Origin of the sequence: Rahnella woolbedingensis (assembly GCF_003602095.1) — a bacterium.
Classification (GTDB): domain Bacteria; phylum Pseudomonadota; class Gammaproteobacteria; order Enterobacterales; family Enterobacteriaceae; genus Rahnella; species Rahnella woolbedingensis.
In genome coordinates, this window is sequence record NZ_RAHH01000021.1 from 57,672 (window position 1) to 104,732 (window position 47,061).

The following is a 47,061-nucleotide window of genomic DNA, read 5'->3' on the forward strand; positions in this document are numbered from 1 at the left end:
TGGCGCTTTCCGGTGCATCGACCACGTTACAGAACACGCGGCGCTGCTCGGCGGCTTCGCTGACTTCCTGGTTTACTACGTCTGAATCAGTCGCGGCGATAACCAACCATTTTTCATCCACCAGCAGCGGGGAGAATTCGCCTTTCAGCAGGCGGACTTTGCCTTCATCTGCCCAGATTTGAAATTGCGACGTGAAGGTCAGGGCGTTAACCGTTAGTTTTGCGCCAGCATCGAGCAGCAGGCGCGCTTTACGTTCAGCCACGTCCCCGGCACCGACCAGCAAACAGGCTCTGTTTTTTAACTGACAAAATAGCGGCAGGTAATCCATAGCAAATATTCTCTGAGACAGCGTTCTTGAAGCGACATTGTTTTAAATAAAGAACAACGCCGCCCGGAGGCGGCGTGGAAAGCGCGGAGTTTAGCAGGTTTGCGCCTGAAGACTGGCGGTATTCAGTTCAATATTCCCGTCGCGGACACGCACTTCGTAGGCGGAAATTGAATGCGCTTCATCTTCCATACAAAGACCGTCTTTCAGGCGGAAATGTTGTTTTTTCAGCGGACTGGCCACCCAGAGCTCGCCCTGATGTTCAGCGATGATTCCGCGTGACAGCACGCTGGCCTGCGCGAACGGGTCGATATTCGACAGCGCGAAAATCTGCTCATCGGCATAGGGACGGAACAGCGCGATTTGCTGATCGCCTGCCAGTGCGCAAACACCGCAGCCCGGCAGGATCTGACCGACAGAACAAAGCGTTAACCACTGGCTCATAATACTTCCTCCCCGTCGGCGAGTTGTGTCACCGGAATACGCTCGTCAGGGCGCGCCGGACGATGTTGCTGGCGTTCACCGACGAACTGCACATTCGGGTCGCGCTGGCTGCTGTTGATAAAGTGGGTAAAGCGGGTTTGCGCCGCAGGATCGTTCAGCGTTTCCTGCCACTCGCAGATGACCGATTCGCGCAGGCGTGCCAGTTCGGCTTCCAGCTGATCGTTGAGCCCGAGTTTGTTATCGATGATGACTTTACGCAGGTAGTCGATGCCGCCTTCGAGGTTGTCCATCCAGACCGAGGTGCGTTGCAGTTTATCGGCGGTGCGGATGTAGAACATCATGAAGCGGTCGAGATAACGCAACAGGGTATCGTTATCCAGATCGGCGGCCAGTAAATCGCCATGACGAGGTTTCATGCCACCGTTACCGCAGACATACAGATTCCAGCCGTTTTCTGTCGCGATAATCCCGACGTCTTTACCCTGAGCTTCTGAACATTCACGGGTACAGCCGGACACACCGAACTTCATTTTGTGCGGCGTGCGGATTCCTTTGTAGCGGTTTTCCAGGCTGATGCCGAAACCGAGGCTGTCGCCCACGCCATAACGGCACCAGGTGCTGCCGACGCAGGTTTTGGCCATGCGCAATGCTTTGGCGTAGGCCTGACCGGTTTCGAATCCGGCGTTGATCAGTTTCTGCCAGATGGCCGGTAAATCGTCTTTCTGTGCGCCAAACATCCCGATGCGTTGCGAACCGGTGATCTTGGTGTAGAGATTATATTGCGCCGCGATTTCGCCAATCGCCTGCAAACCTTGCGGAGTGATTTCACCGCCCGGCGAGCGTGGGATGACGGAATACGTACCGTCTTTTTGCATATTGGCGAGGAACACATCATTGGTGTCCTGCAACGGCGTGTTTTGCGGCTTGAGAATATAATCGTTCCAGCACGACGCCAGCAGTGAACCGACGGTCGGTTTACAGACTTCACAGCCGTAGCCTTTGCCGTATTTATTCAGCAAATCATCATACGAACGGATGCCTTCGACGCGGATCAGGTGATAGAGCTCCTGTCGAGAATAGGCGAAGTGCTCGCACAGATGATGGTTAACTTCGATGCCCTGCTTGCTCAGCTCGGCATTGAGCACCTGCGTCACCAGCGGGATACAGCCGCCGCAGCCGGTACCGGCTTTGGTCGCTGATTTCAGTGCCGCCACGGTATGGCAGCCGCCCTGAACCGCTTTGATGATGTCGCCTTTGGTGACGTCAAAACATGAGCAGATTTGCGCGGTTTCGGGCAACGCATCGGTACCGATCACCGCGCCGCCGCTGCCCGCGTGGGCGGGCAGGATCAGCGCATCCGGATTTTCCGGCAACGCAATGCTGTTCAGCACCAGTTGCAGCAGATTGCCGTAATCACTGGTATCACCGACCAGCACTGCGCCGAGCAGCGTTTTATTATCTTCGCTGACTACCAGGCGTTTATAGAGAGATTTGCTTTCATCGAGATAAACGTAGCTGCGTGCGCCAGGCGTGCGGGCGTGCGCGTCGCCGATACCGGCCACATCAACGCCTAAAAGTTTCAGTTTGGCGCTCATGTCTGCGCCGGTGAAGGCGTTATCGCGACCGAGTAAATGGTCGGCGGTGACCTGCGCCATTTTGTAACCCGGAGCGACCAGACCGAAAGTGCGCTGATTCCACGAGGCGCATTCGCCGATGGCGTACACGTGCGGATCGCTGGTCTGGCATTGGTCATTAATCACGATGCCGCCACGCGGAGCGATTTCTAAATCACACTGGCGCGCCAGTTTGTCCTGCGGACGGATACCGGTGGAGAATACGATGAAATCGACTTCGAGGAAGGTACCGTCGGCGAATTCCATGGTCTTACGGGCAGAGGTGCCGCCCTGAACAATCTGTTTGGTATTTTTTGCGGTATGAACCTGCACGCCCATGCTTTCGATTTTCTGGCGCAGCTGGCTGCCGCCCATAACATCGAGCTGTTCGGCCATCAGACCGGGTGCGAATTCAACAACATGTGTTTCAACGCCGAGATTTTTCAGCGCGCCTGCGGCTTCCAGTCCCAGCAACCCCCCGCCAACCACAGCGCCGCGTTTGCTGCGACGGGCGCAGGATTCAATCGCATGTAAATCTTCAATGGTGCGGTAAACAAAGCAATCCTGGCCATCAGAACCGGTGATCGGCGGAACCCACGGGTAGGAACCGGTCGCGATAATCAGTTTGTCGTAATACACCGTCCGGCCGCTGCTGGAATGAATGACTTTCTCCTGGCGGTTAAGCGTAATGGCGCGTTCGCCAATCAGCACATTGACGTTGTGTTTTTCGTAGAAGCCTTCGCGAACCAGTGACAGTTCTTCGGCGGTATGATGGGAAAAATAGGAGGAAAGATGCACGCGGTCATAGGCCACGCGCGGTTCTTCACACAATACCGTGATCTCGAACTGGCCCGGTTCTGCTTTATCCAGTAAATCTTCGATAAAGCGATGGCCCACCATGCCGTTGCCTATTATCGCGAGTCTGACTTTGCTCATAATTGCCTCAATTTTAATTTTCTAAGGCTAAACATAACGCGCGCGAAGCGGGGGGTATTGATACAAATCAAGCAGCTCCCAATATACTCCTTAGGGGGTATTTGACTGATTTAATTGAGTTTTTGTGTAACCTTTCGATTTATAAACACTTTCAGGCTATTGTTCTAAGATTGGCTTTAAAAATTCTGACGATGAAGTCTTTCTAAAAACGATGAGGTAACGCGTGACGAAAACACCTTTGCGTACCATTAAGAATGTACGCCTGCCCGACCGGGAAGGGCTGTGGCAGATAGATATCGAAGACGGCGTGATCCGCCATATCACTTCTCAGCTGGATAATGCCGATTACGGCGAACATATTCTGGACGGCGAAGGCGGGCTGGCAATACCTCCTTTTATCGAGCCGCATATTCACCTCGATACCACTCAGACTGCCGGTCAGCCAGCGTGGAATCAGTCCGGTACCTTATTCGAAGGCATCGAGCGCTGGGCAGAACGCAAGGCGTTGCTGTCGCACGAAGATGTGAAACAGCGCGCGTGGCAGACGCTGAAATGGCAAATCGCCAACGGCATTCAGCATGTGCGTACGCATGTTGATGTTTCTGACCCCACGCTCACCGCGCTGAAAGCGATGCTTGAAGTGAAAGCCGAAGTCGCACCGTGGGTGACGCTGCAAATTGTGGCGTTCCCGCAGGAAGGCATAATGTCCTATCCGAATGGCGAAGCCTTGCTGGAAGAGGCGCTGAAGCTGGGCGCAGACGTCGCGGGCGCAATCCCGCACTTTGAATTCACCCGCGAATACGGCGTGGAATCACTGCATAAAACCTTCGCGTTGGCGAAAAAATATAACGCGCTTATCGACGTGCATTGCGACGAAATTGACGACGAGCAGTCACGTTTTGTTGAAACGGTCGCAGCACTCGCGCTGCGCGAGAATATGGGCGCACGGGTGACGGCCAGCCATACCACGGCGATGCATTCCTATAACGGCGCTTATACATCGCGGTTATTCCGTCTGCTGAAGATGTCCGGTATCAACTTTGTCGCCAATCCGCTGGTGAATATCCATCTGCAAGGGCGGTTTGATACCTATCCGAAACGCCGCGGCATTACGCGCGTCAAAGAGATGCTGGATGCCGGTATTAACGTCTGTTTCGGGCATGACGATGTGTTCGACCCGTGGTATCCGCTGGGTACCGCCAATATGTTGCAGGTGCTGCACATGGGCCTGCATGTTTGCCAACTGATGGGCTATCAGCAAATTAACGACGGGCTGAAGCTGATTACGACTTACAGTGCGCGCACCCTGGATCTGGACGGTTACGGTCTGGAAACTGGCAACGCCGCCAGTTTGGTGATCCTGCCGGCTGAAAACGGTTTCGACGCGGTGCGCAGGCAAGTACCGGTACGCTATTCCATTCGTCATGGATCGGTGATTGCTGAAACTCTGCCTGCAAAAACAACGATTCATCTCGATAAAGATTATTCCGTTGATTTCAACAGCTAACCGCTGGATAAACGATAGTAACAATTTGAAATATCTGAAAAAGTTACTGTGAAGCGTAAATAACCGTAAAGGTCTGGCGCTCGGCGTAAAGGCTCTTTAGAATCAGTGAGATCTGTTGTTTGTTTTTTCTGGAAAGGAATTGTCATGTTTAAACGTACTTTGGTGGCCTTAACTGCGCTGCTTTCTCTGACGGCAATGTCGCCGGTTTTTGCTGCCGGACAAACCCACGTCATGCTGACCACTTCAGCAGGGAATATCGAACTGGAACTCGACAGTGCTAAGGCACCGGTTTCCGTGAAGAATTTCGTTGATTACGCCCAGAGCGGATATTACAACAACACCATTTTCCACCGCGTGATCCCAGGCTTTATGGTTCAGGGCGGCGGTTTTACTGCGGACATGCAGCAGAAAGCGACCAAAGAGCCTATCAAAAACGAAGCCGACAACGGCCTGCGTAACCTGCGCGGTACCGTCGCGATGGCGCGTACAGCGGATAAAGACAGCGCGACCAGCCAGTTCTTCATCAACGTGGCGGATAACGCCTTCCTGGATCACGGTCAGCGTGATTTCGGTTATGCAGTATTCGGTAAAGTGATTAAAGGTATGGATGTGGTAGACAAAATGTCACAGGTGAAAACGGACAACGTTGGGCCTTATCAGAACGTGCCGACCACACCGATTGTGATTTTGTCTGCGAAAGTGCTGCCTTAATTTTTTAGCCTTGCAGTTCCTTTCCGAAGTAGAAGATGAAGCCTCCGCCAGCCGGAGGCTTTTTCTTGCCCATTTTATGCCCCTTTCTTGACGCCCATCCCGCTGACTAATAGGTTTTAAAGAACGCCCCGCGTCCACTTTCAAGGAAAATGAAATGAGTGAAGCCCGTCTGATTGCAAAAGCCATGAATGAAGGCAAACCGGTGCAGGATCTGGTGATCCTCCCTGCGCTGGCCAACCGCCACGGATTGATTACCGGCGCGACCGGTACCGGCAAAACGGTCACGTTGCAAAGAATGGCCGAGCAGTTTTCCCGCATCGGCATTCCGGTGTTTCTGGCGGATGTGAAAGGCGATCTGTCCGGCATCGGCGCAGAAGGCGTTCCCTCGGAAAAACTCAATGCCCGGCTTGCCGGTATTGGCGTCACCGGCTGGCAGCCACAGGCGTGCAGCATGATCCCGTGGGATATTTTTGGTGAGAAAGGACATCCGATCCGCGCCACGATTTCCGATCTGGGTCCGTTGCTGCTGGCGCGATTGCTGGATCTGAATGAGGTGCAAAGCGGGGTATTGCAGCTGGTCTTTAAGATTGCCGACGACAATGGTCTGCTGCTGCTCGACATGAAAGATTTACGCGCGATGGTGCAGTTTACCGGTGATAACGCGAAACAGTTCCAGACGCAGTACGGCAATATCTCCTCTGCTTCCATCGGCGCCATCCAGCGCGGACTGCTGACGCTGGAAGGTCAGGGTGCCAACCAGTTCTTCGGCGAGCCGATGCTCGACATCAATGACCTGATGAAAACCGACAAGAATGGTTACGGCATTATCAATCTGCTGGCGGCGGATAAGCTCATCAATCAGCCGAAGCTCTATTCTGTTTTCCTGTTGTGGCTGCTGGCAGAACTGTTTGAACATCTGCCGGAAGTGGGTGACCCGGAACAGCCTAAGCTGGTGTTCTTCTTCGATGAAGCGCATTTGCTGTTTAACGACGCCCCGCAGGCGTTGCTGACCAAAATAGAGCAGGTGGTGCGCCTGATCCGCTCCAAAGGGGTGGGCATCTATTTCGTGACTCAGAATCCGCTGGATATTCCCGACAGCGTGCTCGGACAACTGGGCAACCGGGTACAACATGCCCTGCGCGCGTTTACGCCGCGGGATCAAAAAGCGGTGAAAGCGGCGGCACAAACCCTGCGGGCGAATCCGGCTTTCGATGCAGAAACCGCGATTACCGAACTTGGCGTCGGCGAAGCGCTGGTGTCATTCCTCGATGAAAAGGGCCGTCCCGAAGTGGTTCAGCGTGCAATGGTCATCGCGCCGGAATCCAAAATGGGCATGCTGGGCGAAGATGAACGTAACAAAGCGATTAATCAGTCGCCGCTGTATGGCCGTTATGAAGACAGTATCGACCGTGAATCTGCTTACGAGAAAATTACCGCTCAGGGATTTGGTACGGTCAACACACCGCAGCAAACAGGTACGCAAAAACCGGCAGAAGAGACTTCTTCCGGCGGCGGGCTGATGGGCGGGTTAAATGAAATTCTGTTCGGGAGCACGGGTCCGCGCGGAGGTAAACGCGACGGTGTGGTGCAGGTGGCTGCCAAAAGTATGGCGCGTGATTTAGGCCGCCAGATCCTGCGCGGCGTACTCGGCTCGATTATGGGCGGACGGAAAAAGTAATCACTTCATCTGATAATACGCAGGAGCTGAAACGGATCAGCTTCTGCCTACTTTTTCCTGTCTGGCCTCTCACAATTTTGTGCACAAACGCAGGGCAGACATTATTTTATGTCTTATGAAGCACGTTGTTGCCCACCATTCTGATGCAAAACTACTCAACTTGAAGGCTGTCACATTTTTCATCTGCCGTGATTTGTAGGCTGAATTGTTTTTGGGCTAAATCAATTCAGCAAAAAAGGAATGAAGATGAAGAAACTACTCGTCACTGGGATCGTTATGGGACTTTTTTCGTGGCAGGCTACGGCACAAATTATTGTGCTGACAGATGCTGAAGCCGGTACTGAACTGGGGAACTGGAAGACAGATAACAAGAAGCTGAACATTGCGGGTACCGATTTCAGCATCGAACAAAAAGTCCTGCACGGCGGTAAGCAGGAAGGGTCAAAGGTCATCACTATTACCAGTAAAGGGCTGACTATCGCCCTGAGCCCGACCCGTGGCATGGATTTGCTGCACGTTACTGGCGATAATATCCGTCTGGGCTGGGATTCACCGGTCCAGGAAGTGGTGAATCCGGCTTATATCAATCTGGAAAGCCGTAACGGCGTGGGCTGGCTGGAAGGTTTCAACGAAATGATGGTGCGTTGCGGCTTCGAATGGACCGGGCATCCGGTTACCGCCGACGGCATGATTTATACGCTCCATGGCCGCGCCGGGAATACTCCGGCCTCGAAGGTGGAGATTGAGATTGCTGATAAAGCGCCGCATGAAATCACCGTCCGCGGTTTGCTGAAGGAGGACACTTTTAAAAAGGCGAAGCTGGAAACCTGGACTGAGCTGCGTTACGTCCCCGGCAGCCATTCTTGGACTATTCACGACACCCTGACCAACCAGTCTGATTATCCGCACGACTACCAGATTATCTATCACAGCAACTTTAGTCAGCCGATCCTGGAAGAGGGCGCCCGTTTCATCGCGCCGCTGAAATCGATTTCTCCGTTCAACGAGTACGCCAAAAAAGGACTGAACGACTGGCAGACTTACGCCGGGCCAACCAAAGGCTTCGATGAGATGGTCTTCAATATGGTGCCGTTATCCGATGCGCAGGGCAAAACCATTGCCGGTGTGGTCAACAAAGCGGGAAATAAAGGGGCATCGATTGAATTTGATACCCATCAGTTGCCGCTGCTGACGCTGTGGAAAAACACCGACACCCTGAAACAGGGCTATGTAACCGGTATTGAACCGGGTACGAATTACGCCTATCCGGTGACTATCGAACGTGAACAGGGACGGGTAAAACAGCTGCAGCCTGGACAGAGCACCGTGTTTGAACTGAAATACTCTCTGCTGCCAGATGCCAAAGCGGTACAACAGTTGGAAGAACGGGTGAAAACCTTGCAGGCAGACCACAAAACAGAGGTCAGCGACAAACCTATCGCTGTTGAATAATCCGAGTTTAGGGCGCGCAGTCCGGCGCCCTTTTTTCTCTGTCTATACTTAACTCCACAAGGTATGTGCCCGAATGGCGCTACCCAGGGAGGAAATATGGCGAAGAAACTGACACTCAGACAGCAGGAAAAACTCTTTCGCGAACGTCAGCGGCAGAACTTTCAGGCCAGCAGCGCGCTGGATGGCCTTGAGGTGGAAGTCGTGTCTCTGGACAACGAGAAAATCGTACAGCGTCTGGCCGAACTGAGGGGGCACTATGAACGATAAACTCGTGGCAGGTGCAGATCCTTATTACTATCCCGGTATCAATGTCCTGAAAAATTCTCTCGAAATCCGCGAAGCCCACCGCCTGCTACAGGCCGAACTGGCCTTTACGGCATTGCGGGCTGCGGCGATGCCACTCGGTCCTGCCGTGATGGGATTGCCACACCTTTGCGCCATCCACCTGTCGCTTTTTCAGGATATTTATCCGTGGGCAGGGGAATTTCGTGAAATCGACATCTACAAAGACGATACCCAGTTTTGTCATTTCGAATACATCGAAAATGAAGGCAACGCGCTGATGCAGGAGCTTGATGAAGAAGAGTTTCTGGTCGGATTGCCGCTGGATAAGTTTGCGGAGAGGCTGGCGCATTACTATACCGGCCTGAATCTGCTGCATCCGTTCCGCGAAGGCAACGGGCGTGTGCTGAGGATTTTTGTCGAGCAGCTGGTTATCCACGCCGGTTATGACATTGACTGGTCGAGAATCAGCCGTGAAAGCTGGCTGGCCGCCAATAAAACCGCAGTGTTTGGCGATGAAACCGATCTGGTGGCGATTTTTAACACGGTCATCAGCGAGATTGCAGAAGAACATTGATCGACAAAATACTGAGCCCAGGCTGAAAAATGCGTAGAATTGCCCGGTAAATTTTCGACTTTTACCGGGAACACTATGCTGCTGCTGATCGACAACTACGACTCTTTCACCTACAACCTCTATCAGTATTTTTGCGAGCTGGGCGCAGAGGTGAAAGTGATGCGTAACGATCAGCTGACGCTGACCGATATTGAGCAACTTGCCCCGTCGCATCTGGTGATTTCTCCCGGCCCCTGCACGCCAGATCAGGCGGGCATTTCCCTGCAGGCCATTACTCATTTTTCCGGTAGTCTGCCGATCCTCGGCGTCTGCCTCGGGCATCAGGCGATGGCGCAGGCATTTGGCGCAAAAATCGTGCGGGCGCGTCAGGCAGTCCACGGCAAAACATCGCCAGTCCGCCATACCGGTCAGAGCGTATTTACCGGGCTGAATAACCCGCTGACCGTCACCCGCTACCATTCGCTGGTGGTCGCACCACAAACGTTGCCGGACTGTTTTGATGTCACCGCCTGGACAGAGCGGGAAGGCGGGCGCGACGAAATTATGGGCATCATGCACAAAACGTTGCCGCTGCATGGGGTTCAGTTCCATCCGGAAAGCATCCTGAGCGAGCAGGGACATCAGCTTCTGGATAATTTCCTTAAAATCTAATCATTTAATAACGAGTTAATATCGCTGCAAAAATTACTTACCCATCAGGTGCGATTTCTGTTTGCCTGCGTGTGATTTTTTATGCATATTTTGTGATTATATTTTCATATCACTCTCAGTAAGGGAAAACGGTTATGGCAGATAAATCAGCGGTAGATCGGGGTACGTTCGACAAAGTGATTTTGCCGGTTTATTCACCTGCAAAATTTATTCCCGTTAAAGGTAAAGGCAGTCGTGTCTGGGATCAGCAGGGCACCGAATACGTTGATTTCGCCGGCGGCATTGCCGTGACGGCGCTCGGCCATTGCCATCCGGCACTGGTTAAAGCGTTACACGAACAGGGCGAAACCCTGTGGCATCTCAGTAACGTATTTACTAACGAACCCGCGCTGCGACTGGCTCAAAAGCTTATCGACGCGACCTTTGCTGACCGCGTATTTTTCGCCAACTCCGGCGCTGAAGCCAATGAAGCTGCTTTTAAACTGGCGCGTTATTACGCTTCGCACCGCCACAGTCCGTACAAAACTAAGATCATCGCTTTCCATAACGCCTTCCATGGCCGCACGCTGTTTACCGTGTCTGTCGGCGGCCAGCCGAAATATTCCGATGGCTTCGGCCCGAAACCGGCTGACATTGTGCACGTGCCGTTCAATGATCTGGACGCTGTAAAAGCTGTGATCGACGATCACACCTGTGCAATTGTTGTCGAACCTGTGCAGGGCGAAGGCGGGGTGACACCGGCCACTAAAGAGTTCCTGCAAGGTCTGCGTGAGTTGTGCGACAAACATCAGGCGCTGCTGGTGCTCGATGAAGTGCAAAGCGGCATGGGACGCAGCGGCAAACTGTTCAGTTATATGCATTACGGCGTGACGCCGGATATTCTGACCAGTGCCAAAGCGCTGGGCGGCGGCTTCCCGGTTTCAGCTATGCTGGCAACCGAAGAGGTCGCCTCGGTGATGGAACCGGGCAAACACGGCACCACCTACGGCGGTAACCCGCTGGCCTGCGCCGTCGCTGAAGCCGCACTCGATATCATCAATACGCCGGAAGTGCTGGCTGGTATCAATGAACGCCGCGAGAAATTCATTACTGCGCTGGATGCCATCAACCAGAAGTATCAAATATTTAGCGAATTCCGCGGGCAAGGGTTGCTGATCGGTGCCGAGCTTTCCGAGGCCTGGAAAAACCGTGCAGGCGAGTTCCACGCCGCCGCCGCCGAATTCGGCCTGATGATGCTGGTCGCAGGACCGAACGTGATGCGGTTTGCACCATCACTGGTTATCGACTTCGCGGATATTGAAGAAGGGATGGAGCGGTTTGAAAAAGCGGTGGCGAAGGTTGTAGGGTGATCCCTGCGACCCCGCCAGGATAAGACTGAGTAAATTTAGGTTTCTCACTAATAGTTATCACATGGTTGTTTGCGCCGAAACCGAGCAGAGGGGAAAGGCTTTTCCCCTCTGCTCGGTTTCGGCGCGATGAGTTAAGTGATCGCTGCACTTAAGAAACCGAAATGGCTCAGGTTAGCTTTAAGTCTTCAGTGCATGGCATCTGCACTTAAGAAACCGAAATATTCTCCGATTAGCTTTAAAAAGCAGTCTGGCTGTAAGCCAGTAAAAAGGGGATTTAAAAGGGGCATTCCCCTTCACGCCTTTCGCGTCAGCCAGATCCCATGATGTGGCCTTTGCTTCCACGCCAAGGACGAAATGGTATGCATCACGCTGAGATGCGAAATCACGCGCCGCAGATGGCGCTCCATCTCGGTCAGCGGCATATCGGGATGCAGGTCAGGCGCATTGATCAGCGTGCTCTCATTCCCCGGTCCGTCATACATCAGCCGCTGCTGACAGCTCTGCAACGCGATTTCACAAGTCTGCAAATATTCCGTCGCCAGTTTCTCCGGCAGCATGTAGTGCTCGCGGGCGAGGATGGTCATCGCGTTGATATGCTCGACGATAAACTGACTGTGCGTCACCCACAGGCGCATATCTGCCAGATAATGCGAGTTAAAACCCGGTTCCTGCATCGCCTGATTAAGCGAGGTGAACAGCTTATTGTGCGCCTGATTGACCTGCATGCGGGTGTAGGCGAGCTTCGAGGTATCCGGATTTTCTTCAAGCAGTAAGCGGATAGCATCCTGATAAGTTTCCAGCGCCTGATGGGCATTCTGACGCAGTAATCCGCTTTGCCATTGCGGCCACAGCCAGATGGTGCCGCCGAAAGCCAGCGCGCAGCCAATCAGCGTATCCACCAGCCGCGGTACCAGAAAATGCACGCCGTTCATCGCCAGCAGTTGTAGTGTGTACACCGCCGTGACCGTCATCCCGACCATCGCCAGCCCGTAGTTTTTGCGCAGCACCGTATACGACACCAGCGTAACGATCAGCATACACATCAGCGTGATGCCTTCGGGTAATTCCAGTTTCAGTAATCCGGCGGCAATCAGCAGTCCGGCCAATGTGCCGAGCGCACGGTGCTGGATCCGCACGCGCGTGGCGTTATAGCCGTTCTGACTGACCAGCATGATGGTCAGCAAAATCCAGTAAGGCTTGGGCAGATTAAAGAACAGACCCAGGCTGCTGCCAATGGCGAGAATGGTCCCCAGACGGGCAGCATTACGCAGGGCGGAAGATTTGAACGAAAGATAGCTTTTCAACGCAGGCCAGAACGGCAAACGGGGCTGCGTGTTCATCAGGTCGCGGCGATAAAGCGGGCGCTGTGTCCGCAGCAGGCGTGCAATGCGGCTGAAATGGTAATAGCAAAACTGCCCGACCGGATTATCCGGCGTTCGCGCGGCGATTTTTTCCAGCGCGGCCAGCTCGTTAGCCATGGTAAAACGCTCGGATAACCGGTGATAAAGAATGTCGTCGGCAATGACCCGCAGGCGTGCAGAAATAACCTGTGCATTGCGGCGGATCACCGCTTCGGCATGACTCTCCTCCACCAGCTTCTGCACTTCTTCCGGCTGATGCAGGCTCACCGTGATGTGTTCCTGCAAATCGAGCGCCACCTGAAATCGCTGGAACAGTCGCTTATGCTGATGATGATCGCCGTGATGCGGCAGCATATGTAATTGCTGATAAAGCAGGGCAATCAGGTCGATGACCTGCTGCTGGCGGTTGAGCAGCGGCGGCAGCGCGGTTTCAGGGTTGGTATGTTGCGTCAGAAGGCTGTATTTGGCTTCGAAATAGTCCGCCAGTTGCAGATAGAGCTGGCTGAGCGTTTCGCGCATCGGCTGCTCTTTGGAAATACGAAACCACGCCCAGTTAAAGAGTCCGTACCAGGCGGTACCGGCGGCGAACAGTGCCGGAGCCTGCCACATCGGCCGGATCCCCACCATGCTGAGTGTGAAGATGGTCGCGACCAGTGCGCCGGGCAACAAACGTGCATGCAACGGGCTGATTTCGCCGGTCACGCCTAGCAGCAGCGCCAGCGAAAGCATGATGAGCGGCAGGGGAATGTGCCAGCTTTCCAGCATCACTTGCAGCAGAATGCTGCTCACGGCAAACAGCGAGCCGCCGACGATCAGGCGTTTGAAAAAGCGTTTGTGTGGGGTATCCAGACCCGCGACGTTGCAGCAGGCAGGACAAAGAGAGAACAGCAGGCCCATTTGCAGGTTGCCGAACATCCAGCAGATACCAACAGGCAGGCACAGCACCAGCGTCTGGCGCAGCGCGTAGTTAACTTCTGGATGGTAAAAAAGTCTTCGCCATAGCGTCATGGGTAAAGATTAGCCCATAAAAAAGGCGCGACAGTGTTCTGCCGCGCCGACTTTTAATGGATTAACGTGTGCCGTAAACGACAATCGTTTTACCGTGTGCGGAGATCAGACTCTGATCTTCCAGCATTTTGAGAATTCGTCCGACTGTTTCACGTGAACAACCGACGATTTGGCCGATTTCCTGACGAGTGATCTTGATTTGCATCCCGTCCGGATGGGTCATCGCATCAGGCTGTTTAGCCAGATTAAGCAGGGTTTGAGCGATACGACCTGTTACGTCGAGGAAGGCAAGGTTGCCGACTTTCTCTGACGTCACTTGCAGACGGTTTGCCATCTGCGCGGAAAGACGCATCAGAATATCCGGGTTAACCTGAATCAGCTGGCGGAATTTTTTATACGAAATTTCAGCCACTTCACAGGCAGTTTTTGCACGAACCCACGCACTACGTTCCTGACCTTCTTCGAAGAGTCCCAGCTCGCCGATGAAGTCACCTTGGTTAAGGTAGGACAGTATCATTTCTTTGCCTTCTTCATCCTTGATAAGGACAGCAACTGACCCTTTCACGATGTAATAAAGCGTTTCGGCTTTTTCACCCTGGTGAATCAGCGTACTTTTAGAAGGATACTTATGTATATGACAGTGAGACAGGAACCATTCAAGAGTCGGGTCTGTTTGTGGCTTGCCGAGAACCATTTGCTATTATCCTCTGTTGTTATCGCTGCCCAAAATCACAGGGCTCAGAGTTCCCTGTATGGCGTCTTAATTAAAAAGCGCCCTTTCAGCATATAACTCCCCAGAAATGCTGCAAGCGGGTGTCGGAGTGAAACAGCCTGTTTATTGCCGTTATCACCTTGGGTTCTGTTCTTAAACCGCGAAAACCGTCACCGCAATTTACTGGAAAGTATGTTTCGGCTTTGTTTGTAGCACAGGTTTGCAATGCTGTCTTGTGTTGTCTCGCTTCAGCATGATGGCGATCGGGTTACGTTGCCAGATTTTGGGTGAAAGGGTAGTCTGAGGGGAAAGTTTGATGAATTTATTCACCGGGAGAATATGACATGCACGCACGCGTAAAATGGGTAGAAGGGCTGACGTTTTTAGGGGAATCAGCTTCAGGCCATCAGATTTCTATGGATGGCAATGCGGGCGATAAAGCACCGAGCCCGATGGAAATGTTACTGATGTCCGCAGGCGGTTGCAGCGCGATTGATGTGGTGTCTATTTTGCAGAAAGGTCGCAATGATGTGCGTGACTGCGAAGTGAAACTGACTTCACAGCGCCGCGAAGAAGCACCGCGCCTGTTCACGCACATCAACCTGCATTTTATCGTCACCGGTAAAGATCTGAGCGATAAAATTGTGGAGCGCGCGGTCAGCCTGTCAGCCGAAAAATATTGCTCGGTTTCACTGATGCTCGGTAAAGCGGCGACGATTACTCACAGCTTTGAAGTGATCAGCGTCGAATAAATCATGACCAGTCGTACGACTGGCAATGGTTTCGCAGTAAATCCAAAAATCGCCGCGCGGCAAACGTCAGCGGCGATTTCTGCGAGTAAAGCACGCAATATTCCGCCTGCGGCAGGGCGTCGATATTGAGCAAACACAATCTGTCTTCCAGTCCGAACGGCGCTTTCATCGCCCGCGCCACAATGGTCAGATAATCTGACTGCAACACCATATTCAGCCCGCATATCACCGAATCGGTATGCACCGGCATTTCCGCCCCCGGCTGATGAAATCCGCCCATCGATAACCGAATCTGTTGGTAATAGCCCATATCCGTTTCCGGCAACAGCCAGCGCGCGTCCTGTAATTCTTCCAGAGTCGTGGCGCCTGCCAGCGGATGTCCGCGCCGGGCGATAACGCCGAAAGGCGCGCTGAACAGGGGTTCGCGCACCAGGTCTTCCAGCGGTAATCCCGGTCCGGCGGTACCGACCGCAAAATCCAGTTTGCCTTCACGCAGCGCAGGTAACAGCGTCGAGAGTTGTCCTTCTTTGATGAGCAATTTGGACTGCGGAAACTGCGTCTTGAATTCACCGGTCAGACCTGGCAGAACCGTCAGCGCCAGCAGAGAGGATAAACCTGTGGCAACAGAACCTTGAGAATACTGGTCAATCTGGCGTATTTCATCGGCGGCGCGCTCGAGCTCTTCGAGAATAAACTGCATCCGGCGCGAAAACGCCCGGCCCGTTTCGGTCAGCGTCATCCCCTGATTACCGCGCACAATCAGCTGAGTATCGAGCGCCTGTTCCAGTTCACGCAATGTCCGGCTGACCGCTGGCTGCGATTGTCCCATCGCCCGCGCCGCGCCGCGAATGCTGCCACTGCGTATAACCTGCTGGAAAACCTTCAGTTGCTGTATTTTCGGCAAATAACGCATTGCGTCCCTATCAGTAAAAAGCATCACCTGCCTAAAAATTACATCTTATGGCTGCGTTGTAAAGCTGATAGCGTCAATGATGTGAAAATAATGCGTTGTTATTCAGTTGATTGCGTGACGCAAGTCGCATTTTACCTTTTGCCCGACAGGGTGAATCTCTGGCGTAGTGATAACAAAAAGGGATATCCGCTATGAAAAGTCGTTCCCTGATGATCTTCCTGCTATTTGTCGGCTACGCCGTGGTGTATATCGACAAAACGGTCATGGGCTTTGCATTACTGCCGATTGAGCGCGAATTTAATCTGCAACCTGAACAGCTGGGATATATCACCGGCATTTTCTTCCTGGCGTACTCGATATTTCAGATCCCTGCTGGCTGGCTGAATGACCGGTTCGGGTATAAAAAGGTGCTCGGCATGTCGCTGTTCCTGCTGGGGGGCTTCGCGCTGTGCTTCGGGGCGCTGGGCTTTAGTCTGGGATTACTGATCACGTTCCGTTTTCTCTCCGGTGTCGGGCATTCCGGCTATCCCGCTTCCTGCGCTAAGGCCGTGGTTTCCAACTTTGCGGTCGAGAAACGCACTTTTGCGCAGTCGATTTTGCTGTCTTCCGCCGGACTGGCAATGACCGCCGGACCGCTGATTGCGGTATACAGCCTGGATCACCTCGGCTGGCGCGGCTCTTTCTCCATTCTCGGATTACTGGCATTCGCGATTGCCGCCGCGATTGTGATTCTTGTGCCCAATCCGCCGAAAGCGCAAGTCCGTACGGGTGTCAAAACCGGTTATCGCGAGTTGCTGAAAAATCCGATTGTCGTGCTGCTGTTTGTCTCGATTTTCTGCATCAATATTCCGTCGTATGGCCTGATGGCATGGTTGCCGAAATATCTGGTGCAGCAGCGCGGTATGTCACTTGATGTGTCCGGTCTGGTGGTGGCCACCGGCGGGCTGGGGATCTGGATTTCATCACTGGCCACCGGCTGGCTGGTCGGGCGCTATATGCAGGGCAAAGAGCCAAAAGTGATTTTCTGCTGCGCATTGCTCAGCGCGCTGTGCATCTGGCTGGTGTTTACATCTTCATCGGCGGTAACGGCGGGGCTGTTCCTGTTCCTCGGTTATGTGTTCCTGATGGCGTCCTTTGTGACCGTCTTTACGCTGCCGATGAAACGCCTGCCTGCGGAAGTCATGGGCGCAGCTATGGGGATCATTAATACCGGCGGAACCCTCGGCGGTTTTGTGGCGCCGATTGCGATGGGATATCTCATCACTGCCAGCCACAGTTACCTTTCTACGTTTGTATTTCTGGCGCTGGCGATGGTGATGGCAGGTCTGGCTATCCTGCCGCTGGCAATTAAACCTCGTGCGCCAATGCGCGATGTGGCTTAACTGAGGAGAAGAGTGATGACTTTTAATTTCGATGCAATGCTGGCTGAAGTCAAAACTGACGTTCTGCGCTGGCGCAGACATATTCATGCCCATCCTGAGCTCTCTTTTCAGGAGCATAAAACGGCAGCCTACATCACAGAGCAACTGGAAAGTTTCGGCGGTCTGACCCTGACGCATCTGACGCCCAACAGCGTGATTGCCGATCTGAAAGGGGCGCATCCGGGGCCGATATACGCGCTGCGGGCGGACATTGATGCATTGCCGATTCAGGAAGAGAACGACGAACCCTTCTGCTCCACCGTACCGGGCGTGATGCACGCCTGCGGGCATGATGCCCATACCGCGATGCTGCTGGGTGCGGCGAAAGTGCTGACGCAATGCCGGTCTGAATTGCACGGTTCAGTGCGGTTTATCTTCCAGCATGCAGAAGAAGTACCGCCGGGAGGTGCGCAGGAACTCGTGGATCTGGGCGTGCTGGACGGTGTGGCGAAAATCTTCGGCCTGCACGTGATGCCGAATTCCCCGACCGGCGAAGTGGGGCTGAAAGAGGGCGTTTTCTGCGCCTCCACGGATAACTTTGATATCACCATTACCGGGAAAGGCGGTCACGGTTCGATGCCGCATTTGTGTATCGATCCGGTGGTGATTGGCGCAGAAATCGTTACCGCACTGCAAAACGTCGTGGCGCGCCGTATTGATCCGCTTCAGGTGCCGGTGCTGACTATCGCGACCTTCCAGAGTGGCGAAAGCTACAACGTGATCCCTGAGAGGGTGAAACTCGCCGGAACGCTGCGTACTCATCACAGCAACGTGCGCGAACAGGTGCCGCAGGTGATGGAGCAGATCATTTCGGGGATTACGGCGGCGCATGGCGCGACATACGAACTGCGCTGGACGCGCGGCTATGTGAACGGGGATAACCATCCCGAGGCCTGCGCAATTGCGCGTCAGGTGATCGAAAAAACACTGGGGCCACAGGCGCTGCACGAAGTCACTCAGCCGTTGTTTGGCGGAGAAGATTTCTCTTCCTATCAGCAAAAAGTGCCGGGATGTTTCCTGTTTATTGGCAGCGGGAATGAAAAAATCGGCGCGACTTATGGCGTACATAATCCGCGCTTTCGTCTGGATGAAGAGGCGTTACAGATTGGCGTCGCATTGCATGTCGGGTTTATCCGTCAGTTGCTGATGAACGACGCCTGAGTCCGTTATTCGATCTTTTTCCCTTCCATCAGGCGCTGCACTAGCGGCGCCATAATCAGCTCCATCGCCAGCCCCATTTTCCCGCCCGGTACGACCAGCGTTTTGATATGCGAGATAAACGAACCCTGCAACATCGCCAGCAGATACGGGAAATCAATGTCATCCAGCCCCTGGAAGTGGATCACCACAAAGCTTTCATCAAGGGATGGAATGGCTTTCGCGGCAAACGGGTTCGAGGTGTCGATGGTCGGCACACGCTGGAAGTTAATGTGCGTGCGGGAAAACTGCGGCGTGATGTAGCTGATATAGTCATCCATCGACCGCACGACGGAATCCATCACTGCTTCGCGGGAATGTCCGCGCTCGCCGGTGTCGCGTACCAGTTTCTGGATCCACTCAAGGTTCACGATAGGCACCACGCCGACCAGCAGATCGACCTGAGCGGCAACGTCTATTTTGTCCGCAACGACTCCGCCATGCAGCCCTTCGTAGAATAAAATGTCCGTCGGTTCCGGCAGCGCCTGCCACGGCGTAAAGGTGCCGGGTACCTGATTGTAGGGAACGGCTTCGTCATAAGTATGCAGATATTTGCGCGAACGACCGGTGCCGGTTTTACCGTACTCGATGAAACTTTTTTCCAGCAGACCAAAGTCGTTGGCTTCCGGCCCGAAATAGCTGATGTGACGCCCAAGGTCACGAGCCTTACGGATCGCTGCATCCATTTCAGGACGTGTGAAATGGTGAAAGCTGTCGCCTTCCAGCTCAGCCGCACGCAGGCCAAGCTGCTGAAATATTTTACGAAACGCCAGACTGGTCGTGGTGGTACCCGCTCCGCTGGAGCCGGTCACTGCAATGACAGGATGTTTTGCTGACATAGTGAGCTGTTCTCCATAAAGGTAATGCTTGCAGGCGTGCTGTGGTCTTTTCTGTGGATGAAGACCTGGCGTCAACGCTGCGCATATTTAAGCCTATTGTTACCATAATTATTCGAAGAGGGACAGGAGCGTAGCAGGCAATCCGCTGTGGGTGAGCTTCTTACACTGCGTAACGATGAAGCGCAGACCGGAGAAGTTATGCTCATGGTCTGCGCTTTAAAAAATATTCATCTGTCAGGGTTTCGCCGCGTTCGACACCGGCGTTGTCATCACTTCGTTTCGAATATTGCCCAGTGTTCAGCGGGTATACCGCCTTCGACGCTTTCAATTAATTCTTCAGCAGTATCCAGGTCTGGGCATCCCCAGTAATCGTCGCTGAACCAGAGGCTTACACGGCCATCTGTTTCGTAAACGAACACGACTGTTCCGTCACCCTCGATCACTTTTGCCGGGCTGTTTTCAGCAGCGTCACCACTCACGGCAACAGCCGGTACGCTGTGTTTAAGATCTTCGACACCGATTTCTGCCGAAGTGAGGGCTTCTTGTTCTGATTTAAATGAATCTAACTGGTATGCAGGAATAAACATGATATTCATCTCTTTGTATTATATTCCCCCAAAATAAATTTCCTACGGGGCCACATTGTATTAAATCTTAATTTCATTCCATCTTTTCGCCCAGCGCGCGTAGATATCAGGATCCCACTTCACTGACCATACCATGTCATCCGTATCAAGTATGAATGGGGACAATTTGGATGAAAGGTTTTTGTATTCGTGAAAAGCGGTCATATTATCGGGTTCGATATTATTACGATCACAAACTGAAGGGTGTTCGCCGGTCAGAAAGGTGACGATATCGGGGAGTACATCCCAACCATCCTTCACGGGATCGGCATAATTCATCGTCGTCTGCCAGTTTACGGTTCTGAGTTTATTCCACCACCAGCCGTTCTGAACACAAACGATATCTTGCAAATCAGCGCCAAGATAGCGCATGCAGGATACTTGCATTTCTACAGCCGATTTTTGTGCAAATGGATTCATAACAAACCGGTAGCCTAAAGATGCCCAGAAAAAACGCGAACTCATGGCTGCGATGATATTGTCACGAACATATTTCAGGTGTTCCCATGCATCAGTCCTTGATGTACTGATCTTCACAGAAATAACGCAGGCCTGATCGGGGAAGTTATTCTGGCTCAACGAAATGGAAAGGTCGTCAATGTAATTTGATGTGAGCTCTTCCACTGCGCAAATTTTGAAAACGGTTTGTTTTTTCCTTATTTTTCGTTCTGCAGCGATTTTCATCTCTTTCAGGATTTTCAGCCATAATTCTGGAGTCATTGCCCCGGGCCAGCCACCCTGATCTTTATCATGAAATAGTACGCTGATGGATTGTTCATTCGAAAAAGGAAAAGCTTCCAGCTTCAATAATAAAGGAAACAGACAATCAAATAACTCACCGGCTTCCGTATTCCTCTTTAGCCGGAAAATAATCTCCAAAGCAGGCGCAATACTTAGCTCTTTATCAATTACCCAAAGTGTGTCGTTAATCTGCATTTTGTTTTTTATCCTGCGGATCAAAAAAACGGGTGAACCATTTTTTACGTTCTTCTTCATCATCCATACCGGAGACACGCAGATAATCCGTGTCCAGTCTTTCGGCCACCCGATGAAGTGGTTTTAATGTCTGTGCTACAGCGTGATAACTGTCGAGGGGGTCATTATGCAGGCTATCACCCAGCAACGGCGTTTCACCGATGCGGATTAAGGCGCCGTTTTGCATAAAGGGAGTGACCTGAACCTCTGCGATGGAAGACATTTTCTGTTGTAACTCAGTGATCCCGCCCATCCGTTGGCAAAACTCAGGGCCTAACAGCGTGATCCAACCCAAACTGGTAATACCGTCTGTAGTCGCAGTCCATAATGATTCAATGCGTGGGTTGGGTGACATGATCCCGGGATGTCGTTTAATCCACTGTTTTATATATTCTTCTAAGTCTTTGCGTGTTACTACTTCTTCGCTACCAAAACATAACGCAAATCCGGCATAACCCCAGGATAAAGGAAAGTCCCCGGTCAGTCGTTTAATGTAGGCCTCAACGCCCTCAACGCCTCGCTCTGCCAGCCAGGATAGTGGAAGCGAAATACGAAAAAAGCTGTGACTGGGTTGGTTTACTTCCAGACAGGCATTGTCGTATTCCCAGTCCAGACAGGGCAGTCTGCGTTCCCTTTTATTATTGCCGGCATAGAGATCTATGCTGGTATTATCTTTTGAACGTCTTTTGGTATTTCTCAGCCATTCAAAAGGAACCGATCTATTTTTTTCGGTAATCTTTACTCCGTAACTCTGGTTTCCGTCATAGAGAATACGATCAACCTGACTGCCGAAGTCTTCCCAAAAAATCTTATAGGGGGTCAGTAAACTTTCGGGGGCATGTTCCTTCGTCACTGTTTCCAGACTGAATAAGGTGATGCAAAAACAGGGTTCAAATCGTGTGATATCGTCTTCTTCAAGGCGGTAGTTTGAGAAAATGTCAATACTTTCATGCAGAGTGGTCATTCTGAGTCCTTGATGTGAAATTTGTCTTTGTGAACTGATCAAAGAAATAAGGGTATTGGTCCGCCACCCGGCGCGATACCAAAGGTTTTGGCAGCCGACTCACTGAGTTTTCGGATAAATTCTTCTACTTTTTGCCGCATCCTCACTTTTTCTCTGTCATCCTTATCATCGCAGCCGCACTCTTTCTCATCGATAATGCGGACTTTCTCCTGCATACCTGCGTCGAGTGCAATATTTTGATTTCTTGTAGTTGTATCGCCCTCAAACTTAATCTCAATAATTTGATTAATGTTGTCCCATTCAGCGGTTAATCCGGGATCCTTTAACGCAACCAAATCCCAGATAACAACTCGTCCTCTGCCCATTTGCCTTGCTGTACCGAGCGCACTTCTAACCGATGCCGGAGCAGTGGGCCCCTCGCTGTAGGTAGTTCGGCCACTGGCTGACGTAATGAGGTCCCTGGATTTAATTTTATAAGGTACTTCGGTCAGGTAACACGGATCCTGCGGTGTTGCGCCGTACTAGGGAATTGTGCCTTTCTGATTAAACTCTTTCGCAAAACATTGCTGGCGCGGACCGGTCTTTAAACCTTTATCTCCGGTTCGGGGTAACTCTGAGTCATCACTTAGAAACCGCTTCATCATTTCTTGCGCCAGCCCCAGTGCAGGAGCCGAGAAAAATTGATCTATTTGCTTCCTGAACTCCTGCGCAATGAGGTTGCGGCACTTGCATATGGCCTCACAGATTTTATCAATTAATTCAAACTGAGTTAGCTGTGCCTGACATAACCCGGCCATGTTTACCGTATTGCGATGATTCATAAACATTTTGTCAGTCAACCGGCAGGCGGGCTGGCCTTCAAAAAATACGTTAAATGAATGGCTTATCCAGTCCGCTTCTGCCCGGTGAGTCCCTGATTTGATGCCGCCCATACTGCCAGACTCGTCAAAGACGCTACGTGCAAACTTTGAGCCGAAATTGGCGATCATATTACCGCCGTCGGCAAACACACTGCTGGTGCCGTTGGTTAAATCGGCAGAATACGCTTCATTGTCATAGGGCACCGGCACAGCAAAGGGAGGTGTCTAACATACATCGGGCAATGTATTGTGAGTCACCCCGCCACTGCCTTTATGGCATAGCGTTAACCCATTAACATTTATGGTTATCATGCTTTTCCACTCCCTGGATTATGGGTTCATCCCCTTTTCGAAACAGAGATAGTCATCATCACGTAAAACACATTCTTCTCTTGCAACAACGGATGACACCCTGGTCATTCCTTTAATTGCGTTTGAATTCATTAATGAGAAAGTGATTTTTTTAGTGTTTCATTACTTTGGTAAATATAATTAAATCATAAAGTTAAATGATTTCGAGCGAAGATAAACCGGATGTGGAATACAGGCTGCGATGAAGATCACAATTTTCAGGAAGGGGGAGCAGCCCTGAGGAGCCAGGGCTGTGAAGGTCAGAGTTATTCGGGCTGGCCGTAGTAGGCTTTTGCGCCATGTTTGCGCAGGTAGTGCTTATCCATCAGCGTCTGCTGCATTTCACTCAACGCAGGTGTCAGCTGACGGGAGAAAATCCCCATGTACGCGCACTCTTCCAGCACGACGGCATTGTGAACGGCATCCGCCGCGTTTGTTCCCCAGGTGAACGGCCCGTGTGAATGAACCAGAACCGCCGGTATCTGCATAGGATCCAGCCCGCGGTTAATAAAGGTTTCGATAATAACTTTTCCGGTTTCCAGCTCGTAGGCGCCGACGATTTCAGCGTCGGTCATCGGGCGGGTGCAGGGAATATTGCCGTAGAAGTAATCGGCGTGCGTGGTGCCCCAGGCGGGTAAATCCTGCCCGGCCTGCGACCAGATGGTCGCATGACGCGAGTGCGTATGCACAATGCCACCGATATCCGGAAACTGCCGGTAGAGCGCCAGATGGGTGGCGGTATCTGACGACGGATTTTTACTGCCTTCAACCCGTTCGCTGGTGTGTAAATCGACCACTACCATATCGGTAGCCCCCATCTGCGCATACTCCACGCCCGATGGTTTGATCACCACCAGACCTTTCTGCCGGTCAATGGCGCTGACGTTGCCCCAGGTAAAGGTCACCAGATGATGGGCTGGCAGGGCCAGATTGGCTTCCAGCACCTCCTGTTTCAGGTCTTCTAACATGCGAAGGCTCCTTCCTGCATTTTGGCTTCGATCCACTGGCGGGCTTTAATGATTTCCAGAACCGGTTCGGCGGCGGTTTCCGTCCACATTTCAATGAGGAACGCGCCACGGTAATTGAGGGCGGCCAGCGTGCGGAAGAAGCCGGTAAAATCGACGCAGCCTTCCCCGAACGGCACATCACGAAACTGGCCTTTCGAGGTGGCGGTGACCGGATAAGTGTCTTTCAGGTGGATGGCAGCGATGCGATCGATACCCAGCGTCAGCTCTGACTGAATGTCATTGCCCCAGGCGCTGAGGTTGCCGATATCGGGATACACGCTGAACCACGGCGAGTTGAGGCGCTGATCCCAGGCTTTCCATTTGGTTATTGAATTCATGAATTCGGTATCCATGATTTCCACCGCCAGCGTCACCTGAGCGGCGGCAGCCTGTTCCACGGCCCATGCCAGCCCTTCGGCAAAGCGCTCACGGGTACCCGGATCGGAGGCTTCGTAATACACGTCGTAACCGGCCAGCTGTAATGTGCGGATCCCCAGATCCCGCGCCAGCTTGATCGCCTTAAGCATGATATCCCGCGCGCGTTCACGGATATTTTCATCATGGCTGCCGAACGGAAAACGGCGGTGAGCTGACAGGCACATCGAAGGGATGGCAACGCCAATCTCCATCATGGCCTCAACCAGTGCGACACGCTGCGTAATGCTCCAGTCGAGGCGAGAGAGGCGCTCATCGGTTTCATCCACCGACATTTCGACAAAATCAAAGCCGCAGCTTTTCGCCAGCGCCAGTCGTTCCGGCCAGCTCAGGTGTTTTGGCAGGGCTTTTTCATAGATACCCAGCGGATGCTTTCTCATGCGGTAGCTCCCCAGATCGCCTCAATCTGCTGATGGAACGCCTGCGCGACGTGTTGCGGTTCGGCGGCATCCGATAAAGCGCGACCGGCGATAAACGCCTGAACGTCGATATCCCTGAACAGCGGCAAATCAGCAGGAGTGATCCCCCCGGTGACGGAAAGCCGCAGGCCGATATCCGAGAGCTGTTTCATCCGGTCAAGATCCTGCTGATCCCAGGTTTTCCCGCTGGCCTGCGCGTCGCGCCCGCGGTGATAAATCGCCTGACGGATCCCGGCGGCATGCCAGTCGCGTGCGTCCTGCATCGTCCAGTGACCGAACAGCTCAATCTGAATTTCACCTCTGAAGGATTTCGCCACATCATGGGCTTTGATGACGGTTGCCAGCGGCGCAGCGCAGATCACCGTCATCCAGTTGGCACCGGCCTTAAAGGCTTCCAGCGCCAGCGTTTCCCCGGCATCGGCGACTTTCAGATCTGCCACCAGTATCTTGTTCGGACAGAGTTCACGCAGCGTTTCCACCGCCTGCAAACCTTCACACAGACATAAAATGGTCCCCGCCTCGATAATATCGACATGATTTTTTAGCGCTTTCACCGTGTGCAGCGCGGGCATAAGTTCGGTATGGTCCAGCGCCAGCTGGAGAAGAGGTTTAGTCATGATCACTGCTCCCTGATTTGTCCGCCGCCGCGCAGCGGGCGTGGTAAACCCCCAGTGCGTCGATGAGGAACTGGTAACGTTGTAATTTTTTCTGATAAGCAGAATGCGAGGCGGTATCGGGTTCGAGACGCCTGACCTCGTAATTCAGATGTTGCTGAGCCTGTGCGAAGGTTGAATAGACGCCGGTGCCGACCATGGCGGCGAGCGCGGCGCCCAGACAACCGGTCTCTTCGATTTGCGGAAGCTCTACCGGCATTCCGCTGACGTCCGCCAGCATCTGCATCCAGATTTCCGAACGCGTCGGTCCCCCTGTCACGCGCAGGGTTTTAGCCTGGGGAAAGCGTTGAAGCATCCGGTTGAGATGCGTCATATGGCTGAACACTACGCCTTCGAACACGGCCTGCAGCAAATGCCCGCGATGATGCAGGGACTGCAAGCCGTAAAACCCGGCGGTCATTTCCGCGCCCTGATTGCTGCCGTAAAGGAAGGGGAGGAACAGCACGTCAGAGCCTGCTTTCGGCAGGGCGCCGACGGCACGATTTATTTCCTCAAATGACAGCTCTCCGGATTGCCGGTTCAGCCATTCAAGATTGGCTGAAGACGTCGGACTGGCTTCGTGGATCAGATAACCTTCGCCCCCGGCATAACGACCGTACACATAAGGATGTGTTTCGTTTTTGCTGACGGTAGCGCAAATACCGCTGGTGACGGCCCAGGTCCCCATCACCGCGTTGAGCGTGAATTCATCCTGCAGTCCGGCGCAGAGCGCGGTGGATACCACGTCAAACAGTCCCCCGGTGACAGGCGTGCCAGGCGCCAGCCCGGTCAGGGCGGCGATGCTTTGCGTTACAGTTCCACAGATTTCAGCAGAACCCACGACCGGCGGCAGGGCAGCACTGATTTCGGTAATTCCCAGCATTTCAGTCAGTTCCGGCGCATAACCGCCACGCGCCATGTGGTAGAGGTTAGATTCAGAAATATTGGTTTCTTCGCAACCTTGCTCACCGGTGAGACGGTAGCGGAGGTAGTCGTGTGCCATCATGACCGAACCAATCTGCTGGTAGCGCTGCGGCTGATGCAGCTTTATCCAGCGCAGCAGGGACACCGGATGTCCTGCCCACAGCGCCTGACGGGTAAGGGGATAAATCTGCTGATGTAAGCCGTCACGCTCCCATGCGCTGATCACATCAGCGGCGCGCCGATCAGAGGAGAGAATGCCTCTTCCCAGCGGTTGGCCGGCCTTATCCAACAGAAACAGCCCCTTGCCCTGAGCGGATATCCCTATGCCTTTCACCTGCTGACCGCTGACGTTTTGCTGATACAGCAGGGTGGTAATGCAACTGATGCAGGATGCCCACAGCGCAGGCATATCCCGTTCGGCCCAGCCGGGATGGTCGCTCAGTACCGGCAGAGGCTGCCGGCAAACGCCCGCTTCCTGACCTTTAGAATCGTACAGGCCTGCTTTGAGATAGGTTCCGCCGCAATCGATGCCTAACCAGTATTCTTCTGAGGAAATTTTCATCATGGCTCCTCAGGCTGCCGACGCATGGCTGCCAGGTAATTTGGCGGCGGATTGTGCAGGAACATCACACCGTGCCGGCAGCAGTAATGCCATAAATGCGGCAAGCGTCAGGGAAATCGCAAGGCAGTAAACGCCCGCGTCTTTGCTGTAGAAAGTGATCAGTAAGCCGACCGCATAAGGTCCGCAAAAGCCGCCGAGATTACCCAGCGCATTGATAACGCCACGCGCACCGCCAGCCATTTCTGCGCTGAACAGCTTGGCGGGAATGGTCCAGAACACGCCGGCGGCGGATTGCAGGAAGAATCCGCAACCCACCAGCGCGGCATAGGACACCCAGACGTAGTTTTTCAGTATGACGGACAGGAACATGCAGGCAGCAAAACCGAGCAATGGCAGAAAGACGAACAGTTTGCGTTTGCCGGTGCGATCCGACAGGGAGGAGAACAGCAACATCCCGGCGACGGCACCGATATAAGGTAAAATAGCGAGCACGCCGACCTGGCCCATTGTGGAGTGGGTCAGCTCCTTGAGAATGGTCGGCAGCCACAGGGTGTAGCCGTAAATCCCTGTCTGGTAAAAGAAGTTAAGGGCAATCAGCTGCCACATCGTTTTGTTGGACAGTACTGCACTCAGCGAGGCATTTTTCACTTCTTTCCCGGCAATGGCTTTTTGTTCGGCAGCCAGCGTGGTGATCAGCCAGTTTTTTTCCTCCGCCGATATCCAGCGGGCTTCCTGAGGACGATCGCAGACGGTTAATGCCCACATCACCAGTACTGCAGCGGAAAGCAGACCTTCAATGATGAAAAGCCAGCGCCAGTCGAGCGCGCTGATGATCCAGCCGGAAAGCGGTGCGGTAATGATCCCGGCGATAGGTACGAACATGATCACAATCGCGTTGGCCCTGCCACGTTCAGCGTCCGGGAACCAGTTACAGATCATGGTGAGCACCACCGGTAACATGCCGCCCTCCGCTACGCCGAGCGCGAAGCGCAGGAACAACAGCTGATACTGGTTGGTGACTAATCCGGTGAGAATTGAAATTACCATCCACGCTACCAGTGACCAGCCGATGAATTTTTTACCACTTCCGTGAACGGCGATTTTGCCACCGGGTACTTGCAGGAATAAATAGCCAATAAAGAATATTCCGCCCGCCAGACCGGCCATTGAGGCGGTAATGCCTAATTCGGCATCCATCCCGCCGGGCATGGCAAAAGCAATATTTACCCTGTCCATATAGGAAATAATACAGGCGATAAGAATTGGTGGGATAATTCTCAGCCAGCGCTGCTTAGGTATTTCTTTTAATAATTTATTTTGCAGGGTATCAGAGTTTATATTCATTACTTATTACCTTGATAATGAGTTGCACAGCCCGTTAAAAAGACGAGCGGGTTCCCCCTCAGATAAAAAGGGTGATGTAGTTAAGTGTGCTGATGCTTTATTTTATGATTATTATTTTTTTCGGATCGCCAGATTCATGGCATTAATCCCGTCCTTTAAAATAGAAATACGATGATCGACGTTCGCACTGGCCTCAATTTCCAGTAATTTGATCCCGGTAAAACTCAGCGAATCTGCAGGTGCTTGCTCGAACATCTCAGCAACCGTTTCGACCGTCATCAGACTTTCTACACATCCCGCTTCACTGGTCGGGAAAGGGGCAAAAGGAGCGTGCAGATCCTGCCACTCACCGTAAGCTCCACCTGAGGCGGTACCGGAGAACATCAGCGCACTGAGTACACCGGCCTGCTGGCAACGCTGCAGGTGCTGAAGTGGCAGGCGGGTATTACGGCCTTCAATGGCTGAACGGGCCCAGTTGATGCAGACACCCAGGGTTTTTCCGGTCTGTGTCTGTGCCTGAGCAATCGCTGTGAGTTCACTCTCCAGCGGCAGGAAACCTTTGCGTGCAGCGGGTTTATCGAGGGCATCACAATGTTCAATAGTCAGCTCACAGGGCCAGTCCCAGCGCAGGATTTCGGTCAGTGACTCGGTGAAGCAGCGCGTGGCCAGATCCACATCCCGTGTGCCTGCCAGGGGAGCAGACTGCAACTCCACCGCCAGGATTTTCTTTCTGCCAGCCCGTTCGTTGGCGCGGCTCACTTTTTCGAACAGATGTCGGTAATAGTGAATACAGGCGCGGCGCTGCTCCTGATGTTCAGACGCCAGCCCGAAGCCCGGCTGCGTGCCACGGCGGCGCATGGTTTCCATTACCCCGGTGACCACAATGTCCCACTCCTGCGGCAAATGCCGGAATAACCAGTCATCGCCGAAAGGATGAAGTTCTTCCAGGCAGGGTTGTTCTATTGCGCGAATATCAGGAATGTCTGTTAATTTTCGCCAGAATTCTGTTTCTTCATTTTCATTTCGCTGATGAAACGAGGGCGCGCAAGGATAAGCGCCGACAATAAAGCCTGCGTGCTTTTGCATATTCAATTCCCCACTGAGTCAATATTGGTATTGCTTAATTAATAGAGCAAGTTGACGTTAACCTTAACCACCACTTTGCGGATATGACTTACGCTATTATGAATACAGGCCGGACGATGAACATCCTGCGGGAAAAACATGGCGTAGGAACCGGGTGTCATAATTATTTCAGATTCATTATCCATTCCCTGATAAAAAATAATGTCCCGCTCTTCCAGTAATGATTGTGCAATTTTATGGGTTCCACAATCGGCGGCGACGCCAATGATTTCTTCACCCCAGGCCAGAAACTGGATATCAAGAAAACGGCGATGCACTTCCGGCCGGTTTTCGGCTTTGTGCCGGGTCGTCAGATCCAGGATCTGTGCGTAAATATCGCGTCCTTCGATTTCAACCACACCGGTTTCAAGAGCCCGGAAATCGGTCGCACGCAGAAAATCCAGCGCCTTCACGATAGCGGCAGGAAAGGTGCAGGGATTGGGGTTGCTGATATGTCCGAATATCATGTGCCAGTTCCTTATAAAGCCAGAATTTTTGCCCAGACGCTGTCGTCGACGGTGATACCGTTGCGGCGATTTTCGGCCAGCAGGCGGGTAAATTCATGACCAGGCAGACGCACGGCTTCTTCCGGGTTATTGCGTTCGGCACTGGTCACGTAATCAATAATGCGCTGGAGTTTTGCATCGCGGCTGGCGCCATCGATCAGGCGGTCGACTTCAATGGCAATGAAGATCTGCGAGATGCCATATTCATCTGAGTTGTCTTCTGTGACTTCGGCGACTGAAGCGCCGTCGGAAAGCAGGGTGGCAATCATGTCCAGCACGATGGATAAGCCTGAGCCTTTCCAGTAGCCCATCGGCAGGATGCGGCGATTTTTCTCAATCACGCCAGGCTCGCGGGTCAGTTGACCGTTGTCATCAAATCCGCCCTCCACCGGGAGTTCACGTCCTGCCAGACGGTTCACTTCCAGCATGCCGTAGGAAAACATCGACATCGACATATCGACCATGGTGATAGGTGATCCTGGAATGGCGACGATCAGCGGGTTAGTCCCGATGCGGCACTCTTTCGCACCCCAGGGTGGCATGACCGCTATGGAATTGGTCCAGCAGATCCCGATATATCCTTTTTCCGCTGCCTGCCAGCCATAGCTGCCACCGCGCATCCAGTGGTTGGCATTGCGCAGGGCGATAAGCCCGATGCCGTGATCAGACGCGAGCGAAATGGCGCGATCCATCATTTTTTTGGCGGTCAGGTTACCGATTGAACGCTGGGCATCCCACTGCTCAATGGCCCCCAGTGACAGAATTTTCTTCGCCATGGCATCGGGATGGATATCCCCCTGATCCAACTGCTGGATGAAGCGCGGAAAGCGGTTTACGCCGTGGGAGTAAACGCCGGACTCGGTGGTTTGCGCGAACATGGTGGCGCATTCATCGGCGACGTCAGATTTAACGTGGCGGGCTACAAGCACCCTTTTAAATTCCCTTTGCAGCTCTTCAAAGCTCAGTTTCATGCTTTCTCCGGTGGATTTGTTAAATATTTGGTTATTTTTAGATCTCTTGATTTCACTATGTGGAATCTGATTTCAAAAATCTACTCCTGTCGATGTCTGATGACAATCCATACGATGACTTTTAAATTTGTTTAAAATCAGTTGGATAAAAAAAGATCTCAGTATCGTGATGAAGGGCACACTTTAGGCAGGGTAAAAAACAGGCAGGTGAATCGCAGTTATTTCGCGCCCGGGCAAACTTTGCTATACCATCGGGTCAGCATCGGCACACTATTGGCAAACGGGAAGTTATCTGGGTATGAAAGAGACAGAAAACGAACAGGGGAAAGATAAACCGGCAGGAAGTCAGAGCCTGTTTCGTGGATTGCAGCTCATTGAGATCCTCAGTAATTATCCGAACGGATGCCCGCTCGCCCACCTTTCTGAACTGGCCGAACTGAACAAAAGTACCGTCCACCGGCTGCTGCAGGGACTTCAGTCCTGTGGCTACGTGACGCCTGCACCTGCGGCGGGCAGCTATCGTCTGACCACTAAATTTATTTCTGTGGGCCAGAAATCTCTCTCTTCGCTCAATATTATTCACGTCGCGGCGCCTCATCTGGAAGCGCTGAATATCGCCACCGGCGAAACCGTGAATTTTTCCAGCCGTGAAGATGATCATGCGATCCTCATCTATAAGCTGGAACCGACCACCGGCATGCTCAGAACCCGCGCCTATATCGGTCAGCACATGCCGTTGTATTGCTCTGCGATGGGCAAAATCTACATGGCTTACGGGCATCAGGATTACGTGCCGTCATACTGGGAAAGCCACCGGGAACAGATCCAGCCGCTGACGCGCAATACGATTGTCAGCCTAAAACAAATGCATCAGGAACTGGCGCAAATCCGTGAGCAGGGGCTGGCGATGGATCGCGAGGAGAACGAACTGGGGGTGTCCTGCCTGGCAGTTCCGGTGTTTGATATCCACCGTCGGGTCACCTATGCGGTGTCGATATCTCTGTCGACGGCAAAACTTGGCGTGATTGGGGAAGAAGCTTTGCTGAAGCCGCTGAAAGAGACGGCAGTGGCGATTTCAGGTGAACTGGGGCTGAAAGCGGGCTAAGCGCTCCGGGCCCCGGGATATTACCAGTCCTGCGGCACTTCTTCCTGCCCTGCACGGAACTGGCCGCGGGGCATAATGTTCAGGGTCTCATGCAGTTCTGACCAGACCAGCACGATCTCGCCGCTTTTCAGCTGACGTTTCACGTCATCGACTTTTTGCTGCAGAGAACGTTCCTGCTCGCCGTAGTCGGTACCTTCGCGCAATACGAAAGATTCCACCACGCTGGTGAGCAGTTCGGCGTTCAGTTCCTGCCAGGGAATAATCACAGCAATGCTTCCTTTTTGAGTTCTGTCGTTTGTTCTAAATACGGGGCTATCCAGGCTGGAATGCGCTGTTCCAGCCACATCTGCGGATTACGCAGGCTGCCGGAAACAAAACCGACATGCCCGCCGTGCTCCGTCAGTTGATATTCCACACACTCCGGCAAATCTTCTGCTTTCGGGATGACGTCCGGCGTCATGAACGGATCGTCTTTGGCGTGGATAATCAGCAGCGGCGTTCTGACGTGTGACAGCAACGGCATACCACTGCACTGGCGGTAATAATCCAGCGCATCGGTAAAGCCGTGCGCTTTTGAGGTGATAGCATCGTCGAAATCACGAATGCGGCGCATGGCTTTGAGTTGCGCCAGAGTGACCGGCAGCGTTCCCGGATATTTCGCCAGTTTGCGCGAAGCATTACCTTTGAGCTGATCGAGCAAGTAGCGCTGATAAATCCGCGATGACCCTTGTTCCAGCCGGTAGGCGCAGGGTTCCATCATCAGAGGTGCGGACACCACAACAGCCGCTTTAAGTGTGCAATTCTCGCCTTCCTGCCCGAGATAGCAGGCCAGCATATTGCCGCCCAGCGAAACCCCGACGGCACCGGTCGGTACCTCGCCATAGGTTTCATTGAGCCAGCGAATGAAGAAGCGCGCATCTTCGGTTTCGCCGGAATGATAAATCCGCTGAAGTTTATTGGGTTCGCCGCTGCATCCGCGAAAGTGCATCACCACGCCGAGCCAGCCTTTGTCTTTCCACGCCTGTAATAGGCCGTGGGCATAGGGGCTGTAGAAGCTGCCTTCCAGACCATGAAACAAGATCATGCGGGGTTTATGCCGCGCAAGCTCAGGATTTTCGCTCCAGGCTAAATCCAGGAAATCGCCGTCCGGTGTATCCAGTCGTTGCCAGTGAGGTTTGAGTTTTGCACGTCGCCGAACCAGCCGCGGTAACAACGTCTGGAGGTGCGGATTACTGGCCCCGCGCAGAGGGCGAAAGGATTCATACATATGATGAATAAATTTCTCTTAAGAGGCTCTTGTGCGATCAATATCACGCTGTTAGCTTCAATGCTATCGCACATCTTTCGGGTCGGAGTACCCAAATTAAATGGAACTCGGTTTATTTTTCTCAATGCTCGGTTTTTTATGGGTCGCCGCTATTACCCCAGGCCCGAATAATATGTTGTTAACCACGTCTGGCGCTAACTTCGGTTTCTTCCGCTCAATCTGGCTGATGGTCGGCATTATGCTCGGCATGCAAAGTATTTTGCTGCTGGTGGCCTTCGGCGTTGGCGGGCTGATCACGGTTTATCCTGCGTTACACCTTTTCCTCAAAATCGCCGGTAGCCTTTATCTGTTGTGGCTGGCGTGGAAGATTGCGACGTCGGCCTATGAAACGCTGGAAACCGGCGCACCACCACCGAAGCCTATCCGGTTATATCAGGGCTGGTTGCTGCAATTTCTAAACCCGAAAGCCTGGCTGATGGGACTGGGCGCGGTGGCGAGTTTCAGTCTGGCGGGCGCAGCTTACAACCATTCGATTGCCGGTATCAGCCTCGGGATGTTCCTGGTGAATCTGGTTTCAGGGATCATCTGGCTCGGATTCGGTACCGTGATTGGTCGCCTGCTGCGCAGCAAACGCGCGTGGTACACCTTTAACATCGCCATGGGTATTCTCACCGCCGCGTGTGTATTGTTAATCTGGCATTAAGATGAAATGCAAAAAGGAGCCTGGCGGCTCCTTTTTCATTTTGACGGTGCAATGGCCAACTAGTCGATATCAAACGCCTTCGACTTTTCTTCGAGCTGTTCCTGCGCATCAAGCCAGGTCATTTCGGTTTCTTCCAGCGCGCCTTTAACTTTGGTCTGTTTTTGCAGACATTCAGTCAGTTCGGCTTTACGGCTGATATCGTAAATCGCGGAATCGGCCAGACGCTCTTCGATCGTTGCCAGCTCAGTACTCAGTTTTTCCATCTGCGCTTCGAGTTTGGTGATTTGCTTACGCAGCGGCTGAGTCTGATTGCGGAAATCGGCTTCGCGACGTTTCTGGTCTTTACGCGACTGCGCGCTGTTGACGCCACCGTCTTTGGCCGGTGCATCCTGCTGGCTTTCCTGACGCTGAATGTCCACCAGCCATTGCTGATAATCTTCCAGGTCACCGTCGAACTGTTCCACTTTGCCGCCGTGAACCAGATACAGGTCGTCGGTGGTGGAACGCAGTAAGTGACGATCATGCGAAACGACAACCATTGCGCCTTCGAAGTCGATCAACGCTTCGGTCAGCGCCTGACGCATATCAAGATCTAAGTGGTTGGTCGGTTCATCGAGCAGCAGCAGGTTAGGGCGCTGCCAGACGATGAGCGCCAGTACCAGACGTGCTTTTTCGCCGCCGGAGAAACGCCCGGTCGGGTCAGTCACTTTATCGCCGTGGAAACCAAACCCGCCGAGATAATCGCGCAGCTGCTGTTCAGTTTCTTTATTCGCCAGACGGACCAGATGTTGCAACGGCGAATCTTCCGCACGCAAAAACTCCAGCTGGTGCTGGGCGAAGTAACCCAGTTTGACGCCTTTCGCCAGCCCGATATCACCCTGAAGCGGCGGCATGGTACCGGCCAGCAATTTGATCAGCGTGGATTTACCGGCACCGTTACGGCCCAGCAGGCCGATACGCGACCCCGGTACCAGATTCAGTTTGATCGACTCCAGAATGGTGGTGTCACCATAGCCGGCGCTGACTTTTTCCATCCGCAGCAGCGGATCGGGCAAACTTTCCGGCGAACGGAAGCTAAAATGAAAAGGATTGTCGACGTGAGCCGGGGCAATCAGTTCCATGCGTTCAAGCATTTTGATACGACTTTGCGCCTGTTTGGCTTTCGTCGCCTGAGCGCGGAAACGGTCAATATAGCTTTGCAGATGCGCCACTTTTTCCTGCTGACTTTCAAACAATGCCTGCTGTTGCGACAGTTTGGTCGCACGCTGGCGTTCGAAAGACGAGTAGTTACCGGTGTATTCGTTCATCGACTGCTGTTCGATATGCATAATTTTATCGACGATTGGATCGAGGAAATCACGGTCATGTGAAATCAGCACCAGCGTGCCGGTGTAGCTTTTCAGCCATTTCTCGAGCCAGATAACCGCGTCCAAATCCAGGTGGTTGGTCGGTTCGTCGAGCAGCAGTAAATCAGAACGGCAAATCAGTGCCTGCGCCAGGTTGAGGCGCATACGCCAGCCGCCGGAGAATGATTTCACCGGTTGCTGTAACTGATTCTGGGTAAAGCCCAATCCGCTGAGCAGGCTGGCGGCGCGCGCCGGAATAGTCCAGGCGTTAATCGCGTCGAGTTTGCCGTGCAACGTGGCGATAGCATGGCCGTCGTCCCGCTCGTTGGCTTGCTGTAACTGGGCTTCCAGCTGACGAAATTCCCGGTCGCCGTCGATAACATACTCTATCGCCGGTTCGTCCAGCGCTGGCGTTTCCTGATTAACCCAGGCCAGCGCCCAGTTTGACGGAAACGTCAGGTTGCCTGCATCGGCGCTCATTTCGCCTTTTAGCAGGGAAATCAGGGTGGATTTACCGCAGCCATTTTTGCCCACCAGCCCGACTTTCTGGCCGGGATTGATGGTCGCAGACGCGTTGTCCAGCAGCACATTGGTGCCGCGTCGGATTTGTAAGGAGGAGAAAACAATCATAAAGCGCCGTGTTGAGAGTATGTTAAATTGTCATGATAATGATCTAAACAAGACGTATCGCGTCCCATTTTGTCTTTGCGAAGCATGGTAACGGAAAAACCGCACCCTGACGACGCTTTGGAGGTATTGATGTCGCAGCCACCAAAGGTTTTGCTGCTGTATGCCCATCCGGAATCACCCGATTCGGTCGCCAATCGCGTTTTACTACAACAAGCACAACAGCTTGAACATGTCACCGTGCATGATTTGTACGCCCACTATCCTGATTTTTTTATTGATATCCACCGTGAGCAGCAACTGCTGCGCGAGCATAAGGTGATTGTTTTTCAGCACCCTCTTTATACCTACAGCTGTCCGGCGTTGTTGAAAGAGTGGATGGATCGCGTGCTGGCGCGCGGTTTTGCCAGCGGGGCAGGCGGGAATGCTCTCAATGGAAAATACTGGCGTTCGGTAGTCACTACCGGTGAACCGGAGGGGGCTTACCGTGCAGGCGGCTATAACCGTTATCCGATGTCCGACATTATGCGTCCGTTCGAGCTGACGTCTGCCATGTGCCATATGCACTGGATGACGCCCATCATCATTTACTGGGCGCGCCGTCAGAAACCTGATGTGCTGCAAAGCCATGCCGAAGCTTATGGCGAATGGCTAAAATCCCCGTTGCCGCACGGAGGGATTGCATAATGGATGTTTCCAATATTCCCATGGCGATCCTGCTGTTTCTGTTCGCCGCCGTCGTCGCCGTGCCGGTTGCCCAACGTTTAGGAATTGGCGCGGTGCTTGGCTATTTGCTGGCCGGTATTGCCATCGGTCCGTGGGGGCTGGGTTTTATCCGTGATGTAGACGAAATTCTGCATTTCTCCGAACTCGGCGTGGTCTTCCTGATGTTTATCATCGGGCTGGAACTGAATCCCGGCAAACTGTGGGCGCTGCGGCGGCAAATTTTTGGCGTCGGTGCCGGGCAGGTGATCCTGACCGCGCTGGTGCTCGGCGGATTGTTATATCTGACCAAGTTTTCCTGGCAGGCCGCGGTGATAGGCGGTATCGGGCTGGCGATGTCATCTACGGCGATGGCATTGCAGCTGATGCGCGACAAAGGCATGACGCGCAATGAAGGGGGGCAGCTGGGTTTTGCCGTGCTGCTGTTCCAGGATATCGCGGTGATCCCGGCGCTGGCGCTGATCCCGATTCTGGCGGGCGGTTCGGAAGGCAGCAATAACTGGGAGATGATCGGCCTGAAAGTGCTGGCCTTTGGCGGCATGCTGATTGGCGGGCGTTATCTGTTGCGGCCGATTTTCCGGCTGATTGTGGCTTCCGGCGTGCGCGAAGTGTTTACCGCCGCCGCGCTGCTGGTGGTGCTGGGTTCGGCGTTGTTTATGGATACGCTGGGCTTTTCGATGGCGCTTGGCACGTTCATCGCCGGGATTCTACTGGCAGAAAGTGAATATCAGCACGAACTGGAAATCGCTATCGAGCCGTTTAAGGGTTTACTGCTCGGGCTGTTCTTTATTTCCGTCGGCATGGCGCTGAATCTGGGCGTGCTTTACACCCATATTTTACTGGTGCTGGCAGGCGTGATTATTCTGGTGACGGTCAAGGGTGCGGTGCTCTACGGGCTGTCGCGCATATTTGGCCTGCGGACATCCGTTCGTCTGCAGTTTTCTGCCGTGCTCAGTCAGGGCGGTGAATTTGCTTTCGTGCTGTTTTCGGCCGCAGGTGCGCAGAAAGTGATTTCCTCGTCGCAGCTTTCGCTGTTGCTGGTGGTGGTGACGATATCGATGATGACCACGCCGCTGCTGATGCAATGGGTCGACCGGATCCTGGTGCGCCGGTACAACGACGGGGAAGAGAGCGACGAAAAGCATTTTGTGCAGGATGACGAACCGCAGGTGATTATTGTCGGCTTCGGGCGTTTCGGGCAGGTGATCGGGCGTTTGCTGATGGCGAACAAAATGCGAATCACGGTGCTTGAGCGCGATATCAGCGCCGTCGGGCTGATGCGGACTTACGGTTATAAGGTGTATTACGGCGACGCGACAGAACTGGAACTGCTCAGGGCTTCGGGGGCTGAAAAGGCAAAATCGATCGTGATTACCTGTGATGAGCCCGCGGACACCATGACCATCGTGCATTTGTGTCAGCAGCATTTTCCGCATCTGAATATTCTGGCGCGCGCCCGTGGCCGTGTTGAGGCGCATGAACTGTTGCAGGCCGGGGTGGCGAATTTCTCCCGCGAGACGTTCTCCAGTGCGCTGGAATTAGGCAAAAAGGCGCTGGTCACGCTGGGCATGCATCCGCACAGTGCGTACCGCGCGCAACAGCATTTCCGTCGCCTCGATATGCGGATGCTGCGGGAACTGGTGCCGCAAAATCGCGGTGACGTGGCGCAAATTTCCCGTGTAAAAGAAGCGCGGCGCGAGCTGGAGGATATCTTCCAGAGCGAAATGCACAACGAACGTCGTCAGCTTGATGGCTGGGACGATGACGAATAGTCCGGTAGGCGAAAAAAATAATTTTACCGTCTGAATGAAAAATGACCGGACGCAATGTCGTAAATTTCAGGAGAAGTAACATGGCTACAACCCGTAAACGGTTTATCGCTGGTGCGGTATGTCCGAAGTGTAAGGCGATGGATACGCTGGCTTTATGGCAGGAAGATCAGGTTGAAGTGGTGGAGTGTGTGAAGTGCGGACACCATCAGCGTCAGACCGATGCCCAGGTCAGCAAGAAACTTCGTCCGGAAGAGCAGGTGATTGGTATTTTCGATCCGAAGTAGCGTTATTGCTCGTGTTTTTTTATGCTGGTAGTACAGAGACGCGGATTTCCGCTACACTCTTCGCCAAATTTATCCGGTCGCGCTTTTCAGGATTTCTCATCGAAAAGTGGCCGTCACTGAATTATCCTTAAGCGAAGTTGCGTGTGTTACAAAACGCCCGCAGACAACAAATTGAGTTTCCAACGGTAGGAGTTATCATGAAAGTAGTAAAAGATCTGGTCATCAGCGTGGCATATCAGGTACGTACAGAAGACGGTGTGTTGGTTGATGAATCTCCGGTGAGCGCGCCGTTGGATTACCTGCACGGCCACGGTTCCCTGATTTCCGGTCTGGAAACTGCGCTGGAAGGCCATGCAATTGGTGACGTTTTTGACGTGCATGTTGGCGCGAACGACGCTTACGGCAACTACGACGAAAACCTGGTTCAGCGGGTACCTAAAGACGTCTTCATGGGCGTTGAAGAGCTGGAAGTGGGTATGCGTTTCCTGGCTGACACCGATCAGGGCCCGGTTCCTGTAGAAATCACTGAAGTTGACGGCGACCACGTTGTTGTCGACGGCAACCACATGCTGGCAGGTCAGGATCTGAACTTCCACGTTGAAGTTGTGGCAATCCGTGAAGCGACCGAAGAAGAACTGGCTCACGGCCACGTTCACGGCGAACACGGCCACGATCATGGTCACGACCATGAACACGGTGAAGGTTGCTGCGGTGGCCACGACCATGATCACGACCACGGTCATGATCACGGTAAAAAAGGCGGTTGTGGTGGTAACGGCGGCTGCGGTTGCCACTAATTATTACTTTGCCTGCAGAGTAATAAAACGAAAGGCGCCGGAAGGCGCCTTTTTGTTACGTCAGAAACAGAATCAATAATGTGGCGGAGGTGTTTCTTCCGACTGATCGGCAATCATTGATGGCTGGCTGGCGCGGAGTTTGTCTGTCAGCAGACGCAGGTGATCGTGCAATCTGCTCATTTCAAGCTGATGCTGGGTGACGATCAAATTCAGTTCTTCTATAGTGACTTCCTGAAAAGCCAGCTTGTTTTCCAGCATCTCCAGACGTTGTTCAACGGTGTTTGAGTCCATAATCATTACCTTATTGTGCGGCTCAAGCTGATCAGGTTAAGCACTGACCGGAATCCCATACTGTATTGTAGACCGGCGATTCTACTCGTAAACCTGCTGAATTGCCTGACCTTTGCGGCGCTTTATCTTTGGCTCTTCATGATTAGACGAAACTAATTGATGCAAAGAAGGTCTGAATATGACGCTAATGGCGTGTATAGAGATTGTTTTGTCGTGAGACGGACAGTTATAGTAACCGCCGAACTTACGTAATTATTACCAGAGGTCATACGCTTCTGGTCTTGGAGAAATGGATGAAATCACTGTTTAAAGTAACTCTGCTGGCAACTACCATGGCGATTGCCCTGAATGCCACTCAGGTTATGGCTGCTGAAGCCACAGCACCGGCCGCTGCTGCAACTGCGCCAGCAGCCGCCCCTGCTGCAGCTGCTCCTGCAGCAACAGATAAAACCAAGTTCAAAAGTGATGACGAACAAGCTGCCTATGCTCTGGGTGCATCACTGGGTCGTTACATGGACAACTCCCTGAAAGAGCAAGAAAAACTGGGTATCAAACTGGATAAAGACCAGCTGATCTCAGGTGTTCAGGATGCGTTTGCGAACAAAAGCAAACTGTCTGATCAGGAAATTGAGCAAACACTGCAAACCTTCGAAGGCCGTGTGAAAGCTTCTGCACAGGCTAAGATGGAGCAGGACGCTAAAGCTAACGCTGACAAAGGCGACAAATTCCGTGCTGATTTCGCCAAACAAAAAGGCGTGAAGAAGACTGAATCTGGCTTGCTGTATCAGGTTGAAAAACCAGGTGCTGGCGCAGAACCTAAAGACAGCGACACCGTTGTAGTGAACTACAAAGGTACTCTGACCGACGGTACTGAGTTTGATAACTCTTATACCCGTGGCGAGCCGCTGTCCTTCCGTCTTGACGGTGTTATCCCTGGCTGGACCGAAGGCCTGAAACACATTAAGAAAGGCGGCAAAATCAAGCTGGTCATTCCACCAGCATTGGCATACGGCAAAACTGGCGTCCCTGGGATCCCTGCTAACTCTACTCTGGTGTTCGATGTTGAACTGCTGGACGTGAAAGCGGCACCTAAGGCTGACCCGAAAGCAGCTGAAAAACCTGCTGAAGCTGAAGCCGCACCAAAAGCAAACTAATTTGCTATTGAGCTGTTGCAGAAAACCGTCGCTAAATGCGGCGGTTTTTTTTCGCCTTTAACTTTTCTTCGGGCCCGACCTTCATTTTATTGAGGTTACTCTATGATGATAACTTGACGCTTTTGTTTCCCCGGCATAACGTCACAGATCCATATAATCGTAAGGCCGTTTTATCTGTGTTTTTGATACAGTAACGACCGTGGAATGATGAATAATGCGTCCTGACTCCCGTTGGAAGGCGCGATAGAGAGGGTGGTAGCTTCGATGTCTAATTCGCTTATAACTGGCGAAACCGGTGAACTGGATTTGCTGGACCAACGTCCGTTCAGCCAGGTCGATCATGAGATTTTGTCTTCATACGAGGCCGTGGTGGACGGGCTTGCGATGCTCATCGGTGAGCATTGCGAAATAGTTCTGCATTCACTGGAAGACCTGAAATGTTCAGCGGTTCGTATTGCAAATGGTGAGCACACCGGCCGTAAGATCGGCTCACCGATTACCGATTTAGCCCTGCGTATGTTGCATGACATGACCGGTGCGGACAGCAATGTGTCCAAAGCCTATTTCACCCGTGCGAAAAGTGGTGTGCTGATGAAGTCCGTCACCATCGCCATTCGTAACCGTGAACAACGCGTCGTTGGTCTGCTGTGCATTAACATGAATCTCGACGTACCTTTCTCGCAAATTATTCAGACCTTTATGCCGCCTGAGACTCAGGAAGTGGCATCGTCGGTAAACTTCGCATCATCTGTGGATGATCTGGTGGCGCAAACGCTGGAATTCACCATCGAAGAAGTCAACGCCGACCGCAATGTTTCCAACAATGCGAAGAACCGTCAGGTTGTGCTGAATCTTTATGAAAAGGGTATTTTTGATATCAAAGATGCCATCAATCAGGTTGCCGACCGTCTGAACATCTCCAAACATACGGTCTATTTGTACATCCGGCAGTTCAAAAGCGGTGACCTGGTGGGGAACGAGCGTTGAAACTGCGTTATTGCCTCCTGGTAACTGGCCCGGCCTACGGAACACAACAAGCCAGTGCTGCGTATCAGTTTGCACTGGCGTTGATAAGCTGCGGCCATCAGCTTGACAGTGTATTTTTTTATCGTGAAGGCGTCCTCAACGGGAACAGCCTTTCTGCGCCGGCTTCCGATGAATTTGACCTCGTCAGATCCTGGCAGCGTATGGCAGCAGACCATCGGGTTGCGCTCAATGTTTGCGTGGCAGCGGCATTACGTCGCGGCGTCATAGACGAAACAGAAGCGCATAATCAGGGACACGGGCAAACGAATTTACAAGCTGGGTTCGCTCTTACCGGATTGGGCAGTCTCGCAGAAGCGTCTCTCACCTGCGACCGTATGGTGCAGTTCTGATGTGCTATGGCAGGAACAGGCAATGAAGAAGATAGCGTTTGTATTCACGCAGGGGCCACACGGTACTTCCGCGGGAAGAGAAGGCCTTGATGCACTACTGGCTACGTCAGCACTGACGGAAGAGATCGGCGTCTTTTTTATGGCCGATGGTGTTTTTCAGCTCATGCCGGCACAACAGCCTGAAAAAATTCTCGCCCGTAATTATATCGCCACATTCGGTGTGTTATCACTTTATGACGTCGATCAGTGCTTTGTCTGTGAAGACTCGCTGAAGTCACGCGGTTTGTCTGCGGGACATGAATGGGTGCTGGATGTCGAGCCGTTGTCTGCGGCTGAAATTCGCGGGCAACTGGCCGGATTTGATGTGGTGATGACGTTTTAAATCAGGAAATTTCATGCTTTTTACTCTTGCCCGTTCCCCGCAACAATGTGATTTCTCATTAATTGTTAAGCTGGTTGCCCAGGACGATGCCCTTTTGCTGATGCAGGATGGCGTACTCGCTGCGCTTGATGGCAGCGCGGCGTGTGAGCTGCTCAGTCAGCATGTTCAGTCAGTCTATGTCCTCAGCGAAGATCTGGCGGCCAGAGGATTGGTTGGTCAAATTTCGCACAAAATCACATTGATCGACTATACTGGATTCGTCGCGCTGACTGAGAAACACACCCAGCAAACAGCATGGTGATTTACTGAAGTGCTGTATATTTCTTGACACCCTCTTAGCTCAGCCCTAAAATTCTGCGTCCCCATATTAGCTAATGCTTTTTGTGGGGCGATTTATCACGCGTTTACAAAGTAGTTTATGAATCAAAATCCAGGAGCTTTTTAATGGCAACAATTAATCAGCTGGTACGCAAACCACGCTCTACGAAGGTTGCTAAAAGCAACGTTCCAGCGCTGGAAGCTTGCCCGCAGAAACGTGGCGTATGTACTCGTGTATATACTACCACCCCTAAAAAACCAAACTCCGCACTGCGTAAAGTATGCCGTGTGCGTTTGACTAACGGTTTTGAAGTTACCTCCTACATCGGTGGTGAAGGTCATAACCTTCAGGAACACTCCGTGATCCTGATCCGTGGCGGTCGTGTAAAAGACTTGCCAGGTGTGCGTTATCACACCGTCCGTGGCGCGCTGGACTGTTCAGGCGTTAAGGATCGTAAGCAATCTCGTTCTAAATACGGCGTTAAAAAGCCGAAGTCTTAATGGTTCTCCGTTAAGTAAGGCCAAACATTTTCACTTTACTGTCAAAATAAACTCTTAGAGTTTTGGACAATCCTGAATTAACAACGGAGTATTTCCATGCCACGTCGTCGCGTCATTGGTCAACGTAAAATCCTGCCAGATCCTAAGTTCGGATCCGAACTGCTGGCAAAATTCGTAAACATTCTGATGGTAGATGGTAAAAAATCTACTGCAGAAGCAATCGTCTACACTGCTCTTGAGACCCTGGCTCAACGTAGCGGTAAAGGCCACCTGGAAGCTTTCGAAGTCGCTCTGGACAACGTTCGTCCGACTGTCGAAGTTAAGTCCCGCCGTGTAGGTGGTTCTACTTACCAGGTTCCAGTTGAAGTCCGTCCGGTTCGTCGTAATGCTCTGGCAATGCGTTGGATCGTTGAAGCTGCTCGTAAACGCGGTGATAAATCCATGGCTCTCCGCCTGGCGAACGAACTTTCTGATGCTGCAGAGAACAAAGGTACTGCAGTTAAGAAACGTGAAGACGTTCACCGTATGGCTGAAGCCAACAAGGCGTTCGCCCACTACCGCTGGTAATCACTTCGCAGTAGTTATGCTAACCAAGCGGGCGCTTCAAGAAGCCAACCCGCTTGGGTTAACCGAACTTGAACGTCCTAGTTATAGAGGAATCAAATGGCTCGTAAAACACCCATTGAGCGCTACCGTAACATTGGTATCAGTGCTCACATCGACGCCGGTAAGACAACCACTACCGAACGTGTTCTGTTCTACACCGGTGTAAACCACAAAATCGGTGAAGTGCATGATGGCGCAGCCACCATGGACTGGATGGAGCAGGAACAGGAACGTGGTATTACCATCACGTCCGCTGCGACCACCTGTTTCTGGTCAGGTATGGCTAAGCAGTTCGAACCACACCACATCAACATCATTGACACCCCGGGACACGTTGACTTCACCATCGAAGTTGAACGTTCCATGCGTGTTCTTGATGGCGCGGTAATGGTTTACTGTGCTGTTGGTGGTGTTCAGCCACAGTCTGAGACCGTATGGCGTCAGGCAAACAAATATAAAGTTCCACGTATCGCGTTCGTTAACAAAATGGACCGTATGGGTGCTAACTTCCTGAAAGTTGTTGACCAGATTGAAAAACGTCTGGGCGCAACTCCGGTGCCTCTGCAACTGGCAATCGGCGCGGAAGAAAAATTCACCGGTGTTGTTGACCTGGTGAAGATGAAAGCTATCAACTGGAACGAAGCTGATCAGGGCGTGACCTTCGAATACGAAGAGATCCCGGCTGACATGCAAGAACTGGCTGAAGAATGGCGTCAGAAACTGGTTGAGGCCGCTGCTGAAGGCTCTGATGAGCTGATGGAGAAATTCTTTGGTGGCGAAGAGCTGACTGAAGAAGAGATCAAAGCTTCTCTGCGTAAGCGCGTTCTGAACAATGAAGTTATCCTGGTTACTTGTGGTTCTGCGTTTAAAAACAAAGGCGTACAGGCAATGCTGGATGCTGTTGTTGAGTATCTGCCAGCACCAACCGACGTTGAAGCTATCAACGGTTTGTTGGATGACGGTAAAGACACTCCTGCAGTTCGCCATTCTGACGATTCCGAGCCGTTCTCTGCTCTGGCGTTCAAAATCGCTACTGACCCATTCGTGGGTAACTTGACGTTCTTCCGTGTTTATTCCGGTCTCGTCAACTCTGGTGACACTGTATTTAACCCAGTGAAATCACAGCGCGAACGTCTGGGTCGTATCGTTCAGATGCACGCTAACAAGCGTGAAGAAATTAAAGAAGTTCGTGCGGGCGATATCGCTGCAGCGATCGGTCTGAAAGACGTGACTACTGGTGACACCCTGTGTGATCCGGATAACGTGATCATTCTGGAGCGCATGGAATTCCCTGAACCGGTAATCTCCGTTGCGGTAGAACCAAAAACCAAAGCTGACCAGGAAAAAATGGGTCTGGCTCTGGGCCGTCTGGCTAAAGAAGACCCATCATTCCGCGTTTGGACTGATGAAGAGTCTGGTCAGACAATCATCGCAGGTATGGGTGAACTTCACCTGGATATCCTGGTTGACCGTATGCGTCGTGAATTTAACGTTGAAGCTAACGTCGGTAAGCCGCAGGTTGCATACCGTGAAGCTATCCGCGCGAAAGTTACCGACGTTGAAGGTAAACACGCTAAGCAGTCTGGTGGTCGTGGTCAGTACGGTCACGTTGTGATCGACATGTACCCATTAGAACCTGGCACAAATCCGAAAGGGTATGAGTTTGTCAACGAAATCAAAGGCGGTGTAATTCCTGGTGAATTCATCGGTGCGATTGACAAAGGCATCCAGGAACAGCTGAAATCTGGTCCACTGGCGGGTTACCCGGTAGTAGATCTGGGCGTGCGTCTGCACTTCGGTTCTTACCATGACGTCGACTCCTCAGAGCTGGCGTTTAAACTGGCCGCTTCTATCGCCTTCAAAGATGGCTTTAAGAAAGCGAAACCAGTTCTGCTTGAGCCGATCATGAAGGTTGAAGTAGAAACTCCGGAAGAGAACACCGGTGACGTCATCGGTGACCTTAGCCGTCGTCGTGGTATGCTGAAAGGCCAAGAATCTAACGCTACTGGCGTTGTGATTCATGCTGAAGTTCCGCTGTCCGAAATGTTCGGTTATGCAACTCAGCTGCGTTCACTGACCAAAGGCCGTGCATCTTACTCCATGGAATTCCTGAAGTATGATGATGCGCCAAATAACGTGGCCCTGGCCGTTATTGAAGCTCGTGGCAAATAAGCCACTGGTTTAAACACAATGATCCCGTGCTCTCTCTATGAAGGGAGAGCACAAGAGTAAGGAATATAGCCGTGTCTAAAGAAAAATTTGAACGTAACAAACCGCACGTCAACGTTGGTACTATCGGCCACGTCGACCACGGTAAAACTACCCTGACTGCAGCAATCACTACCGTTCTGGCTAAAAC

General features: G+C 52.6%; 49 protein-coding genes and 1 pseudogene (1 of these 50 cut by a window edge). 26 read left to right on the top strand and 24 right to left on the bottom strand.

The window, feature by feature from the left end; translation table 11 throughout:
• From cysG to nirB, 3 genes are all read right to left on the bottom strand, one after another.
• Positions 1 to 328 carry the start of a siroheme synthase CysG gene (cysG, locus tag D6C13_RS17295; protein WP_120133945.1) on the bottom strand. 1,055 nt of this gene lie to the left of the window's left edge, so the window shows 328 of its 1,383 coding nt (coding positions 1-328); the start codon lies at positions 326 to 328; the stop codon falls past the left edge of the window.
• 90 nt (positions 329 to 418) lie between these two features.
• Positions 419 to 769, bottom strand: a complete 351-nt coding sequence (gene nirD / locus D6C13_RS17300; protein ID WP_120133946.1) for a nitrite reductase small subunit NirD — start codon at positions 767 to 769, stop codon at positions 419 to 421.
• Positions 766 to 3,318 carry a nitrite reductase large subunit NirB gene (gene nirB / locus D6C13_RS17305; protein WP_120133947.1) on the bottom strand — a complete coding sequence of 851 codons (2,553 nt, stop codon included), beginning with the start codon at positions 3,316 to 3,318 and terminating at the stop codon, positions 766 to 768. The genes nirD and nirB overlap by 4 nt, the downstream gene beginning before the upstream one ends.
• Before the next feature lie 223 nt (positions 3,319 to 3,541).
• On the opposite strand from nirB, the gene D6C13_RS17310 reads away from it, so the two are divergent.
• From D6C13_RS17310 to argD, 8 genes are all read left to right on the top strand, one after another.
• Positions 3,542 to 4,825: a cytosine deaminase gene (locus D6C13_RS17310; protein ID WP_120133948.1), complete on the top strand. Its 1,284-nt coding sequence runs from the start codon at positions 3,542 to 3,544 to the stop codon at positions 4,823 to 4,825.
• A 144-nt stretch (positions 4,826 to 4,969) separates the two neighbouring features.
• The gene (gene ppiA, locus D6C13_RS17315) at positions 4,970 to 5,536 is read left to right on the top strand and encodes a peptidylprolyl isomerase A (protein WP_120133949.1); all 567 of its coding nucleotides are present in this window, start codon (positions 4,970 to 4,972) and stop codon (positions 5,534 to 5,536) included.
• Positions 5,537 to 5,690: 154 nt separating this feature from the next.
• Positions 5,691 to 7,214, top strand: coding sequence for a helicase HerA-like domain-containing protein (locus tag D6C13_RS17320; RefSeq protein WP_120133950.1), 1,524 nt, complete (start codon positions 5,691 to 5,693; stop codon positions 7,212 to 7,214).
• 246 nt (positions 7,215 to 7,460) lie between these two features.
• The gene (locus tag D6C13_RS17325; RefSeq protein WP_120133951.1) at positions 7,461 to 8,666 is read left to right on the top strand and encodes an aldose 1-epimerase family protein; all 1,206 of its coding nucleotides are present in this window, start codon (positions 7,461 to 7,463) and stop codon (positions 8,664 to 8,666) included.
• A 96-nt stretch (positions 8,667 to 8,762) separates the two neighbouring features.
• Complete coding sequence (locus D6C13_RS17330; RefSeq protein ID WP_120133952.1) at positions 8,763 to 8,933, top strand: YhfG family protein; 171 nt, start codon at positions 8,763 to 8,765, stop codon at positions 8,931 to 8,933.
• Complete coding sequence (locus D6C13_RS17335) at positions 8,923 to 9,525, top strand: putative adenosine monophosphate-protein transferase Fic (protein ID WP_120133953.1); 603 nt, start codon at positions 8,923 to 8,925, stop codon at positions 9,523 to 9,525. The genes D6C13_RS17330 and D6C13_RS17335 overlap by 11 nt, the downstream gene beginning before the upstream one ends.
• A 75-nt stretch (positions 9,526 to 9,600) precedes the next feature.
• A complete protein-coding gene (locus D6C13_RS17340) occupies positions 9,601 to 10,176 on the top strand; it encodes an aminodeoxychorismate synthase component II (RefSeq protein WP_120133954.1) in 576 nt (191 codons plus the stop codon).
• A 134-nt stretch (positions 10,177 to 10,310) separates the two neighbouring features.
• Positions 10,311 to 11,525 carry a bifunctional acetylornithine/succinyldiaminopimelate transaminase gene (gene argD / locus D6C13_RS17345; protein ID WP_120133955.1) on the top strand — a complete coding sequence of 405 codons (1,215 nt, stop codon included), beginning with the start codon at positions 10,311 to 10,313 and terminating at the stop codon, positions 11,523 to 11,525.
• A gap of 293 nt (positions 11,526 to 11,818) precedes the next feature.
• Here the strand turns inward: argD and D6C13_RS17350 are convergent, their stop codons facing one another.
• Together D6C13_RS17350 and crp are read right to left on the bottom strand one after the other, a co-directional pair.
• The gene (locus D6C13_RS17350; protein WP_120133956.1) at positions 11,819 to 13,894 is read right to left on the bottom strand and encodes a YccS/YhfK family putative transporter; all 2,076 of its coding nucleotides are present in this window, start codon (positions 13,892 to 13,894) and stop codon (positions 11,819 to 11,821) included.
• 61 nt (positions 13,895 to 13,955) lie between these two features.
• Positions 13,956 to 14,588: a cAMP-activated global transcriptional regulator CRP gene (gene crp / locus D6C13_RS17355; protein ID WP_013573634.1), complete on the bottom strand. Its 633-nt coding sequence runs from the start codon at positions 14,586 to 14,588 to the stop codon at positions 13,956 to 13,958.
• A gap of 362 nt (positions 14,589 to 14,950) precedes the next feature.
• On the opposite strand from crp, the gene D6C13_RS17360 reads away from it, so the two are divergent.
• Positions 14,951 to 15,358 (top strand): OsmC family protein, encoded by a 408-nt coding sequence (locus D6C13_RS17360; protein WP_120133957.1) that lies wholly within the window; start codon positions 14,951 to 14,953, stop codon positions 15,356 to 15,358.
• Between the two features lies 1 nt (position 15,359).
• Here the strand turns inward: D6C13_RS17360 and D6C13_RS17365 are convergent, their stop codons facing one another.
• Positions 15,360 to 16,271 carry a LysR substrate-binding domain-containing protein gene (locus D6C13_RS17365; RefSeq protein WP_120133958.1) on the bottom strand — a complete coding sequence of 304 codons (912 nt, stop codon included), beginning with the start codon at positions 16,269 to 16,271 and terminating at the stop codon, positions 15,360 to 15,362.
• Positions 16,272 to 16,462: 191 nt separating this feature from the next.
• Between D6C13_RS17365 and D6C13_RS17370 the strand changes: the two genes are divergently transcribed.
• Positions 16,463 to 17,653, top strand: coding sequence for an MFS transporter (locus tag D6C13_RS17370; RefSeq protein WP_120133959.1), 1,191 nt, complete (start codon positions 16,463 to 16,465; stop codon positions 17,651 to 17,653).
• A gap of 15 nt (positions 17,654 to 17,668) precedes the next feature.
• The gene (locus tag D6C13_RS17375) at positions 17,669 to 18,853 is read left to right on the top strand and encodes a M20 family metallopeptidase (RefSeq protein ID WP_120133960.1); all 1,185 of its coding nucleotides are present in this window, start codon (positions 17,669 to 17,671) and stop codon (positions 18,851 to 18,853) included.
• Between the two features lie 5 nt (positions 18,854 to 18,858).
• Here D6C13_RS17375 and D6C13_RS17380 read toward each other — a convergent pair whose 3' ends face one another.
• The 14 genes and pseudogenes from D6C13_RS17380 to yiaK form a co-directional block, all read right to left on the bottom strand.
• Positions 18,859 to 19,728: a phosphoribulokinase gene (locus D6C13_RS17380; RefSeq protein WP_112288608.1), complete on the bottom strand. Its 870-nt coding sequence runs from the start codon at positions 19,726 to 19,728 to the stop codon at positions 18,859 to 18,861.
• Between the two features lie 269 nt (positions 19,729 to 19,997).
• Positions 19,998 to 20,315 carry a hypothetical protein gene (locus tag D6C13_RS17385; protein ID WP_147408186.1) on the bottom strand — a complete coding sequence of 106 codons (318 nt, stop codon included), beginning with the start codon at positions 20,313 to 20,315 and terminating at the stop codon, positions 19,998 to 20,000.
• 60 nt (positions 20,316 to 20,375) lie between these two features.
• The gene (locus tag D6C13_RS17390) at positions 20,376 to 21,290 is read right to left on the bottom strand and encodes a hypothetical protein (RefSeq protein WP_120133962.1); all 915 of its coding nucleotides are present in this window, start codon (positions 21,288 to 21,290) and stop codon (positions 20,376 to 20,378) included.
• Positions 21,280 to 22,293 carry a type VI immunity family protein gene (locus tag D6C13_RS17395; protein ID WP_120133963.1) on the bottom strand — a complete coding sequence of 338 codons (1,014 nt, stop codon included), beginning with the start codon at positions 22,291 to 22,293 and terminating at the stop codon, positions 21,280 to 21,282. Before D6C13_RS17395 ends, D6C13_RS17390 begins: the two co-directional genes overlap by 11 nt.
• A gap of 38 nt (positions 22,294 to 22,331) precedes the next feature.
• A complete protein-coding gene (locus D6C13_RS17400) occupies positions 22,332 to 22,658 on the bottom strand; it encodes a hypothetical protein (RefSeq protein ID WP_120133964.1) in 327 nt (108 codons plus the stop codon).
• 156 nt (positions 22,659 to 22,814) lie between these two features.
• Positions 22,815 to 23,366, bottom strand: a pseudogene (locus tag D6C13_RS25925) (DUF4150 domain-containing protein); the annotation flags it as partial.
• Between the two features lie 404 nt (positions 23,367 to 23,770).
• A complete protein-coding gene (gene araD / locus D6C13_RS17410) occupies positions 23,771 to 24,472 on the bottom strand; it encodes an L-ribulose-5-phosphate 4-epimerase (protein ID WP_120133965.1) in 702 nt (233 codons plus the stop codon).
• A complete protein-coding gene (locus D6C13_RS17415) occupies positions 24,466 to 25,326 on the bottom strand; it encodes an L-ribulose-5-phosphate 3-epimerase (protein WP_120133966.1) in 861 nt (286 codons plus the stop codon). The genes araD and D6C13_RS17415 overlap by 7 nt, the downstream gene beginning before the upstream one ends.
• Positions 25,323 to 25,982 carry a 3-keto-L-gulonate-6-phosphate decarboxylase UlaD gene (gene ulaD / locus D6C13_RS17420; RefSeq protein WP_120133967.1) on the bottom strand — a complete coding sequence of 220 codons (660 nt, stop codon included), beginning with the start codon at positions 25,980 to 25,982 and terminating at the stop codon, positions 25,323 to 25,325. The genes D6C13_RS17415 and ulaD overlap by 4 nt, the downstream gene beginning before the upstream one ends.
• On the bottom strand, positions 25,975 to 27,504 hold the full coding sequence (locus tag D6C13_RS17425) for an FGGY-family carbohydrate kinase (protein ID WP_120133968.1): 1,530 nt from the start codon (positions 27,502 to 27,504) through the stop codon (positions 25,975 to 25,977). The genes ulaD and D6C13_RS17425 overlap by 8 nt, the downstream gene beginning before the upstream one ends.
• Positions 27,505 to 27,513: 9 nt before the next feature.
• Positions 27,514 to 28,848, bottom strand: a complete 1,335-nt coding sequence (locus tag D6C13_RS17430; RefSeq protein ID WP_120133969.1) for an MFS transporter — start codon at positions 28,846 to 28,848, stop codon at positions 27,514 to 27,516.
• Between the two features lie 111 nt (positions 28,849 to 28,959).
• Positions 28,960 to 29,934 carry a DUF4862 family protein gene (locus D6C13_RS17435; protein ID WP_120133970.1) on the bottom strand — a complete coding sequence of 325 codons (975 nt, stop codon included), beginning with the start codon at positions 29,932 to 29,934 and terminating at the stop codon, positions 28,960 to 28,962.
• Between the two features lie 38 nt (positions 29,935 to 29,972).
• Positions 29,973 to 30,440, bottom strand: coding sequence for a YhcH/YjgK/YiaL family protein (locus tag D6C13_RS17440; protein ID WP_120133971.1), 468 nt, complete (start codon positions 30,438 to 30,440; stop codon positions 29,973 to 29,975).
• A gap of 11 nt (positions 30,441 to 30,451) precedes the next feature.
• Positions 30,452 to 31,450 carry a 3-dehydro-L-gulonate 2-dehydrogenase gene (gene yiaK, locus D6C13_RS17445; protein ID WP_120133972.1) on the bottom strand — a complete coding sequence of 333 codons (999 nt, stop codon included), beginning with the start codon at positions 31,448 to 31,450 and terminating at the stop codon, positions 30,452 to 30,454.
• A 292-nt stretch (positions 31,451 to 31,742) separates the two neighbouring features.
• Between yiaK and D6C13_RS17450 the strand changes: the two genes are divergently transcribed.
• Positions 31,743 to 32,555, top strand: coding sequence for an IclR family transcriptional regulator (locus D6C13_RS17450; protein WP_425272723.1), 813 nt, complete (start codon positions 31,743 to 31,745; stop codon positions 32,553 to 32,555).
• Between the two features lie 20 nt (positions 32,556 to 32,575).
• Here D6C13_RS17450 and D6C13_RS17455 read toward each other — a convergent pair whose 3' ends face one another.
• Positions 32,576 to 32,821, bottom strand: a complete 246-nt coding sequence (locus D6C13_RS17455) for a YheU family protein (RefSeq protein ID WP_120133974.1) — start codon at positions 32,819 to 32,821, stop codon at positions 32,576 to 32,578.
• Positions 32,818 to 33,822 carry a hydrolase gene (locus D6C13_RS17460; protein WP_120133975.1) on the bottom strand — a complete coding sequence of 335 codons (1,005 nt, stop codon included), beginning with the start codon at positions 33,820 to 33,822 and terminating at the stop codon, positions 32,818 to 32,820. Before D6C13_RS17460 ends, D6C13_RS17455 begins: the two co-directional genes overlap by 4 nt.
• A 100-nt stretch (positions 33,823 to 33,922) precedes the next feature.
• On the opposite strand from D6C13_RS17460, the gene D6C13_RS17465 reads away from it, so the two are divergent.
• Entirely contained in the window at positions 33,923 to 34,525 is a 603-nt protein-coding gene (locus D6C13_RS17465; RefSeq protein ID WP_120133976.1) for a LysE family translocator, read from the top strand.
• A gap of 59 nt (positions 34,526 to 34,584) precedes the next feature.
• Here D6C13_RS17465 and D6C13_RS17470 read toward each other — a convergent pair whose 3' ends face one another.
• Positions 34,585 to 36,501, bottom strand: coding sequence for an ABC transporter ATP-binding protein (locus tag D6C13_RS17470; RefSeq protein ID WP_120133977.1), 1,917 nt, complete (start codon positions 36,499 to 36,501; stop codon positions 34,585 to 34,587).
• Between the two features lie 129 nt (positions 36,502 to 36,630).
• Between D6C13_RS17470 and kefG the strand changes: the two genes are divergently transcribed.
• From kefG to slyD, 4 genes are all read left to right on the top strand, one after another.
• Positions 36,631 to 37,185, top strand: coding sequence for a glutathione-regulated potassium-efflux system ancillary protein KefG (kefG, locus tag D6C13_RS17475; RefSeq protein WP_120133978.1), 555 nt, complete (start codon positions 36,631 to 36,633; stop codon positions 37,183 to 37,185).
• Positions 37,185 to 38,993 carry a glutathione-regulated potassium-efflux system protein KefB gene (gene kefB / locus D6C13_RS17480; protein WP_120133979.1) on the top strand — a complete coding sequence of 603 codons (1,809 nt, stop codon included), beginning with the start codon at positions 37,185 to 37,187 and terminating at the stop codon, positions 38,991 to 38,993. Before kefG ends, kefB begins: the two co-directional genes overlap by 1 nt.
• 80 nt (positions 38,994 to 39,073) lie before the next feature.
• Positions 39,074 to 39,277: a YheV family putative zinc ribbon protein gene (locus D6C13_RS17485; RefSeq protein WP_013573660.1), complete on the top strand. Its 204-nt coding sequence runs from the start codon at positions 39,074 to 39,076 to the stop codon at positions 39,275 to 39,277.
• Positions 39,278 to 39,474: 197 nt separating this feature from the next.
• Positions 39,475 to 40,074 (top strand): peptidylprolyl isomerase, encoded by a 600-nt coding sequence (gene slyD / locus D6C13_RS17490; RefSeq protein WP_120133980.1) that lies wholly within the window; start codon positions 39,475 to 39,477, stop codon positions 40,072 to 40,074.
• Between the two features lie 72 nt (positions 40,075 to 40,146).
• Here slyD and D6C13_RS17495 read toward each other — a convergent pair whose 3' ends face one another.
• Positions 40,147 to 40,365, bottom strand: a complete 219-nt coding sequence (locus D6C13_RS17495; RefSeq protein ID WP_120133981.1) for a protein SlyX — start codon at positions 40,363 to 40,365, stop codon at positions 40,147 to 40,149.
• 293 nt (positions 40,366 to 40,658) lie between these two features.
• On the opposite strand from D6C13_RS17495, the gene fkpA reads away from it, so the two are divergent.
• The 9 genes from fkpA to D6C13_RS17545 form a co-directional block, all read left to right on the top strand.
• Positions 40,659 to 41,519 carry an FKBP-type peptidyl-prolyl cis-trans isomerase gene (fkpA, locus tag D6C13_RS17500; protein ID WP_120133982.1) on the top strand — a complete coding sequence of 287 codons (861 nt, stop codon included), beginning with the start codon at positions 40,659 to 40,661 and terminating at the stop codon, positions 41,517 to 41,519.
• Positions 41,520 to 41,783: 264 nt separating this feature from the next.
• Positions 41,784 to 42,506, top strand: coding sequence for a helix-turn-helix transcriptional regulator (locus tag D6C13_RS17505; RefSeq protein WP_162940816.1), 723 nt, complete (start codon positions 41,784 to 41,786; stop codon positions 42,504 to 42,506).
• A complete protein-coding gene (gene tusD / locus D6C13_RS17510; protein ID WP_120133984.1) occupies positions 42,503 to 42,895 on the top strand; it encodes a sulfurtransferase complex subunit TusD in 393 nt (130 codons plus the stop codon). Before D6C13_RS17505 ends, tusD begins: the two co-directional genes overlap by 4 nt.
• A gap of 22 nt (positions 42,896 to 42,917) precedes the next feature.
• A complete protein-coding gene (gene tusC, locus D6C13_RS17515) occupies positions 42,918 to 43,277 on the top strand; it encodes a sulfurtransferase complex subunit TusC (RefSeq protein ID WP_120133985.1) in 360 nt (119 codons plus the stop codon).
• Positions 43,278 to 43,290: 13 nt separating this feature from the next.
• Positions 43,291 to 43,578 carry a sulfurtransferase complex subunit TusB gene (gene tusB / locus D6C13_RS17520; protein ID WP_120133986.1) on the top strand — a complete coding sequence of 96 codons (288 nt, stop codon included), beginning with the start codon at positions 43,291 to 43,293 and terminating at the stop codon, positions 43,576 to 43,578.
• A gap of 143 nt (positions 43,579 to 43,721) precedes the next feature.
• Positions 43,722 to 44,096, top strand: a complete 375-nt coding sequence (gene rpsL, locus D6C13_RS17525) for a 30S ribosomal protein S12 (protein WP_013573668.1) — start codon at positions 43,722 to 43,724, stop codon at positions 44,094 to 44,096.
• 96 nt (positions 44,097 to 44,192) lie between these two features.
• Complete coding sequence (gene rpsG / locus D6C13_RS17530) at positions 44,193 to 44,663, top strand: 30S ribosomal protein S7 (RefSeq protein WP_005969574.1); 471 nt, start codon at positions 44,193 to 44,195, stop codon at positions 44,661 to 44,663.
• A 96-nt stretch (positions 44,664 to 44,759) separates the two neighbouring features.
• Positions 44,760 to 46,874: an elongation factor G gene (gene fusA, locus D6C13_RS17535; protein WP_120133987.1), complete on the top strand. Its 2,115-nt coding sequence runs from the start codon at positions 44,760 to 44,762 to the stop codon at positions 46,872 to 46,874.
• 71 nt (positions 46,875 to 46,945) lie between these two features.
• Positions 46,946 to 47,061 (top strand): GTP-binding protein (locus tag D6C13_RS17545; RefSeq protein ID WP_244212715.1); only part of this gene is annotated, 116 nt, incomplete at its 3' end.

Excerpts from the sequence above, each read along its gene's own strand:
- nirD (WP_120133946.1), bottom strand. The coding sequence starts at position 769 with ATGAGCCAGTGGTTAACGCTTTGTTCTGTCGGTCAGATCCTGCCGGGC.
- nirB (WP_120133947.1), bottom strand. The coding sequence starts at position 3,318 with ATGAGCAAAGTCAGACTCGCGATAATAGGCAACGGCATGGTGGGCCAT.
- ppiA (WP_120133949.1), top strand. The coding sequence starts at position 4,970 with ATGTTTAAACGTACTTTGGTGGCCTTAACTGCGCTGCTTTCTCTGACG.
- D6C13_RS17320 (WP_120133950.1), top strand. The coding sequence starts at position 5,691 with ATGAGTGAAGCCCGTCTGATTGCAAAAGCCATGAATGAAGGCAAACCG.
- D6C13_RS17325 (WP_120133951.1), top strand. The coding sequence starts at position 7,461 with ATGAAGAAACTACTCGTCACTGGGATCGTTATGGGACTTTTTTCGTGG.
- D6C13_RS17330 (WP_120133952.1), top strand. The coding sequence starts at position 8,763 with ATGGCGAAGAAACTGACACTCAGACAGCAGGAAAAACTCTTTCGCGAA.
- D6C13_RS17335 (WP_120133953.1), top strand. The coding sequence starts at position 8,923 with ATGAACGATAAACTCGTGGCAGGTGCAGATCCTTATTACTATCCCGGT.
- D6C13_RS17340 (WP_120133954.1), top strand. The coding sequence starts at position 9,601 with ATGCTGCTGCTGATCGACAACTACGACTCTTTCACCTACAACCTCTAT.
- argD (WP_120133955.1), top strand. The coding sequence starts at position 10,311 with ATGGCAGATAAATCAGCGGTAGATCGGGGTACGTTCGACAAAGTGATT.
- D6C13_RS17350 (WP_120133956.1), bottom strand. The coding sequence starts at position 13,894 with ATGACGCTATGGCGAAGACTTTTTTACCATCCAGAAGTTAACTACGCG.
- crp (WP_013573634.1), bottom strand. The coding sequence starts at position 14,588 with ATGGTTCTCGGCAAGCCACAAACAGACCCGACTCTTGAATGGTTCCTG.
- D6C13_RS17360 (WP_120133957.1), top strand. The coding sequence starts at position 14,951 with ATGCACGCACGCGTAAAATGGGTAGAAGGGCTGACGTTTTTAGGGGAA.
- D6C13_RS17365 (WP_120133958.1), bottom strand. The coding sequence starts at position 16,271 with ATGCGTTATTTGCCGAAAATACAGCAACTGAAGGTTTTCCAGCAGGTT.
- D6C13_RS17370 (WP_120133959.1), top strand. The coding sequence starts at position 16,463 with ATGAAAAGTCGTTCCCTGATGATCTTCCTGCTATTTGTCGGCTACGCC.
- D6C13_RS17375 (WP_120133960.1), top strand. The coding sequence starts at position 17,669 with ATGACTTTTAATTTCGATGCAATGCTGGCTGAAGTCAAAACTGACGTT.
- D6C13_RS17380 (WP_112288608.1), bottom strand. The coding sequence starts at position 19,728 with ATGTCAGCAAAACATCCTGTCATTGCAGTGACCGGCTCCAGCGGAGCG.
- D6C13_RS17385 (WP_147408186.1), bottom strand. The coding sequence starts at position 20,315 with ATGTTTATTCCTGCATACCAGTTAGATTCATTTAAATCAGAACAAGAA.
- D6C13_RS17390 (WP_120133962.1), bottom strand. The coding sequence starts at position 21,290 with ATGCAGATTAACGACACACTTTGGGTAATTGATAAAGAGCTAAGTATT.
- D6C13_RS17395 (WP_120133963.1), bottom strand. The coding sequence starts at position 22,293 with ATGACCACTCTGCATGAAAGTATTGACATTTTCTCAAACTACCGCCTT.
- D6C13_RS17400 (WP_120133964.1), bottom strand. The coding sequence starts at position 22,658 with ATGGGCAGAGGACGAGTTGTTATCTGGGATTTGGTTGCGTTAAAGGAT.
- araD (WP_120133965.1), bottom strand. The coding sequence starts at position 24,472 with ATGTTAGAAGACCTGAAACAGGAGGTGCTGGAAGCCAATCTGGCCCTG.
- D6C13_RS17415 (WP_120133966.1), bottom strand. The coding sequence starts at position 25,326 with ATGAGAAAGCATCCGCTGGGTATCTATGAAAAAGCCCTGCCAAAACAC.
- ulaD (WP_120133967.1), bottom strand. The coding sequence starts at position 25,982 with ATGACTAAACCTCTTCTCCAGCTGGCGCTGGACCATACCGAACTTATG.
- D6C13_RS17425 (WP_120133968.1), bottom strand. The coding sequence starts at position 27,504 with ATGAAAATTTCCTCAGAAGAATACTGGTTAGGCATCGATTGCGGCGGA.
- D6C13_RS17430 (WP_120133969.1), bottom strand. The coding sequence starts at position 28,848 with ATGAATATAAACTCTGATACCCTGCAAAATAAATTATTAAAAGAAATA.
- D6C13_RS17435 (WP_120133970.1), bottom strand. The coding sequence starts at position 29,934 with ATGCAAAAGCACGCAGGCTTTATTGTCGGCGCTTATCCTTGCGCGCCC.
- D6C13_RS17440 (WP_120133971.1), bottom strand. The coding sequence starts at position 30,440 with ATGATATTCGGACATATCAGCAACCCCAATCCCTGCACCTTTCCTGCC.
- yiaK (WP_120133972.1), bottom strand. The coding sequence starts at position 31,450 with ATGAAACTGAGCTTTGAAGAGCTGCAAAGGGAATTTAAAAGGGTGCTT.
- D6C13_RS17460 (WP_120133975.1), bottom strand. The coding sequence starts at position 33,822 with ATGTATGAATCCTTTCGCCCTCTGCGCGGGGCCAGTAATCCGCACCTC.
- D6C13_RS17465 (WP_120133976.1), top strand. The coding sequence starts at position 33,923 with ATGGAACTCGGTTTATTTTTCTCAATGCTCGGTTTTTTATGGGTCGCC.
- D6C13_RS17470 (WP_120133977.1), bottom strand. The coding sequence starts at position 36,501 with ATGATTGTTTTCTCCTCCTTACAAATCCGACGCGGCACCAATGTGCTG.
- kefG (WP_120133978.1), top strand. The coding sequence starts at position 36,631 with ATGTCGCAGCCACCAAAGGTTTTGCTGCTGTATGCCCATCCGGAATCA.
- kefB (WP_120133979.1), top strand. The coding sequence starts at position 37,185 with ATGGATGTTTCCAATATTCCCATGGCGATCCTGCTGTTTCTGTTCGCC.
- D6C13_RS17485 (WP_013573660.1), top strand. The coding sequence starts at position 39,074 with ATGGCTACAACCCGTAAACGGTTTATCGCTGGTGCGGTATGTCCGAAG.
- slyD (WP_120133980.1), top strand. The coding sequence starts at position 39,475 with ATGAAAGTAGTAAAAGATCTGGTCATCAGCGTGGCATATCAGGTACGT.
- D6C13_RS17495 (WP_120133981.1), bottom strand. The coding sequence starts at position 40,365 with ATGGACTCAAACACCGTTGAACAACGTCTGGAGATGCTGGAAAACAAG.
- fkpA (WP_120133982.1), top strand. The coding sequence starts at position 40,659 with ATGAAATCACTGTTTAAAGTAACTCTGCTGGCAACTACCATGGCGATT.
- D6C13_RS17505 (WP_162940816.1), top strand. The coding sequence starts at position 41,784 with ATGTCTAATTCGCTTATAACTGGCGAAACCGGTGAACTGGATTTGCTG.
- tusC (WP_120133985.1), top strand. The coding sequence starts at position 42,918 with ATGAAGAAGATAGCGTTTGTATTCACGCAGGGGCCACACGGTACTTCC.
- tusB (WP_120133986.1), top strand. The coding sequence starts at position 43,291 with ATGCTTTTTACTCTTGCCCGTTCCCCGCAACAATGTGATTTCTCATTA.
- rpsL (WP_013573668.1), top strand. The coding sequence starts at position 43,722 with ATGGCAACAATTAATCAGCTGGTACGCAAACCACGCTCTACGAAGGTT.
- rpsG (WP_005969574.1), top strand. The coding sequence starts at position 44,193 with ATGCCACGTCGTCGCGTCATTGGTCAACGTAAAATCCTGCCAGATCCT.
- fusA (WP_120133987.1), top strand. The coding sequence starts at position 44,760 with ATGGCTCGTAAAACACCCATTGAGCGCTACCGTAACATTGGTATCAGT.